The organism is Gordonia sesuvii, assembly GCF_036350415.1.
Lineage (GTDB): Bacteria > Actinomycetota > Actinomycetes > Mycobacteriales > Mycobacteriaceae > Gordonia > Gordonia sesuvii.
This window is the reverse complement of record NZ_JAZDUF010000002.1, coordinates 865,074-913,497: the sequence shown is the minus strand read 5'-3', so window position 1 is coordinate 913,497 and position 48,424 is coordinate 865,074. Positions and strand designations below refer to the sequence as shown.

At 67.6% G+C, this 48,424-nt stretch carries 48 protein-coding genes and 1 tRNA gene (1 of these 49 running past the window's edge); 24 read left to right on the top strand and 25 right to left on the bottom strand.

Annotated features, from left to right (window positions below; genetic code table 11):
• Positions 1-187, bottom strand: a 187-nt coding sequence (locus VZC37_RS10890) for a hypothetical protein (protein WP_330432462.1), incomplete at its 3' end; no start/stop codon positions are given.
• Positions 188-350: 163 nt separating this feature from the next.
• Between VZC37_RS10890 and VZC37_RS10885 the strand changes: the two genes are divergently transcribed.
• A complete protein-coding gene (locus VZC37_RS10885; RefSeq protein WP_431309376.1) occupies positions 351-1,595 on the top strand; it encodes a helix-turn-helix domain-containing protein in 1,245 nt (414 codons plus the stop codon).
• Positions 1,596-1,605: 10 nt separating this feature from the next.
• Here VZC37_RS10885 and VZC37_RS10880 read toward each other — a convergent pair whose 3' ends face one another.
• On the bottom strand, positions 1,606-2,229 hold the full coding sequence (locus VZC37_RS10880) for a hypothetical protein (RefSeq protein ID WP_330432461.1): 624 nt from the start codon (positions 2,227-2,229) through the stop codon (positions 1,606-1,608).
• A gap of 83 nt (positions 2,230-2,312) precedes the next feature.
• Positions 2,313-3,122, bottom strand: a complete 810-nt coding sequence (locus tag VZC37_RS10875; protein WP_330432460.1) for a helix-turn-helix transcriptional regulator — start codon at positions 3,120-3,122, stop codon at positions 2,313-2,315.
• 69 nt (positions 3,123-3,191) lie between these two features.
• Between VZC37_RS10875 and glsA the strand changes: the two genes are divergently transcribed.
• The gene (gene glsA / locus VZC37_RS10870) at positions 3,192-4,622 is read left to right on the top strand and encodes a glutaminase A (protein ID WP_330432459.1); all 1,431 of its coding nucleotides are present in this window, start codon (positions 3,192-3,194) and stop codon (positions 4,620-4,622) included.
• Positions 4,623-4,654: 32 nt separating this feature from the next.
• Complete coding sequence (nucS, locus tag VZC37_RS10865) at positions 4,655-5,338, top strand: endonuclease NucS (RefSeq protein ID WP_330432458.1); 684 nt, start codon at positions 4,655-4,657, stop codon at positions 5,336-5,338.
• Positions 5,339-5,391: 53 nt separating this feature from the next.
• Here nucS and VZC37_RS10860 read toward each other — a convergent pair whose 3' ends face one another.
• Positions 5,392-6,429 carry a coiled-coil domain-containing protein gene (locus VZC37_RS10860; RefSeq protein WP_330432457.1) on the bottom strand — a complete coding sequence of 346 codons (1,038 nt, stop codon included), beginning with the start codon at positions 6,427-6,429 and terminating at the stop codon, positions 5,392-5,394.
• Between the two features lie 28 nt (positions 6,430-6,457).
• Positions 6,458-6,940, bottom strand: a complete 483-nt coding sequence (gene mce, locus VZC37_RS10855; RefSeq protein WP_330432456.1) for a methylmalonyl-CoA epimerase — start codon at positions 6,938-6,940, stop codon at positions 6,458-6,460.
• An 80-nt stretch (positions 6,941-7,020) separates the two neighbouring features.
• Here mce and VZC37_RS10850 point away from each other — a divergent pair, with 80 nt between their 5' ends.
• The 5 genes from VZC37_RS10850 to VZC37_RS10830 all read left to right on the top strand — a co-directional run bounded on the left by VZC37_RS10850 (position 7,021) and on the right by VZC37_RS10830 (position 11,228).
• Positions 7,021-8,253, top strand: a complete 1,233-nt coding sequence (locus tag VZC37_RS10850; protein ID WP_330432455.1) for an acetyl-CoA C-acetyltransferase — start codon at positions 7,021-7,023, stop codon at positions 8,251-8,253.
• Positions 8,254-8,330: 77 nt separating this feature from the next.
• Positions 8,331-8,681: a DUF3817 domain-containing protein gene (locus VZC37_RS10845; protein WP_431309375.1), complete on the top strand. Its 351-nt coding sequence runs from the start codon at positions 8,331-8,333 to the stop codon at positions 8,679-8,681.
• Between the two features lie 13 nt (positions 8,682-8,694).
• Positions 8,695-9,000 (top strand): thiamine-binding protein, encoded by a 306-nt coding sequence (locus tag VZC37_RS10840; RefSeq protein WP_330432453.1) that lies wholly within the window; start codon positions 8,695-8,697, stop codon positions 8,998-9,000.
• A gap of 12 nt (positions 9,001-9,012) precedes the next feature.
• Positions 9,013-10,245 carry an MFS transporter gene (locus tag VZC37_RS10835; protein WP_330432452.1) on the top strand — a complete coding sequence of 411 codons (1,233 nt, stop codon included), beginning with the start codon at positions 9,013-9,015 and terminating at the stop codon, positions 10,243-10,245.
• Positions 10,246-10,310: 65 nt separating this feature from the next.
• Positions 10,311-11,228: a tetratricopeptide repeat protein gene (locus VZC37_RS10830; protein ID WP_330432525.1), complete on the top strand. Its 918-nt coding sequence runs from the start codon at positions 10,311-10,313 to the stop codon at positions 11,226-11,228.
• Between the two features lie 209 nt (positions 11,229-11,437).
• Here VZC37_RS10830 and glgB read toward each other — a convergent pair whose 3' ends face one another.
• From glgB to VZC37_RS10805, 5 genes are all read right to left on the bottom strand, one after another.
• A complete protein-coding gene (glgB, locus tag VZC37_RS10825; RefSeq protein ID WP_330432451.1) occupies positions 11,438-13,669 on the bottom strand; it encodes a 1,4-alpha-glucan branching protein GlgB in 2,232 nt (743 codons plus the stop codon).
• Between the two features lie 8 nt (positions 13,670-13,677).
• Positions 13,678-15,678 carry a maltotransferase domain-containing protein gene (locus VZC37_RS10820; protein WP_330432450.1) on the bottom strand — a complete coding sequence of 667 codons (2,001 nt, stop codon included), beginning with the start codon at positions 15,676-15,678 and terminating at the stop codon, positions 13,678-13,680.
• An 82-nt stretch (positions 15,679-15,760) separates the two neighbouring features.
• Complete coding sequence (locus VZC37_RS10815) at positions 15,761-17,851, bottom strand: ATP-dependent DNA helicase (RefSeq protein ID WP_330432449.1); 2,091 nt, start codon at positions 17,849-17,851, stop codon at positions 15,761-15,763.
• Positions 17,852-17,861: 10 nt separating this feature from the next.
• Complete coding sequence (locus VZC37_RS10810; protein WP_330432448.1) at positions 17,862-18,461, bottom strand: isochorismatase family protein; 600 nt, start codon at positions 18,459-18,461, stop codon at positions 17,862-17,864.
• A 39-nt stretch (positions 18,462-18,500) separates the two neighbouring features.
• Positions 18,501-19,805: a nicotinate phosphoribosyltransferase gene (locus VZC37_RS10805; RefSeq protein ID WP_330432447.1), complete on the bottom strand. Its 1,305-nt coding sequence runs from the start codon at positions 19,803-19,805 to the stop codon at positions 18,501-18,503.
• A gap of 221 nt (positions 19,806-20,026) precedes the next feature.
• Between VZC37_RS10805 and clpS the strand changes: the two genes are divergently transcribed.
• The 3 genes from clpS to VZC37_RS10790 are packed head-to-tail and all read left to right on the top strand — an operon-like array spanning position 20,027 to position 22,024.
• The gene (gene clpS / locus VZC37_RS10800) at positions 20,027-20,296 is read left to right on the top strand and encodes an ATP-dependent Clp protease adapter ClpS (RefSeq protein WP_330432446.1); all 270 of its coding nucleotides are present in this window, start codon (positions 20,027-20,029) and stop codon (positions 20,294-20,296) included.
• Positions 20,297-20,314: 18 nt separating this feature from the next.
• The gene (gene aosR, locus VZC37_RS10795; protein ID WP_330432445.1) at positions 20,315-20,890 is read left to right on the top strand and encodes an oxidative stress transcriptional regulator AosR; all 576 of its coding nucleotides are present in this window, start codon (positions 20,315-20,317) and stop codon (positions 20,888-20,890) included.
• A 9-nt stretch (positions 20,891-20,899) separates the two neighbouring features.
• Positions 20,900-22,024, top strand: coding sequence for a P1 family peptidase (locus VZC37_RS10790; protein WP_330432444.1), 1,125 nt, complete (start codon positions 20,900-20,902; stop codon positions 22,022-22,024).
• 133 nt (positions 22,025-22,157) lie between these two features.
• Here VZC37_RS10790 and VZC37_RS10785 read toward each other — a convergent pair whose 3' ends face one another.
• Positions 22,158-22,862, bottom strand: coding sequence for a hypothetical protein (locus tag VZC37_RS10785; RefSeq protein ID WP_330432443.1), 705 nt, complete (start codon positions 22,860-22,862; stop codon positions 22,158-22,160).
• A 36-nt stretch (positions 22,863-22,898) separates the two neighbouring features.
• Between VZC37_RS10785 and VZC37_RS10780 the strand changes: the two genes are divergently transcribed.
• The 9 genes from VZC37_RS10780 to rdgB all read left to right on the top strand — a co-directional run bounded on the left by VZC37_RS10780 (position 22,899) and on the right by rdgB (position 31,862).
• Positions 22,899-26,111, top strand: coding sequence for an ATP-binding protein (locus VZC37_RS10780; protein WP_330432442.1), 3,213 nt, complete (start codon positions 22,899-22,901; stop codon positions 26,109-26,111).
• Positions 26,112-26,239: 128 nt separating this feature from the next.
• On the top strand, positions 26,240-26,647 hold the full coding sequence (locus VZC37_RS10775; protein ID WP_330432441.1) for a M67 family metallopeptidase: 408 nt from the start codon (positions 26,240-26,242) through the stop codon (positions 26,645-26,647).
• A gap of 3 nt (positions 26,648-26,650) precedes the next feature.
• Positions 26,651-26,926, top strand: coding sequence for a MoaD/ThiS family protein (locus VZC37_RS10770; RefSeq protein ID WP_330432440.1), 276 nt, complete (start codon positions 26,651-26,653; stop codon positions 26,924-26,926).
• Between the two features lie 3 nt (positions 26,927-26,929).
• Positions 26,930-27,901 (top strand): PLP-dependent cysteine synthase family protein, encoded by a 972-nt coding sequence (locus VZC37_RS10765; protein ID WP_330432439.1) that lies wholly within the window; start codon positions 26,930-26,932, stop codon positions 27,899-27,901.
• A 119-nt stretch (positions 27,902-28,020) separates the two neighbouring features.
• Positions 28,021-28,662, top strand: a complete 642-nt coding sequence (locus VZC37_RS10760) for a rhomboid family intramembrane serine protease (protein WP_330432438.1) — start codon at positions 28,021-28,023, stop codon at positions 28,660-28,662.
• On the top strand, positions 28,659-29,459 hold the full coding sequence (gene murI / locus VZC37_RS10755; protein ID WP_330432524.1) for a glutamate racemase: 801 nt from the start codon (positions 28,659-28,661) through the stop codon (positions 29,457-29,459). The genes VZC37_RS10760 and murI overlap by 4 nt, the downstream gene beginning before the upstream one ends.
• Positions 29,460-29,537: 78 nt before the next feature.
• A complete protein-coding gene (locus tag VZC37_RS10750; RefSeq protein WP_330432437.1) occupies positions 29,538-30,305 on the top strand; it encodes a cyclic nucleotide-degrading phosphodiesterase in 768 nt (255 codons plus the stop codon).
• 173 nt (positions 30,306-30,478) lie between these two features.
• Positions 30,479-31,234, top strand: a complete 756-nt coding sequence (gene rph / locus VZC37_RS10745) for a ribonuclease PH (protein WP_330432436.1) — start codon at positions 30,479-30,481, stop codon at positions 31,232-31,234.
• A gap of 13 nt (positions 31,235-31,247) precedes the next feature.
• Positions 31,248-31,862 carry an RdgB/HAM1 family non-canonical purine NTP pyrophosphatase gene (rdgB, locus tag VZC37_RS10740; RefSeq protein ID WP_330432435.1) on the top strand — a complete coding sequence of 205 codons (615 nt, stop codon included), beginning with the start codon at positions 31,248-31,250 and terminating at the stop codon, positions 31,860-31,862.
• Here rdgB and VZC37_RS10735 read toward each other — a convergent pair.
• The 3 genes from VZC37_RS10735 to VZC37_RS10725 all read right to left on the bottom strand — a co-directional run bounded on the left by VZC37_RS10735 (position 31,842) and on the right by VZC37_RS10725 (position 33,991).
• Positions 31,842-32,981, bottom strand: coding sequence for a glycosyltransferase (locus VZC37_RS10735; RefSeq protein ID WP_330432434.1), 1,140 nt, complete (start codon positions 32,979-32,981; stop codon positions 31,842-31,844). The two genes, rdgB and VZC37_RS10735, sit on opposite strands and share 21 nt — an antisense overlap.
• Before the next feature lie 231 nt (positions 32,982-33,212).
• Complete coding sequence (locus VZC37_RS10730; protein WP_330432433.1) at positions 33,213-33,557, bottom strand: DUF3817 domain-containing protein; 345 nt, start codon at positions 33,555-33,557, stop codon at positions 33,213-33,215.
• The gene (locus VZC37_RS10725) at positions 33,554-33,991 is read right to left on the bottom strand and encodes a transcriptional regulator (protein WP_330432432.1); all 438 of its coding nucleotides are present in this window, start codon (positions 33,989-33,991) and stop codon (positions 33,554-33,556) included. The genes VZC37_RS10730 and VZC37_RS10725 overlap by 4 nt, the downstream gene beginning before the upstream one ends.
• A gap of 78 nt (positions 33,992-34,069) precedes the next feature.
• Between VZC37_RS10725 and VZC37_RS10720 the strand changes: the two genes are divergently transcribed.
• Positions 34,070-34,154: transfer RNA gene (locus VZC37_RS10720), tRNA-Leu, on the top strand.
• Positions 34,155-34,165: 11 nt separating this feature from the next.
• Here the strand turns inward: VZC37_RS10720 and VZC37_RS10715 are convergent.
• The 5 genes from VZC37_RS10715 to VZC37_RS10695 form a co-directional block, all read right to left on the bottom strand.
• The gene (locus VZC37_RS10715; RefSeq protein ID WP_330432431.1) at positions 34,166-34,762 is read right to left on the bottom strand and encodes a thymidine kinase; all 597 of its coding nucleotides are present in this window, start codon (positions 34,760-34,762) and stop codon (positions 34,166-34,168) included.
• An 81-nt stretch (positions 34,763-34,843) separates the two neighbouring features.
• Complete coding sequence (locus VZC37_RS10710; RefSeq protein ID WP_330432430.1) at positions 34,844-35,872, bottom strand: Gfo/Idh/MocA family protein; 1,029 nt, start codon at positions 35,870-35,872, stop codon at positions 34,844-34,846.
• Between the two features lie 3 nt (positions 35,873-35,875).
• Positions 35,876-36,751, bottom strand: a complete 876-nt coding sequence (locus VZC37_RS10705) for a sugar phosphate isomerase/epimerase family protein (protein WP_330432429.1) — start codon at positions 36,749-36,751, stop codon at positions 35,876-35,878.
• Between the two features lie 281 nt (positions 36,752-37,032).
• Positions 37,033-37,938 (bottom strand): sugar phosphate isomerase/epimerase family protein, encoded by a 906-nt coding sequence (locus VZC37_RS10700; protein WP_330432428.1) that lies wholly within the window; start codon positions 37,936-37,938, stop codon positions 37,033-37,035.
• Positions 37,939-38,002: 64 nt separating this feature from the next.
• Complete coding sequence (locus VZC37_RS10695; RefSeq protein ID WP_330432427.1) at positions 38,003-39,022, bottom strand: Gfo/Idh/MocA family protein; 1,020 nt, start codon at positions 39,020-39,022, stop codon at positions 38,003-38,005.
• A 116-nt stretch (positions 39,023-39,138) separates the two neighbouring features.
• On the opposite strand from VZC37_RS10695, the gene VZC37_RS10690 reads away from it, so the two are divergent.
• On the top strand, positions 39,139-40,176 hold the full coding sequence (locus tag VZC37_RS10690; RefSeq protein ID WP_330432426.1) for a LacI family DNA-binding transcriptional regulator: 1,038 nt from the start codon (positions 39,139-39,141) through the stop codon (positions 40,174-40,176).
• 2 nt (positions 40,177-40,178) lie between these two features.
• Here the strand turns inward: VZC37_RS10690 and VZC37_RS10685 are convergent, their stop codons facing one another.
• The 4 genes from VZC37_RS10685 to VZC37_RS10670 form a co-directional block, all read right to left on the bottom strand.
• On the bottom strand, positions 40,179-42,113 hold the full coding sequence (locus VZC37_RS10685; protein WP_330432425.1) for a primary-amine oxidase: 1,935 nt from the start codon (positions 42,111-42,113) through the stop codon (positions 40,179-40,181).
• A 217-nt stretch (positions 42,114-42,330) separates the two neighbouring features.
• Entirely contained in the window at positions 42,331-42,738 is a 408-nt protein-coding gene (locus VZC37_RS10680) for a DoxX family protein (RefSeq protein WP_330432424.1), read from the bottom strand.
• A 39-nt stretch (positions 42,739-42,777) separates the two neighbouring features.
• A complete protein-coding gene (locus tag VZC37_RS10675) occupies positions 42,778-43,200 on the bottom strand; it encodes an organic hydroperoxide resistance protein (RefSeq protein ID WP_330432423.1) in 423 nt (140 codons plus the stop codon).
• Positions 43,197-43,694 (bottom strand): MarR family winged helix-turn-helix transcriptional regulator, encoded by a 498-nt coding sequence (locus tag VZC37_RS10670; protein ID WP_330432422.1) that lies wholly within the window; start codon positions 43,692-43,694, stop codon positions 43,197-43,199. The genes VZC37_RS10675 and VZC37_RS10670 overlap by 4 nt, the downstream gene beginning before the upstream one ends.
• A 105-nt stretch (positions 43,695-43,799) precedes the next feature.
• Here VZC37_RS10670 and VZC37_RS10665 point away from each other — a divergent pair, with 105 nt between their 5' ends.
• Entirely contained in the window at positions 43,800-44,003 is a 204-nt protein-coding gene (locus tag VZC37_RS10665; RefSeq protein ID WP_330432421.1) for a hypothetical protein, read from the top strand.
• On the top strand, positions 44,000-45,514 hold the full coding sequence (locus VZC37_RS10660; protein WP_330432420.1) for a DUF7782 domain-containing protein: 1,515 nt from the start codon (positions 44,000-44,002) through the stop codon (positions 45,512-45,514). Before VZC37_RS10665 ends, VZC37_RS10660 begins: the two co-directional genes overlap by 4 nt.
• 191 nt (positions 45,515-45,705) lie before the next feature.
• On the opposite strand, the gene opgC is transcribed toward VZC37_RS10660, so the two are convergent.
• Both opgC and VZC37_RS10650 read right to left on the bottom strand, forming a co-directional pair.
• A complete protein-coding gene (gene opgC, locus VZC37_RS10655; protein WP_330432419.1) occupies positions 45,706-46,866 on the bottom strand; it encodes an OpgC domain-containing protein in 1,161 nt (386 codons plus the stop codon).
• A gap of 128 nt (positions 46,867-46,994) precedes the next feature.
• Positions 46,995-48,424, bottom strand: partial view of an AMP-dependent synthetase/ligase gene (locus VZC37_RS10650; protein WP_330432418.1) — the 3' portion only. The gene runs 355 nt beyond the window's last position; 1,430 of the gene's 1,785 nt are visible here — the last part of the coding sequence; its start codon lies beyond the right edge, outside the window — the gene reads right to left on this strand; it ends in the stop codon at positions 46,995-46,997.

The following is a 48,424-nucleotide window of genomic DNA, read 5'->3' as shown; positions in this document are numbered from 1 at the left end:
GAAGGCAGCGTAACCATGCACAGAAGATCATCGGTAAGCCGTGTGCGGGAAAACCGCATGCACGGATTGAAAGGGGGATGGGGAAACGGACTCGCGTTGCGAGCACCGCGCCCCTGACTACCAATGCGTCGATCCGCTCTTGCGGATCGGTCGCGATGCCGGCGGGTGGCTCCAATGTCTGCGTCATGGTGGTGCTCCTCGGGTCGACGTGACGTTCGTGTGATCCACAGCACACTCGGCGACCGATGGCGGTGGCAAGGGTTGCATCGGGTTGCGAAGGCCGACCGCAACCCCCTGCAACCCCGGGTCCGTCTTTGCCACCGACTGTGACCGGGAGCACAATCGAGGCTGTGACGGTCTCTGAAGTCCAGCCCGGACCCGAACCCGCAATCCCCGCGGGCGACGACCCGCGTCACTACGCGCATCTGCTGAGCACGGTGTACGACGCCGCGATGGCGGGGGAGAAGATGCCCGCTCGGCCCCGGACGGTCATCGGCGAATCCTGGGACCGGGTTCTGGACGCCGGGGTCGACCCGGACACCGGAGGTGCCGACGGCGGCCTCGACGCCGCTGATCTCGAGTCCCGTCGTCTCGACTCCGGTCTGTCGGTAGTGCTCGAGGACCTCACCCGGGGTCTCGATTCCGTGATCGCCGACGGCGACAACATCCTCGTCGTCGCCGATTCCGCCGGTCATGTGCTCTGGCGCAGCGGCGCACCGCGGGTGATGCATCATGCCGATCGGCTCGGGTTCGTCGAGGGTGCGAACTGGGGCGAGAACTCCGTCGGCACCAATGCCATCGGCACGGCCCTGATATCCGGGCACGCCGTCCAGGTGTTCTCCGCCGAACACTTCGTGCGCACCCATCACGCGTGGACCTGCGCCGGTGCCCCGGTCCGCGACCCGCGGACCGGGACAGTCCTCGGTGTCGTCGACGTCAGCGGCCCGGCGGCGACGATCCATCCGACGACAGTGGCCCTGGTCGACGTGGTCGCGAAACTGGCCGAGGCACGGCTGCGCGATCACCATCGCCGTTGTCTGGATCAGCTCCGATCGGTGGCCGCGCCGATGCTGGCGCGCCTCGACGGGCCGGCACTGGCCGTCGACACCGACGGCTGGGTCGTCGCGGTCGATGCCGTGGCCCCGCGTCCGCGCCTGGTAATGCCCCGCCATCCCGGTCCGGGCCGGGTGTGGCTGCACGGCCTGGGGGAGTGCGATCTCGATCCGTTGCCCGGTGGCTGGCTGGTGCGGGTGGCCGAGGATGACACCTCACCGTCGGGAACGATGCTCGACCTCGACTGGCGCGATCCGCGGGCACCCTCGCTCACCGTCAGCGGAGCCACCGGTAGCTGGACCATGAGGCCGTCCCCGCGTCACGCCGAGATCCTTGCGCTGCTCGTCGAGCACCCGGCCGGGCGGAGTGCGGCGCAGATGTCGCGGCAGCTCTTCGGGGTCGACGACCGAACGATCACGGTGCGGGCCGAGATGTCGCGTCTCCGAAAGCATCTCGGCGGGCTGCTGGCGGCCAACCCGTACCGCTTCGCCGACGGGGTCACCGCCCGGGTGGACCGGGACCAGGGTTCCGTCGCCCGCTGACGCCTGGTCGTCACAGCGGCAGGCCCTCGCGGCGGGCGTAGGCGGCGCGGCAGCCGTCTGCACAGAATCCCAGTCGCACGCCGTCGTGGTCGAGTGTGATCGTTCCCCGTCCATCGGGAACGATCATCCCGCAGATCGGATCCACCAACCGGCCGGCCGGAGCGGGTGCCGCGGTGCCCTTCTCCTGCGCCGACCGGAAATCCTCGGTGAGAAACGACAGGACGTCATCCGCTGTCGATGGCCGGCCGTCCAACCCGATCTGACCGTCGGGCACCCCGTCCACACGTATCCACAGACCTCCCCGCGGTCGATCCCATCCGCGAGCCTCGTCGAGTCGTCGCACCGCGGTGCGCAGCAGCCCCATGAAGGTGTCGCCGCCTTCATCACGCCACGCGGCCGGCACGGTGAGGGTGATGATGACCGGCGGAGCACCGTCGGCCGAAGGCGTGCCGAATCCCGTGCGCCAGCCGTGTAGTTCGCGGAATGCGATGTGCGTGGCCTGTCGCGCCCGGTCGATCGTGTCGGTGGTGTGAGCGTCGGGTGCGAGGAACAGATCGAGGATCGCATCGCCCAGAATCGCGCGATCCTCGTTGTCGAACCTCCCTGCCGGGTGGGCGATCTCGATCAGCAACATGAGGACTCCTGGCTCGGTCGCGGACGGTCGTCGTCACCACCAGCGTCCGTCAGAGTCCCGAGGCCGTGCAATTACCTCCGAGGTCAAGACCTGAGGTCGGACAGTTGTCGGAGAACCGTGCGAGTCGCGGTGTCCGCGGGGACGAAGGTCTCGATCGCGATCTCGTCGACGGCGACGTCGCGGGGAGAGCCGAATACCGTCACCGCGTACAGCAGGGAGAGGCGGCCGAAATCGGTGTCCAGCACCATCGGGGTCGCCAGTTCGGTGCCCGGGGCCATTCCGGGGTCGTCGTTGCAGTCGGGATCGTCATCCCCGGCGGGGCCCGAGTAGCCGTCGAGCTCCGCGAGCAGATCGGCCAGATACGGGTCGGCGGTGCGCTCGTACTGACGTCGAACCCGTCGCAGCGTGATCGCCCGCCACTGAGCATGGTTTCGCAGCTGCGGTGCCAGCCCGTCGGGATGCAGGGTCACGCGCAGCATGTTCGGCTGAGGCTCACGCAGGTGCGCGGGCACACCGGACAGGAACGTCGCCATCGCGCCGTTGGCGGCCAGCAGTTCCCATCGTGAGTTCACCGCCACCGCCGGGTACGGCTCGTGTCCGGCGAGGAATGCGTCGATCGCCATGCGAATATCACCGAGGTCGTCGACGGTGTGCTCGGTGTGGACGGGCGCGAGCCCGGCGGCCAGGAACAATCGGTTCCGCTCGCGTAGCGGAACGTCCAGCTCATCGCACAAGCGCTCGATCATGCCGCGGCTCGGCCGGGAGCGGCCGGTCTCGATGAAGCTCAGGTGCCTCGTCGAGACTCCGGTGGCGATCGAGATCTCCAACTGGGAACGGCGGCGTCGCTCTCTCCAGTGACGCACCAGGTCGCCGACGGGCTCGTGCGCGGTCATGCTGCTCACCGTAGGCGCGACCCACGCGTCCATCACCGATCCGGAGGATCGGGCCGCTACATTCGCTGTGTGGCATCCCTCGTCGACAGGTATCTCAGTCACATCACCACGGCCTGTACCGCGGATCGTTCCGGTGCGGTCGCCGACTACATCCCCGAACTCGCCCAGGTGGATCCCGAGGGCTACGGGTTGTCGTTGTGCATGCACGACGGGCAGATCTACTCCCGAGGCGACAGCACCGTCGAGTTCACCATCCAATCGATCTCCAAGCCGCTCAGCTACGCGATGGCGCTCAACCGGCTCGGCTACGTGCGGGTCGACGAGAAGATCGGAGTCGAGCCGTCAGGAGAGGCGTTCAACGAGATCAGCGTCGACGACCGCATGCGGCCGAAGAACCCGATGATCAACGCCGGCGCCATCCAGACCGTGTCGTTGCTGCTGCCACCCGTTCGTGACGTGTCGGCGCAGACCGTCGGCCACGTCTTCGACGAACTGGTGACGTTCTACTCGGCATGTGCGGGGCGGAGGCTGGCGCTCGATTCCGCGGTCTACGGGTCGGAGGCGAGCACCGGATCACGCAACCGCGCGATCGCCTACATGCTCGACAGCTTTGGCGTCATGGACACCGACCCGGAGGCGGCGCTCGACCTCTATTACCGCCAGTGCTCCCTGCGGGTCACCACCGACGACCTCGCCGTGATCGGCGCGACGCTGGCCAACGGCGGGGCCAACCCGCGCACCGGACGCCAGGTCATCGCCCAGGAGGTCGCGCAGCGGGTGCTGTCGGTGATGACGACATGCGGGATGTACGACGGCGCCGGCGACTGGGTGACGTCGGTCGGCCTGCCGGCGAAAAGCGGTGTGGGAGGCGGCATCCTCGCGACCCTTCCGGGTCAGCTGGGCATCGGGATCTACTCACCGCGGCTGGATCGGCATGGCAACAGCGTGCGGGGGATCGACACGTGTCGTCACCTCTCGACCGACCTCGGGCTGCACATGTTCAATCTGAACCGGGAGAGCCGGGTCACGATCAGGTCGATCTACGACATCGGCGCGTTCGAGGTCGGCGAGGAATGGTCCGGTCGGGAACGCGGTTACCTGTCGACCTGTCGCGATCAGGTCAAGGTCTACGAACTTCAGGGCGATCTCACGTTCTCGGGAGCGGAGTCCGCACTGCGCCGGATCGAGGCCGACATGGACGACTATGTGGTGGCGATCGTCGACCTCTCGCGGATCGACGTCATCGACCCGGTGGCCCGGACGATGATGCTCAGCGTCAAGCACACGCTGGACGAGCGCGGGCAGTTGGCGATGGTGGTCGACCCCGACGGAGTGCTGCGTGCGAGCGTCGAGCGGCACCGCGAGGATCAGGTCGTGCCGGATCTGGTCGCACCGGAGACACTGCGTGGCTTCGACCCGACACTGCCGCACGTCCACTCCTCGATGGCCGATGCGGTCATCGACGCCGAAGCGTTTCAACTCGAGCGGCGTGCCGGGTAGAGCCAGAAGTCCGGCCCGTTACGCTGACCCACGTGCGTCTGGTTATCGCTGAGTGCCAAGTGGATTACGTCGGTCGGCTCACCGCCCACCTGCCGATGGCGAAGCGGTTGTTGCTGATCAAGTCGGACGGTTCGGTGAGTGTCCACGCCGACGACCGTGCCTACAAGCCGTTGAATTGGATGAGCCCCCCGTGCTCACTGACCGAGTCGGCGGTACCCGACGGCGTGGACGCCGAGGCGTACTGGGTGGTCACCAACAAGGCGGGTGAGGAGTTGCGGATCACCATCGCCGCGATCGAGCACGACTCGGCCCACGACCTCGGCATCGACCCCGGACTGGTGAAGGACGGCGTCGAGGCCCACCTGCAGGAGCTGCTCGCCGAGCACGTGGAGACACTCGGGACGGGCCACACGCTGGTCCGCCGTGAGTACATGACGGCGATCGGGCCGGTGGATCTGCTGTGTCGGGACGCCGACGGCGCGACCGTGGCGGTCGAGATCAAACGTCGGGGCGAGATCGACGGGGTCGAACAGCTGACGCGTTACCTGGACCTGCTCAATCGCGATCCGATCCTGGCTCCGGTGAGCGGTGTCTTCGCCGCGCAGCAGATCAAGCCGCAGGCCCGGACGCTGGCCGAAGACCGCGGAATCCGGTGCCTGGTCCTGGACTACGACGCGCTACGCGGCGCGGAGAGCACGGAGTTCCGCTTGTTCTGACCGTCGGTCCGGCACAGGGGCTCGGTCCGCGCGGGGCCGGTTCGGGCAGCGGGTCAGTTCCCGGCGCCTCGTCCGCCGGTCGAACCCGCCGACGCCGACGCTGTTCCGTTCGGGCCGGATCGCTTGACCTGCGACTGTGTCGACAATGCTCGATTGAGCAGTTCGGCGTCGTCGTTCTCGGTCAGTTCGGCGAGATCCGCGTGACGTTCAGACAACTGCGCCGGGAGCTTGGCGACCTCGTCCCGAACCCGGTCGAGCTGTTCCACGACCTGCTTACGTGCCTGATCCGCCTTGCTCGCCAACTCGCGCGAACGGGCCAGACGCTCGGTGGCGATCTCCTGCGCCGTGTCCTTCATGCGCTGCGCCTCGCTGCGCGCTCGCTCACGCTGTGCGGCCAGCTCTGCGTCGTGACGCTCCCGTTCGGCCTGCCGAGCCCGCGTGCTCTGCAGTTCCAGCTCGGCGGCCTCGCCCTTGGCCTTCGTGACGATTCGGCGTGCCTCGTCGTGGGCGGCCGTCATCGTCTCCTTGTGCTCGGCCTCCATGGCCGCCTTGCGTTCGGCGATGAGCGCCGCCGCTTCTTCAGCCTCCTCCGCCGACCTCGCGGCCAGCTCGTCGGCGTTCTCGCGGATCTGGCGCGCCCGCTCCTGGGCCTCGGCGATCGCCTTCTTGGCGTCGGTGTCGGCGTTCTCGCGGATGCGGGTGGCATCTGCCTCCGCGTCGTCCCGAAGTGTGGTCGCCTCCTGCCGGGCGATCGACGTCACCTCGGCGGCCTCGGCGGCCGCGTCGGCGCGGATCTCGGAGGCCTCGTCGGACGCCAGTTGCAGCATGCGGCCGAGGCGCTCGCTCATCCCCTGCGCAGTGGTCGGCGGTACCGAGAGTTTGTCGACCTCGCGGCGCAACTCCTCGATCTCGTCGCGCGCCTCCTCGAGGTGCGCGGCCAGTTCGTGCGCATTGGCTGTCGCGGCGTCGCGGTCGGCGGCGAGGACCCGCAATTCGGCATCCACCCGCTGCAGGTGTTCGGCCACCTGTTCGCGATCGAACCCGCGCATGACGATGGCGAACGGGAGATTACGCGGTGCCGGAGCTGACATGCGGCACAGTCTATCTCAGGGGTGCACCTCAGTGACCTGTGGAATCGGCCGCCGGCTCGACCAGTTCCAGCAGCACACCGCCGGCATCCTTGGGGTGGACGAAGTTGATCCGCGAATCGGCAGTGCCGCGACGTGGCTGCGGATAGAGCACGCGGACCCCGGCTGCGGTGAGGCGTTCGGTCACCGCGTCCACATCGGTCACCCGCACCGCAAGCTGCTGCAGTCCCGGGCCGTTGCGATCGAGGAACTTCGCGATCGTCGATTCGTCGTTGAGCGGGGCGAGCAGCTGGATGACCGCGCCGCCGGCGGTCTGCGGTCCGACCATCGCCTCGACGACACCCTGTTCCTCGTTGGTCTCCTGATGGAGGGTCTCGAACCCGAGGTGATCGAGGTACCACTTCTTCGCGGCGTCGAGGTCGGGTACGGCGATGCCGACGTGGTCGATGGCGACGACGAGATCCGAGATCACCGCGGTCGTCGAGGTGGCAGGGTCTGCTGCTGAGGTACTCATGCTCTAACGGTAGCGTTGAGGTCAGATGCTCACAGAGCGGGCGCTCGGTCTGCCGGCTCAGCCGATGTTGGAGGTCCCCCATGTCCACGTCCACCGAACAGTCGTCGACGGTCATCGTCGCAGGCGCGCGGACCCCGTTCGGCCGCCTGCAGGGTTCGCTCAAGGATTTCAGTGCCGTCGACCTGGGTGCGATCGCCATCGAGGGGGCGCTGGAGCGTTCGGGGGTGCCGGCATCGGCCGTCGAGTACGTGATCATGGGGCAGGTGCTGACCGCGGGGGCCGGTCAGATGCCGGCGCGGCAGACCGCGGTCAAGGCGGGTATCGGCTGGGATGTCCCCGCCCTGACGATCAACAAGATGTGCCTGTCCGGCATCGACTCGATCGCGTTGGCAGATCAGCTGATCCGGGCCGGTGAATTCGACTGTGTCGTCGCCGGCGGCCAGGAGTCGATGACGCAGGCACCGCATCTGCTGCCGGGCAGCCGCAGCGGGTTCAAGTACGGCAACACCGAGCTCGTCGACCACATGGCCTACGACGGACTGTGGGACGTCTTCACCGATCAGCCGATGGGTGCGCTCACCGAACAAGGCAATGACGTCGTCGAGGGCCAAGAAGCCGAGGCGACCCGCGGCTTCACCCGCGCCGAGCAGGACGAGTTCGCGGCCCGCAGCCACCAGCGCGCGGCCATCGCATGGAAGAACGGGGTGTTCGCCGACGAGGTGGTGCCGGTGAGCATCCCGCAGCGCAAGGGCGACCCCGTCTCGTTCACCGAGGACGAGGGTGTGCGCGCGGACACCACCGCCGACTCGCTCGCCGGCCTGCGCCCCGCGTTCCGCAAGGACGGTTCGATCACCGCGGGCAACGCGTCGCAGATCTCCGATGGCGCGGCCGCGGTGATCGTGATGAGCAAGTCCAAGGCAGAGGAGCTCGGCGTGACGTGGCTGGCCGAGATCGGCCCGCACGGCGTCGTCGCAGGCCCGGACTCGACGCTGCAGGCCCAGCCCGCGAACGCCATCGAGAAGGCCTGCGCCCGGGCGGGTATCGCACCGTCGGATCTCGACCTGATCGAGATCAACGAGGCGTTCGCCGCCGTCGGGCTGGCCTCCGCCAAGCAGCTCGGCATCGACCCGGAGATCGTGAACGTCAACGGCGGCGCGATCGCCGTCGGGCATCCGATCGGGACATCGGGCGCGCGGATCACCCTGCACCTGGCGCTGGAGTTGCAGCGCAGGGGCGGCGGCGTCGGCGCGGCCGCGCTCTGCGGCGCCGGTGGCCAGGGCGACGCACTGATCATCCGAGTGCCCAAGAGCTGATCTCCCGTCCATCCGGCGGGGAGATCTTTACTACACCTCGTCGTAGATGGCCAACGCCATCGGGCACAATGTGGGTCATGAAGCAGATTCTCGACCTGTCCACACCTGCAAAGCGTTTCCGTCTCGTCGCCATCTGGGAGGCGGTCACGTGGGCGGCGCTGATCGTCGCGATGATCATCAAGCGGGTGTTCGACAACGACGAGGCGATCGCGATCCCGGGCATGGTGCACGGCGTGGCAGGTTTCATGTTGTTCGTCGTGGTCGCGCTGATCACAGCTCGCGCACTGAAGTGGAGCATCGGGGTGACGGCGCTTGCTCTGGCGTCGAGCATCCCGCCGTTCGGCACCCTGGTCTTCGAATGGTGGGCCCGCCGCAACGGTCACCTCGCCGAACTCTCCGACGACGCGGCACCGCGTCTCGCGGCCTGACGGCGAGCGCGCCGTGATCGTCGCGTTCAGCCTCACGCCGTCCGGTGGCGACGCAGTCGACGCCGACGGCGGCATGAGCGCCGCGGTGGCCGCGGCGGTGCAGGTGGTACGCGACTCGGGCCTCCCGCATCAGACCACTGCGATGTTCACCTACCTCGAGGGCGACTGGGACGACGTGATGGCTGTGGTCAAACGCGCGACCGACGCCGTCGCGGCCAACGCTCCGCGTGTCGGGCTGGTTCTCAAGGCCGACATCCGGCCGGGGCACACCGACGAGCTCACCGGCAAGGTCGACCGCGTCGATCGACTCCTCGGCTGACACCATGGCGGCATGACGCCCTCTGCCGCCACCATCGCGACCGCAGACCGACGGGCCCGCGGCGCGGTGGTCTCGGTCTTCGCGCTGAACGGGTTCCTGGCCGCGATGTGGGTCGCGCACATCCCCGTCATCGTCGATCGGACCGGCGTCTCCGAGGATCAGCTCGGCGCATTGCTGCTGTTGCTCGGCGGCTGCGCCTTCGTCGGCATGCAACTCTGCGGACCGATCATCGACCGCTGGGGGTCGAAGCCGACCACGGTGGTCGCGGCGGTGCTGCTCTCGTCGGTCATCCTCGGGCCGGTTCTCGCCGACGACCTGATCACCCTGGCTGCCGCGCTGGCCGCGTTCGGGTTCGCCAACGGCGCCCTCGATGTCTCGATGAATGCGCAGGCTGTGGCCGTCGAACGGCGGTACCGCCGGCCGATCATGTCGTCGTTCCACGGGTTCTTCTCGGTGGGCAGCCTGATCGGGTCCGGGGTGGTGGCGGTGACCCTGTGGCTCGACGCGGGGGTGGTCCCGACGGTTGCCGTCGCCGCGGTGGTGGGTCTCGTCGTGGCCGGTGCGGTGTCGCGATATCTGCTCGTCACGGTTGTCGAGGATCCGGCGGCGACGTCGCTGCCGGGCGTGGAGACCGGCCGCTGGTGGCACGGCATCGATCGTCGCCGCCTCATCGTGCTCGCCGCCGTGGCATTCGCGCTGATGCTCGCCGAGGGCACCGCATACGACTGGAGTGCCCTGCACGTCGTCGAGACGTTCGGCACGGCGGAGTCGATCGGCGCAGTCGCGTTCGGTGCCTTCAGTGCGGCGATGACGGTGGCTCGTTTCGTAATCGATCCGATCGCTGCGGCGGTCGGGCCGATGGTGGTCGTGCGGGTTGGGGCGCTGATCGGTCTGGCCGGGATGTCGCTCGCCGTGGTCGCGCCGTCGGCGGGATGGGCGATCGTCGGCTGGACCGTGTTCGGTGTCGGGCTCGCCGGACTCATCCCGCAGATCTTCACCGCCGCCGGCAATCTGACCGAGAACTCGAGCGGTCGTGCGATCTCGCTGGTGGTGGGGTGCGGATATCTCGGCATGTTGGCCGGTCCGGCCGTCGTCGGCTTCATCAGCAGCCGCACCAGTCTGAGCATCGGCCTGCTCGCCGCGGTCGTCGCGCTGGTGTTCGCCGCGCTCGCTGCCGGGGTGGTGCGCGCACCCGTCGAGCGGCAGGGCTCCGCGACCGCACGGCATGACACACTGGAGGGGTGAGCAGACCAACGAATCGGCAGCAGGCGGCGGGTGCCGCTCGGCAACAGGCTGCCGCAGCGGTAGCCATGTCGGGAGCGGTCGATCTGACCGCGCTCAAGGAACGCGCGGACGCCCAGCGGCAGCAGGCGCAACGGCCTGCGCAGGCGACCCGTACGGCGCCGCCCGCGGACGGCGCGGCGCCCCCGTCGGGAGACGGCGGTGCCGTCATCGACGTCACCGAGGCGACCTTCGAGACCGAGGTGCTCGCGCGATCGCAGCAGCAACTCGTGTTGGTCGACCTGTGGGCCGAGTGGTGTGAGCCGTGCAAGCAGTTGTCGCCCGTGCTCGAGCGGCTGGCCGGTCAGGCGCAGGGCTCGTGGGTGCTCGCGAAGATCGACGTGGACGCCAACCCTCGGATCGCCCAGGCGTTTCGGGCGCAGTCCATTCCGATGGTGGTGGCCATCGCGCAGGGCCAGCCGGTGGCCGCCTTCAACGGTGTGCGGTCGGAGGCGGAGATCTCGCAGTGGGTGGGGGAGATCCTGTCCCAGCTCGGCGACGTGCTCCCGGGAGCTGAGCCTGCCGATGCCGAACCGGAACAGGACGACCCGCGGATGGTCGCGGCCGAGGACAAACTCAACGGCGGCGACTTCGAAGGTGCGCTCGCCGATTATCGCGCGATCGCCGAGGCCGAGCCGAACAACGTGGAGGCCGCGTCGGCGGCGCGCAACCTCGAGTTCGTGCTGCGCGCCCAGGCTCACGATCCGGCCATCGTCGACACCGCCGCCCCTGCCGACGTCGACGCACAACTGGCCGCCGCCGACGTCTTGCTGCTGTCGCAGCAACCCGAGGCGGCCTTCGACCGCATCATCGGAGTCGTGAAGGTCACCGCCGGCGACGACCGGACGCGCGCCCGCACCAGGCTGCTCGAGTTGTTCGAACTCTTCGACCCGGCCGAGCCGTTTGTCGTCGCGGCGCGCCGCAAGTTGGCCACCGCTTTGTACTGACCCCCTCGTCGTCGTCGAACGTCGACTGGGCGCCACTTTCCGTCGACTGGGTGCCGTTTCCCGTCGACTGGGCGCTATTTCGCGTTGACTGGGCACTGTTTCGCGTTGACTGGGTATCCCGAGCTGAGGGGGTTTGGTTGCGCGGCCCTTCGTGACGGGCCTCCGCAGGCTCCGGCCCTCCTCAGGGACCGGGGGTGGGGCGGCCGTCCTCAGGGGCCGGGGGTGGTCTCCGGCGCGAGGAAGATCGCGGAGTTGGGTGGCAGCGTGACCCGCGCCGAGGTCTCCCGACCGTGCCATCCCGGCCCGTCGGCGACGACGCTGCCGAGATTGCCTATGCCGCTGCCGCTGTAGGCCGTCGAGTCCGTGTTGAGGACCTCTGTCCAGGTGCCGCCCTTCGGGAGGCCCACGCGGTAGTCGGCGCGCTCGCTACCCGAGAAGTTGAACAGGCAGGCCATCATCGATCCGTCGCGTCCGAATCGCAGGAAACTGATGACGTTGTTCGCGGTGTCGTTGGCGTCGATCCACTCGTAGCCGTCGGGGGTGGCGTCCTGACTGTAGAGCGCCGGGCTCGCGCGGTAGACGCGGTTGAGATCAGTGATGAGTGCCGAGATGCCCGAGTGCAGTTCACCTTCCCACCCCTCGGTCTGGAACCAGTCGAGGCTGCGGTTGTCGGCCCATTCGCCGGTCTGTCCGAATTCCTGGCCCATGAACAGCAGCTGCTTACCGGGATGCGCCCACATGTATGCCAACAGCACCCGGACTCCGCCGGCCTTGGCGAACGAGTCGCCCGGCATACGACTCCACAGCGTTCCCTTGCCGTGTACCACCTCGTCGTGGGAGATCGGTAGGACGAAGTTCTCGCTCCACGCGTACATGAGCGAGAACGTGATCTCGTGGTGATGGAAGCTGCGGTGCACCTGATCACGCCCCAGGTATCCGAGCGTGTCGTGCATCCACCCCATGTTCCATTTGAAAGTGAACCCGAGACCGCCGAGGTTGGTCATCTGGGTGACCCCGGGCCATGCGGTGGACTCCTCCGCGACGGTGATCACACCTGGGAAGTGTTTGTGTACAGTGGCATTGGTTTCCTGCAGGAACTGCACGGCCTCCAGGTTCTCCCGGCCGCCGTAGATGTTCGGGCGCCACTGTCCTTCCGGCCGTGAGTAATCCAGGTAGAGCATCGAGGCGACCGCGTCCACGCGCAGCCCGTCGATGTGGAACTGGTCGAACCAGTACAACGCGTTCGCGACGAGGAAGTTGCGCACCTCACGACGACCGAAGTTGAAAACGTATGTGCCCCAATCGAGTTGTTCACCCCGCATCGGGTCACCGTCTTCATACAGCGGAGTTCCGTCGAACCGGGCCAACGCCCAGTCGTCCTTCGGGAAGTGCGCGGGGACCCAGTCGACGATGACGCCGATGCCCAGCGAGTGCAGGTGGTCGATGAGATATCGCAGCTCGTCGGGGGAGCCGAAGCGCGCGGTCGGTGCGTAGTAGGACGTGACCTGATAGCCCCAGGATCCGCCGAACGGATGCTCGGCGACCGGCAGGAACTCCACGTGCGTGAAGCCCTTCTCCACCAGGTAATCACCGAGTTCGACGGCGAGTTCGCGGTAGGACAGACCAGCACGCCACGATGCGATGTGCACCTCGTAGATGCTCATGGGTTCGCCGACGACGTCGGTGGCCTCGCGGCGGGCGATCCACTCGTCATCGGACCAGGTGTACGACGACTCGGTCACCACGGAGACCGTCGACGGCGGGGGCAGTGTCCGCCGGGCCATCGGGTCCGCCTTGTCCCGCACGACGCCGTCGGCGCCGTGAACACGGAACTTGTAGCGCATTCCGGCCGCGATGTCGGGAATGAACACTTCCCAGACGCCGCTGCTGCCGATCATGCGCATCGGAGCCTGGCGCCCGGACCAGTTGTCGAAATCGCCGACGACGACCACGCCGTGGGCGTTCGGCGCCCACACCGAGAACGCCGTGCCGCGGACCTCGCCGTCCGGAGTGGTGTACGAGACGATCCGCGCACCGAGGATGTCCCACAACGATTCGTGTCGGCCCTCGGAGAACAGGTGGACGTCGAGTTCGCCCAGGCTGGGCAGGAACCGATACCCGTCGGCGACGACGTACTCCTCGGTGCCGCCGCCGGTGGCGGGATACGCGACCCGGAGCCGGTAGTCGATCAGGTCGGCGTAGGGCACCGCGACGATCCACAGGTCGTCACTCTGCCGCGTCATCGGGTGGTCGACACCACCGATGACCGCGACCACCGACACCGCGTCGGGGCGCAGGGTGCGCAGAATGGTCCAGTCGCCGGGCGCGTCGTGGGCGCCGAGAAAGGCGTGCGGGTCGGGATGGGTCAGGCTGAACAGTCGGCGCAGATCGTGATCTGAGGCGGACGGCTCCGGTCGGGGGGTACTGCTCCTCGTGGTCACGATCTACCTCACTGCATCCGGTAGGCGAGTCGTCGGGCGGCGGCGGGATCGAGCGGCGGCAGCGCCAAGATGTGCGCGACCGCATGCCACGGTTCCAGCTGGATGTAATTGGCCTGGCCCCAATAGAACTCCTGCCCGGACACCTCGTCGCGGACGGTGAACCGGTCCTGCCACTCGAAACCGAGCGCCGGCATGTCCAACCAGACCGTGGACACCTCGGTGCCGAACGGGTTCAGATTGATCACCACGATCACCCGGTCCCCGGACACCGGGTCGAACTTGGAGTAGGCGATCAGCGACGGATTGTCGATGTGGTGGAAAGTGATGTGGCGCAATTGCTGCAAGGCCGGATGACGTCGCCGGATGTCGTTCAGGCTGGTGATCCACGGTTCCAGTGACTCGCCGCGGCTGGTGGCGGCCTTGTGATCTCGCGGACGCAGTTCGTACTTCTCCGAGTGCAGGTACTCCTCGCTGCCCTCGGCCACCGCGACGTGCTCGTAGAGTTCGTAGCCGCTGTACACACCCCATGTCGGTGCCAGCGTCGCCGCCAATGCCGCTCGTAACGCGAACATCCCGGGACCGCCGTGCTGCAGGCTGGCATGCAGGATGTCGGGGGTGTTGACGAACAGGTTCGGCCGCGCCTCGTCGGCGTGGTCGGCGATCTCACGCCCGAACTGTTCGAGGTCCCACTTCTCGGTCTTCCACGTGAAGTAGGTGTAGGACTGCGTGAATCCGATGCGCGCCAGTCCGTACAGTCGGGCCGGCCGGGTGAACGCCTCGGCGAGGAAGAGCACGTCCGGGTCGCGCTTCTTCACCTCGGTGATCAGCCATTCCCAGAAGTTCGGGGGCTTGGTGTGCGGGTTGTCGACGCGGAAGATCTTGACACCCAGCCCGACCCAGCCGAGCACCATCTTCAGAACCGCCCGATACAGGCCGTTGCGGTCGTTGTCGAAGTTCAGCGGGTAGATGTCCTGGTATTTCTTCGGCGGATTCTCCGCGTACGCGATCGTGCCGTCGGGCTGGGTGGTGAACCATTCCGGATGCTCACGCGCCCACGGGTGATCCGGCGCGCACTGCAGTGCGAGATCGAGTGCGACCTCGAGCCCGAGTTCGGCTGCGCGGGCGATGAAATACCCGAAGTCCTCGCGGCTGCCGAGCGCGGGATGAATCGCGTCGTGGCCGCCCTCGTCGGAGCCGATCGCCCACGGGGAACCCACGTCGTCGGGACCTGCGACCAGCGTGTTGTTGCGGCCCTTACGGTTCACCTTGCCGATGGGATGGATCGGCGGGAGATAGACGATGTCGAAGCCCATCCCGGCGATCCGCGGGAGGTCGTCGACCGCGGTGAGGAACGTACCGTGCACCGGATTGCCCTCGTGGTCCCAGCCGCCGGTGGAGCGGGGGAAGAGCTCGTACCAGGAGCCGAACAGCGCGCGACGACGATCGACCCACACCCGGTAGGAGCGCGACTTCGTCACCAGCTCGCGCACCGGGTGGACTGTCAGCAGCTCGGCCACCTCCTCGGATACCGCGAGATTGATGCGGTTCTCCACCCGCCGGCGCCGGGCGCGTAGTTGTTCGATCGCGTCGTCGATGATCTCCTGGGCGTCGATCGGCACGACGTCGCGCGCAGCGGTGAGTACCTGCGCGCCCACCTCGAGATCGTTGGCGAGGTCTCCGGCGCCCTGACCGGCATCGACCTTCTTCAACACGGCCGATCGCCAGGTGGCGTACGGGTCGCTCCACGCTTCGATGCGAAACACCCAGTATCCGACCGCGTCGGGGACGAAGGCGGCGTTGAAGATGTCGGGTTCGCTCGCCGGGTCCATCCGGACATCCATGCTGCGCTGTCCCGGACCGTCGACATGCAGGGTCACACCGATCGCGTCGTGACCCTCCCGCCAGGCCGTTGTCGATATCGGGATCAGTTCACCGACAACGGCTTTCGCCGGCAACTGCCCGGCGGCCACCAGAGGCGCGATATCGTCGATCCCCATCCGCCCGATCACCGGCGGCCTCCTCTCGTACAACCTGCGACCCTGACATGACGCATGTTTCCGGTGCACGGTGGCGCCGGCATCCCTGCCTTCCTCAACCGTAGGGGATCGCGGCCAGTCTGCCCAACGCAGAACGGACCAGATCACCATCGGTCGTTCGCCAGAACGGTGGTAACGATGCGAGCAGATACCCACCGTATCCGGCGGTGGCGAGCCGGGAGTCCAGAACTGCGACGACACCCCGGTCGTCGGTGGATCGGAGCAGCCTACCTGCGCCTTGAGCGAGCAGCAGCGCCGCATGATTGGCGGCGACGGTGAGGAAACCGTTGCCGCCGCGGGCCTCGACGGCACGCTGACGTGCGGTGAGCAGCGGATCGTCCGGGCGGGGGAACGGGATGCGGTCGATCACGACGAGACTGCACGACGGCCCGGGAACATCGACCCCCTGCCACAGCGACAACGTGCCGAACAGACAGGTCCGCGGGTCCTCCGCGAAACGCCGGACCAGGGACGCCGTCGTGTCGTCGCCCTGGCACAGCACGGGCTGGGCGCACCGGGCACCGATCGCGTCGGCGGCCTCACGCGCGGCGCGCATCGACGAGAACAGGCCGAGGGTGCGGCCGTCGGCAGCCTCGACGAGGCCGGCGAGTTCGTCCAGGGTCTGCTCGGCGATCGCGTCGCGGCCCGGACGCGGCAGGTGCCGGGCGACGTAGAGGATCGCCGATCTCGGGTAGTCGAACGGGGAGCCGGCGTCGAGCCCGGACCACCGGGGTGGCGCCGTGTCCGAGGGAGGTGTGCGGCCGGACGCCAGCTTGTCGATGGCCGGTTCAGGAGCGGAGTCCGAGGTCCGATCCCGGGTGGCGGGATCGGCGCCGTCGGTGTCGCGGCGGCCGGCTGCGGGCAGCCCCCACGTCGCGGCCAATGCGTCGAAGTTGCCGCCGATCGTGAGCGTGGCGGACGTGAGGATGACCGTCGCGTCCGCGAACAGCGACGCCCGCAGCAAACCGCCCACCGACAATGGTGCGATGCGCAGCACCGCCCGCGTGTCGTTGCCGACCTTGTCGTGCGCGACCCACACGACGTCGCGACGCTTCGACTCGTCGGGGTGATCGAAGGCGCCGAGCAGCCGGACGACGGTGTCGTGGGTGTCCTCCAGCGCCGTCAGGGCTGCCGATCGTGCCGCCGCAGAGTCGTCGGTGCCGCTGCGGGCCGGGCCGATCTCGTTGCGCGCCAACCACAACCGATCACGAAGACTGGCCAAGGACTCGGGGGCGCCAGACGGCAGACGGGTCCATTCCCGCGCCGGCATCTCGCTGAGCAGTCCGTCGAGGACTTCTGCGGCGCCCAGCAACGAATCGGTCGTCTCGTCGTCGATCAGTTTGCCGCAGCGGCGGGCCACCAGGGTGATCGAGGCGCCGGACAGTTCGGCGGTGGACACCGAGGTGATCCGGTCGACGAGTTCGTGGGCCTCGTCGACCACCACCACGTCGTGTTCGGGCAGGATGGTCGCGGGGCTCATGGCGTCGATGGCGAGCAGTGCGTGGTTGGTGACGACGACGTCGACCTGTCCGGCCGCCCGCCGCGCACGTTCGGCGAAGCAGTCGTCGGCGTAGCTGCAGTTCGCTGCGCCGAGGCACTCGCGGGCCGACACGCTGACCTGACGCCAGGAGCGGTCGCTGACACCGGGCGACAGGTCGTCGCGGTCACCGGTCTCGGTGTCCGACGACCACTCGCGCAGCCGTGTCACCTCACGTCCGGTCCGGGACAACTCGAACGCATCGAACAGTTCGGTCGCCGGTTCCTCGGCGGTCCCGCTGTGGATCTTGTTCAGGCACAGGTAGTTCCCGCGCCCTTTGAGGATCGCGAACTCAGGTTCCCGGCCGAGTGGGCCGGCGAGTGCGGCCGCGACCCGGGGCAGGTCGCGTTCGATGAGTTGTCGCTGCAGGGCGATGGTGGCCGTCGACACGACGACCGTCCGCCCGGAGTCGACGGCGTGACGGATGGCCGGCACCAGGTAGGCCAACGATTTGCCCGTGCCGGTGCCGGCCTGGACAGCGAGGTGCTCGCCGGTGTCGATGGCGTGGGCCACGGCTGAGGCCATGCGAACCTGGCCGTCGCGTCGGGCGCCGCCGAGAGAGGTGACCGCGGCGTCGAGCAGCGAGACCACCGATGGGCTGGGGGTCATCGGCTGATCGTCACCTGGTGTGCGACGAACCGTCGTAGATCAGGTCGCCGTCGAGCTCGACCCCGGCTTCGCGCATGGCCCCGAGCGCTTTCGCGGACGTTGCCGACGACACCGCCGCGGTGAAATTCAGCAACACCCGGGTGCCGAATCCCTCGCGTACCGCGTCGAGCGCTGTGGCGCGCACGCAGTGATCGGTGGCGATCCCGACGATGTCGACATGACGGATACCGCGATCGCGGAGCCAGTCCGCGAGGCCGGTCCCGTCCTCCGCGGCTCCCTCGAAGCCGGAGTACGCCGCGCTGTAATGGCCCTTCAGGAACTGTTCGTGTGCGGCGGCGGAGTCGAGGTCCGGGTGGAACGCAACCCCTTCGGTTCCGACGCGACAGTGGGGCGGCCACGAGTCGACGTAGTCCGGCTTGTCGGAGAAGTGGTCGCCCGGGTCGATGTGGTAGTCGCGTGTGGCGACGATCGTGCGGTAGTCGCCGAAGAGCTGATTGACCGCGCGGGCGACCGCCGCACCGCCGTTCACGCCGAGTGCGCCGCCTTCGCAGAAATCGTTCTGGATGTCGACGACGATCAGGGCGTGATCCTTCGGGGCCTGGTCTGACATGACTGGCTGTGGTCCTTCCAAAATTTCGAACGACTAGTGCTAGCCGAGTACGTATCGGGTGGGCACGGCCGGATCTCCGTGAGACAGGCCCAAACCCTCCCACGGAAGGCTGACCAGCGCATCCGCGAGGTAGTCGCGGGCATCGGACAGTGTCGGCAGATCCTGGACCGGATCGCCGTCGCGATACAGGGGAATCTGCAACGGCCGCAACGAGAATCCGTTGGCCGACGGTGGTCCGTCGGTGGGCCGGTAGAGCACTTCCTCGACGATGGTGCCCGACGGTCGAGCCAGGCGCGCCGCGGTCTTCGCGCCCCCTTTGGACTCCTTGTGGCTTGCTCGCTTCGCAACCGGCAGGCCGTCGACCTCGACGAGCTTGTAGATCATCCCGGCGGTCGGGGCTCCGCTCCCGGTGACCAGCGACGTCCCGACGCCGTAGGTGTCCACGGGTTCGGCGCGCAGTGACGCGATCGCGTACTCGTCGAGGTCACCCGAGACGACGATCTTGGTGTCTCGGGCGCCGAGTGAATCGAGCTGTTCGCGCACCTGCCGTGCCAGCACGCCGAGATCCCCGGAATCGATGCGCACCCCGCCGAGTCCGGGCCCGGCCACGTCGATCGCGTTGCGGACACCCTGGGAGATGTCGTAGGTGTCCACGAGCAGGGTGGTGCCGATCCCCAGGGCGTCGATCTGGGCCGCGAACGCGGCTTTCTCGTCGGGACCCTGCGGGCCGGAGAAGCCGAGAGTGAAGGCGTGGGCCGCGGTACCGGCGCTCGGCACGCCGTATGTGCGTGCAGCCTCGAGGTTGGAGGTCGCCGCCACTCCCGCGATGTAGGCGGAGCGGGCGCTGGCCACCGCGGCACGCTCATGGGTGCGCCGCGACCCCATCTCGATGATCGGCCGGCCCGCTGCGGCGCTGACCATCCGCGCGGCGGCCGAGGCGATCGCACTGTCGTGATTGAGGATCGACAGGACCAGGGTTTCGAGCAGAACGCCTTCGGCGAAACTCGCCCGGACGGTGAGAATCGGAGAGCCCGGGAAATACAGTTCTCCTTCGCGGTATCCGTCGATGTCGCCCGAGAACCGGTAGTCGCGAAGCCACGCGACGGTGTCGCTGTCCAGAAATCGGCCCACCACGGCCAATTCGTCCTCACCGAAACGGAATCGGGACAACTCGTCGAGGATCCGGCCGGTGCCGGCGACGACGCCGTACCGCCGACCATCCGGCAGCCGGCGCGCGAACACCTCGAACACGCACGGCCGGTGCGCCATCGGGTGCCGCAGTGCGGCGGAGACCATGGTCAGCTCGTACTGATCGGTCAGCAGGGCGGTGTTCTCGATGGTCACAATCGCTTACCCTATGTCCTATGGCGCCTGACGAGACTAGTGCGCACGAGGCTACCGTCCCGGGCGAGCGAAGCGACGGGAGATTCCACAGGGGCGAGCGAAGCGACGGGAGATTCCACAGGGGCGAGCGAAGCGACGGGGAATTCTCCACAGGCGAGCGAAGCGACGGGAGAATCCACAGCGCGCGGCCCGACGACGGCGATTCCGGCGGTACCACGGTCGTGGAACCGGGCGTCGCCGAGAACGCCGAGGCACTCGACAAACCCTGGGTGACGATTGTCTGGGACGATCCGGTCAACCTCATGCGGTACGTCACGTTCGTCTTCCAGAAGGTCTTCGGCTATTCCGAGTCCCATGCCAACCAGCTCATGATGCAGGTGCACACCGAGGGCAAGGCCGTCGTCTCGGCGGGCGAGCGTGACAAGGTGGAGGGCGACGTCCGCAAACTGCACGCCGCCGGTCTGTGGGCAACGATGCAACGAGACAGCTGAGCGGGGAACGACAACCACGTGCGTACCTGGAAACGCAAAGGCCGGGGCTCGTCGCTGCGTATCTGTTCGCAGCTCGATCCTCACGAGGTGGAACTGCTGTCATCGATGGTCACCTCGATGCAGGAGTTGCTCCTCGAACGGGAATCGACCGCACCCACCGATGAACTCTCCGAGGTCACCGGCATCCGAACGGGCCACTCGGAGGCTCCCTCGGACCTGACGCTGGGCCGTTTGTTGCCCGACTTCCACCGTCCCGACCAGGACCGGGCGCCGACTGCCGAGATGGTGAACGGCGAGGTCAACCGCGCGTTGCGGAGCGTGCACGAGCCGCACATCATCTCCGCGAAGATGGCCGCCGCCCAGGTTGTGCTGGACACGCTTCCGCGTGGTGGCGGCGAACTCGCGCTCACCGAGGCGCAGGCGATGGAGTGGTTGACCGCGTTGAACGACGTGCGGCTGGCGCTGGGAGCGATGCTCGGCATCTCCGAGGACACTCCCGATCAGCTCCCGCCGGAACATCCCCATGCCGCCCATCTCGACGTCTACCACTGGCTGACCGTGATGCAGGAACTGCTGGTCGAGGCGTTGATGTGAGGGTCTCGGATGCCTGAGCCACGGTCGGCCGTCGCGGAGCCCGGCAATCGCATCTCCGATGTCGCGGGGATCGTCGTCGGCCATCATCACCGGCTCGATGCGGATGCGACCGTGGCGGATACCGATGGTCGGGTCGAGGGTCGAGGCTGGGCAACCGGAACCACCGTCGTCCGCGTGGACCGATCCGGTGACCGGCCGGCGCCGGTGTGTGCGGTCGATGTCCGGGGTGGTGGCCCGGGCACTCGAGAGACGGATCTGCTGGATCCGGTGAACACCGTCCAGACCGTTCACGCACTGGTGTTGACCGGCGGAAGTGCGTTCGGTCTCGCCGCCGCGGACGGCGTCATGGCGGGGCTGGAGGAGGCGGGCACGGGACTGCCCATGGACGAGTTCGGTCACGTGGTGCCGATCGTTCCCGGCGCGGTGATCTTCGACCTGCCGGTGGGAGACTGGCGTCGGCGACCCGACGCCGAGTTCGGCCGGCTCGCGCTGGAAGCGGCATCGGCCGACTTCCGCGTGGGCAGTGTCGGTGCGGGAGCCGGCGCGCGTGCCGGCGCCCTCAAGGGTGGTATCGGTACGGCCTCTCTCACCCTCGATGAGGGCCCCGCCGCCGGGGTCACCGTCGGCGCGTTGATGGTGGTCAATCCGGTCGGCACGGTCATCGATCCGGCGACGGGTCTCCCGTGGGGGGCGACCGCCGACGACCTTCGTCGGCATGGTCTGCGTGCACCTGCGGCGGAGGAGGTCTCGGCATACGCAGAGCTGGTGGCGAAACAGACGGTGCTCAACACCACGATCGGTGTCGTCGCCACCGATGCGGCCCTGGAGCCGGCCGCCACCCGCAGGGTGGCGATGGCGGGCCACGACGGCCTGGCGCGCGCCATCCTGCCTGCTCACTCACCGCTTGACGGTGACACGATCTTCGCGGTGTCGACGGGTGGTGTCCGGCCGGAGTCCGTCGTCGAGGTTCCGGCGGGAATGAACCCGGACGTCACCGTGCTTGCCGAGGTCTGTCGTGCGGCGGCAGCGGTGGTGCAGCAGGCCATCGTGGCAGGTGTGCTGTCGGCGGAATCGGTGGCAGGCATCCCGTCGTTCGGCGATGTGCTGCCGTCCGCGCTGTCCGTTTCTCCCTGACATCCGATCGCCACCCACCGGCTCGCCGACATGGGCGCGACGACGCGCACCGGGCCGCGTGGCGCGGTCCGGTGCGGCAACGGTTGCGAGATCAGCGGGCGGTATCGGCAGTCCGGGTTCCGGTCGATCGGAACTATTTCCGCAGGCCCCGCGGGTGGCGCACCATCAGGACGCCGATCGCGGCGAACGCGATGCTGCGGGGTGCCTCGTAGATGAACCCGGAGATGCCCTGGACGGCCGGGATCGGCAGGAAGAACCCGGCCATGCCCAGGAGGGTGAGGATTGCGATCCATCGCGGCACCGTGCGGTTGCGCAGCAGGCTGGCGCCGAGGAGCGCCATCCCGAGGAGCATGGCGGCACCGCCGACGACGTTGAGCATCTCGACACCGCGCGACTCGATCATGTGCCCGTTGTCGGCGATCAGATGCGCGGTCTCGGGATTCTCCGCGAGTGGATGGGCGACGAACATCTCGATCGTCAGGTGGGCGGCACCGGTGACGATGTTGGCGATCAGGTAGGTGAGGATGCCGATGAAGCCGGCCATCCCGATCCGGGGCCGCATCCAGGCGTACATTCCCGGCAGCCCGAGAATCACGAGCACCGTACCGATGCCGATGAGCGACTGGGCGAGAGGTGTTCCGGGAGCGGTGAGGGCCGCGACGGAGTGGGCCTCGCCGTCGACGATGGGGTGCAGGACCCCGCCGGTCAGAGTGAGGACACCGCTGATACTCAGCGCGGTGCCGCACATCCGCAGTACAGTTTCGCGAGACGGACCACCGGGAGCGACGAGATCGTCGGCGCCGGTAGGGGTGAGCAGGAGTGCTTGTGTGTTGGTCATGAGCAAAGCCTCGGCGAGAGCGCTGGTGTGATGCTGGTGCGCGACTTGTCGGACGACGCCTCCGAACACCGCCCGGCGATCGCGGTCCTCGGATCCCTCGAAGTGCGTGCACCCGATGGCGACCTCGTTCCCATCTCGGCTCGCCGACACGTCGATCTTCTGGCGATCCTCGCCGCCGAGCGCAGCGTTCGTTCGGCGGGGTATCTGTGTGAACTGCTCTGGCGAGGTGATCCGCCGGACAGCGCCCTGGTGACCTTGCAAGGCTACGTGCTGCGCCTGCGTCGTGCGCTGAAGGCGGTGCCGGACATCCGGATCGACACCGAGGGCGGCGGATACGTCCTGAGGTGCACCGGTCCCAGTACGGACCTCGATCTTTTGGACGTGCTGTCGCGCGACGCCCGTGAGGCATCCGCGGACGGGGACGTCGAACGCGCGGTGACACTCCTCGCCGGCGCGTTACGACTGTGGCGTGGCGATGCGCTCGCCGACATCGACGACATCACCGAGATCGCGCCGGAGCGCGCCCGACTCGACGAACTGCGCTCCGAACTCACCGAGATGTGTGCCGAAGGTCTGATCACACTGGGCCGTGCGCGGCAGGCGGTCTCCATCCTCACCGAGGCGCGTGGTCGACATCCGTTGCGGGAGGGCACAGCCCGTCTGCTCGCCTTGGCCCTCCGGGACAGCGGCCGGACATCGGAGGGACTCGACGTCCTGGTCGACGTGCGTCGGCGTCTGCGTGACGAACTCGGCCTGGACCCTGCAGTCGACACGGTCCGCGTCGAGGCCGAACTGCGTAGCCCGGTGGCCGCTGAGACGACGGCTGCGCCGGTCACCCGCCTCGTCGGGCGCGGGGATGCCACGGTCGCGATCGACCGGGCATGGCGCAACAGCACAACCGAACTCACCGTCGTCACCGTGCGCGGTGCGGCCGGCATCGGAAAGTCGGCGCTGTTGGCCGACGCGCTGCAACGGCATCGGGCGCCTGCCCTGTTCGCAGGTGGTCCCGCCGGGGCGAAGAACAGTGCGCTGGAGGCGGTCTCGACATGGTTGGACCAGCTCGCCGTCGATGGACGGACCGTCCCGGAGAATCCCACGCCCCGCAGCCTCGCGGCGTTGCTGGCCGCGCTGGCCCGCGAGACGGGGCACGTCGTCGCCGTCATCGAGGATGCGCATCGGGTCGACATCGACTCATTGCGGATGATCGCCGCCGCCGCGCGGGTGATACGCGGACAGCCCGTGGTGATGCTGATGACCGTTCGTGACGACCCCATGGCCGCAGACGTCGACGAGGCGTTGCGAACACTGCGTTCCGCCGGCACACATCACCTGATCGACCTTGTCGGCCTGACCGACACCGACGTGTCCGCGATCGTGGACGCCGAGTTGGGTTCCGCCGCATCCGGGGTCCGCGCGATGATCATCGAGCAGAGTGCCGGGAGTCCGTTCGTGGCCGCGCAACTGTGCGATCTCGTCCGGGCAGGCCGTGACCTGACCCCGGGAATCGCGACCGCCGAGGTCATCCGGATGAAACTCGACTTCGTCTCCGACCCGGCTCGCCGGCTCGCCGAACTCCTCGCGGTCATCGGTTCGCGCGCCACCCTCGGGCTCGCCATGACCGCCGACGCGGAGCCGCAGTTCGACGACCGGTTACGTGAGCTGGTCACCGCGCAGATCGTCCGGACAGCCGACGGTTTCATCGAGTTTGCGCACGATCTGGTGCGTGGCGCGGTCCTCGACCGCGTCGGCGCCGGACGCCGGGCAGACCTGCATCGTCGGGTCGCCGACGCGCTCGAGAGCACCACGCCCGGCGCGGCCACCGCCATCGCGTCCCATCGCAGCGCGGCAGCAATGAACCGGCTGGACCCGTCTGCCGCCGAGGCCTGCGCCTCGGCAGCTCGAACCGCTCTGCGGCACAGTGCGTTCCACGATTGCGTCGAGTTCTGCACACGGGGGCTGCGGCACGCGGGACCGTCCGAGCGGCACCTGCGCATCGAACTCGACTCCCTTGCCGGTCAGGCGCAGACACGGCTCGGAGACTACGACGCCGCAGCCGCCTCGTTCGATCGCGCCGGCCGCACCTGCGCCGACGTCGGCGATTGGCTCGGACTGGGCCGGGTGGCCCTGCTGGGGTCGCAGAGCGGGGTGGGCGGATACTTCTCGGGCTACGGCGTCGTGCAATCGGGTTCGGCTGCGCTGCGCACACAGGCTCTCGCGCACCGCGACGAACTGCCGGACCGCCTGGTGGCGGAGCTGGAGGCCGTCGAAGCCGTCGAACGAGCGGTCCACGGCATCCCCGGCGATCTCGACCATCTCGCCGATGCGCGCGCCCGGTGCGAGCCGGGCAGCGATGCGTGGCAGCAGGTGAAGCTCGCCGAGTTCATCTGTATCTGGGATCCGGCCACCGTCGCCGAACGCAGCACGATCGCCGACGAGCTCTCCGATCTCGCCGGCGCCGACCTGGCGGCGCGTGCGACGGCGCTGCATCTGCGCCGGGTGTGCGCGCTGGAGTCGGGTGATCTGCGTCTGGTGCGTCGGCTGTCCGCCGAGTTCGCCCGGACCTCGGTCGATGGTGGCAACGACACGGCCGCGATGCAGTTGTGGTGGCGCGTGATGATCGCCGTACTCCGCGGCGACTACGAACGATCTCGACAACTGATGGAGGCCGTCGAGAACATGGGCGCCGTCGACGGACCTGCGCGCCTGCTCGCCGAGGCTTCGATGCTGACCAGCCGTTCGATCGAGTTGTGGCACAAGGGCCGTCTCGCGGAGGCGATGCCCGAGGTCGACCGCATGATCGAGGACTTCGATGACGACTTCGCTTTGGTCGCCGCCATGGGGGCTGCCGAACTCGGCGAGCACGGCCGTGCATTGCGGCTGATCGAGACGATCCTCGCCCAACCCGGTCGCATGCACGGCCCCCGCCTGGTGACCCGTGTCCCGCTGCTCATCGAGGCATTGCTGATGGTTGCCCGCGATCCCCGGTACCGCAGCGAGGCCCAGGCGTTCGCGGAGCGACTCGAGCCCCACACCGAAGGATGGGGGGACACGTTGCTGGTGCAGTGGCCGGGCCTGGTGTGCCTCGGTCCGTCCGGGCTGTACCGCGGGACCGTTCGCGCGGTCCTGGGGCGGCCCGACGCCCGAGACCAGGTGGTCGCCGCGATGAACCGCGCCCGGGCCGTCGGTGCCCTGCCGTACGAGAAGCGAGCGGCGGAGCGGCTGACGATGTGGCCGTTCGTGGCGGACTAGCGCCGGGGTGACTGCCACGGTCCGCGTCTCGAGGAATAGCGTGATCGGCATCGGCGTTGATCGCCGTTGTAGTCCGTCACCCGGGGTGACCGATTGTCCATCAGGCCGAAGTTCAGGAGGACGAGGGAGTGCTGACGATCAGCCAGGAACTGGTTGACGCCATGGTTGAGCATGCACGTGCCGACCATCCCGACGAGGCGTGCGGGGTGATCACCGGCCCCGAAGGCTCGGATCGTCCGGAACGCTTCATCGCGATGATCAACGCTGAGCGGTCGCCGACCTTCTATCGCTTCGATTCCGCCGAACAGCTCAAGGTGTGGCGGGAGATGGACCGACGCGACGAGGAGCCGGTCGTGATCTACCACTCGCACACCGCGACCGAGGCGTACCCGAGCCGGACCGACATTTCGTACGCCAGCGAACCCAATGCCCACTATGTCCTGGTGTCGACGCGTGAGCCCGACACCGCCGAGATCCGGAGCTATCGCATCGTCGATGGCGTGGTGACCGAAGAGCCGATCGAGATCAGGAGCTGACCCATGGCCGTAACCGTGTCCATCCCGACCATCCTGCGCACCCACACGGGGGGTGAGAAGCGTGTCGAGGCCACCGGTTCGACGCTGTCGGAGATCATCGACAACCTCGAGTCCGGCAACCCCGGCATCAAGGAGCGCCTGGTGGCCGACGGCAAACTCCATCGCTTCGTCAACGTGTACGTCAACGACGAAGACGTCCGGTTCTCCGGCGGTCTCGACACATCCGTCGACGACGGCGACGACGTCACGATCCTGCCTGCCGTCGCCGGCGGCCAGTAGTCCGTGGCGCGGTACACGTCCCTGATCGAGTCGGTCGGTCACACCCCACTGATCGGACTGCGTCGGTTGTCGCCCCGGTGGGACGAGACGGCCGAGGGGCCACACGTGCGGCTGTGGGCCAAGCTCGAGGACCGCAACCCCACCGGCTCGATCAAGGACCGTCCCGCTCTGCGGATGATCGAACAGGCCGAGCGGGACGGACTGCTCGCGCCGGGCTCGATCATCCTCGAGCCGACGAGCGGCAACACCGGCATCTCGCTGGCCATGGCCGCCAAACTCAAGGGCTATCAACTCATCTGCGTCATGCCCGAGAACACATCCGAGGAGCGGCGCTCGTTGTTGCGGATGTTCGGCGCCCAGATCATCTCGTCGCCCGCCGCGGGTGGGTCCAACACCGCGGTCGCGATGGCCAAGGAGCTGGCTGCCGAGCACCCCGAGTGGGTGATGCTCTATCAGTACGGCAACGAGGCCAACATGCTCGCGCACTACGAGGGCACCGGCCCCGAGCTGTACACGGATCTGCCCGAGATCACCCACTTCGTGGCGGGCCTCGGGACCACCGGAACCCTGATGGGTGTCGGTCGTTACCTGCGTGAACAGAATCCCGACATCGAGATCGTCGCGGCCGAACCCCGCTACGGCGACGAGGTGTACGGTCTGCGGAACATCGACGAGGGCTTCGTGCCTGAGCTCTACGACGACACGGTGCTCACTCGTCGCTTCTCGGTGCAGGGAGTCGACGCCGTGGCCCGGGTCCGGGAACTCATCGACACCGAGGGCATCTTCGCCGGCATCTCGACCGGAGCCATCCTGCAGGCCGCGCGTGGGATCGGCCGCAAGGCGATGAAGAACGGTCAGCGCGCCGACATCGGCCTGGTCATCCCCGATGCCGGGTGGAAGTATCTGAGCACCGGCGCGTACGAAGGTAGCCTGGAGGAGGCAGAGCAGGCGTTGGAAGGCCAGCTCTGGGCGTGAGTAGCGCTTCACGGACCCGACATATCTCGATGGTCGAGTAGCGACGAGCGAGCGCAGCGAGCCCGACGCGTATCGAGACCCCCGACGCGTATCAAGACCAGGTACCGACAGGAAGACCAATGACCGTCAACCCCGCGCCTCCCGGATCGGGCACCACGGGCGCCCGCCCCCTGTGGCAGCGGTCGGTGATCATCATGGCCGCGATCACCGCGCTCCTGTTCGTCATCGAGGCAGTCGACGCGGCAGGCGATTTCCGGATGGACTACCGATTCGGCATCATCTCGCGAGAGGTGTACGGACTCGACGGGATCGCGTGGTCGCCGCTTCTGCATGCAGACTGGGCGCATCTCATCGGAAATCTGACCGTCGGCGTCGTCCTCGGATTCCTCCTGCTTCTGGCTCGCCGTTTCCTCATCGTCACCGCGGTCGTCTGGATCGTCTCCGGAGTCGGCGTCTGGCTATTCGGACCGTCCGACACTGCGACGGTCGGCGCCTCTGGGGTCATCTTCGGGTGGCTCACGTACCTATTGCTCCGTGGCCTGTTCAATCGCAACATCTGGCAGATCCTGGGCGGACTGGTGCTGTTCGCGATCTACGGGTCGATCCTCTGGGGGGTGCTTCCCACCGATCCGACGGTGTCGTGGCAGGGCCATCTCTTCGGTGCCTTCGGCGGCGTGATCGCCGCCTGGTTCCTGGCGGACCGTGACCGCCGCAAGTCCAAGAAGGCTGCCACGCAGCAATTCCCGGGGGTGCGGTCATAGGGCCCGAGCACGCCCCCATCGGGATCTTCGACTCCGGTGTGGGCGGTCTGACAGTGGCAAGGGCCATCATCGACCTCCTTCCCGACGAGGACGTCATCTACATCGGGGACACCGCCAACGGGCCATACGGGCCGCTCGCCATCCCCGACATCCGCCGCCACGCACTGGCGATCGGCGACGATCTGGCCGAGCGGGGCGTGAAGGCGATCGTCATCGCGTGCAACACCGCGTCGGCCGCGTGTCTACGCGACGCACGTGAGCGCTACGCTCCCATCCCGGTCGTCGAGGTCGTCCTGCCGGCGGTTCGACGCGCGGTGGTGGCGACCAGGTCCGGCCGTATCGGAGTGATCGGCACCAAGGCCACGATCGCCTCACGCGCATACCAGGATTCCTTCGCGGCGGCCCGCGACGCCGAGATCACCGCCGTCGCCTGCCCGCGGTTCGTCGATTTCGTGGAACGGGGGATCACCAGCGGCCGCCAGATCCTCGGTCTCGCGCAGGGATACCTGGAACCGTTGCAGGAGGCCGACGTCGACACCGTCGTGCTCGGCTGCACCCATTATCCGTTGCTGTCCGGTGTCATCCAGCTGGCGATGGGCGATCAGGTCACGTTGGTCTCGAGCGCCGAGGAGACCGCCAAGGATCTGTTCCGGGTGCTCACCGAACTCGATCTGTTGCATCCCCACACCGACCGCGATGCGGTCCGGGAGTTCCGGGCAACCGGCGATCCGGAGTTCTTCGCTCGTTTGTCGACCCGGTTCCTCGGGCCGTCGATCGGTCAGGTGCAGCACCTCTGAACCCGACCGGGTCATCGTTGGACAGTTGTGACCCTGTAGGCGAGTCCCGGTTCGACCCCGCGTGGCACAGTAGGGCGTATGCGTTTGACCGTCCTCGGGTGTTCCGGAAGTGTGGGCGGGCCCGGTAGTGCCTGCTCGGGCTACCTCCTCTCGGTCGACGGCGAACGGCCGGTCCTGATGGACTGCGGACCGGGGGTACTCGGTGAACTCCAGGGTCGGGCGGACCCCGTCGAGGTCGACGTGGTGCTCAGCCACCTGCATGCCGATCACTGCCTGGATCTGCCCGCGATGCTGGTGTGGCGCCGCTATGCGCCGCGCCCCGCCGAGGAGCGGGCCCGTCTGTACGGGCCGCCCGGCACCGCGGTGCGGATCGGCTCGGCATCGTCGGAGATCAGCGGCGAGGTCGACGACATCTCCGACACCTTCCAGACCATCGAGTGGGAGGATCGCGTCGACGTCGACCTGCGCGGGATGACCATCACACCGGTCCGCGTCAACCACCCGCCGGAGACCTTCGGGCTGCGGGTGACCGGGCCCGACGGCCAGGTCGTCGCGTTCAGCGGTGACACCGGCATGTGCGACGAGGTCGTCGAGGTCGCCGAAGCGGCCGATATCTTCCTGTGCGAGGCGACCTGGACGCACGCACCGGACGACCGGCCACCCAATCTGCACCTGTCCGGGTACGAGGCGGGCCAGATCGCCACCAAGGCGGGCGTGCGTTCCCTGGCCCTGACCCACCTGGCCCCCTGGTACGACGCCGAGGAGATCCTCGCGGAGGCGCGCTCGACCTTCTCCGGTCCGGTGAACCTCGTCCGGCCCGGTCAGATCTTCGACCTGGTGCCCTGAGCAGTGAATCACCCGGTGCCCGAGTAGCGACGTCCAACCGTGGCCCCACCCGGTGGTCGAGCGACGCTTTCCAACCGATGGTCGAGTAGCGACGTGCGAGCGCAGCGAGCCCGACGCGTATCGAGACCTCCCGCCTCGGCCGCCTCCGGTGCCCCATCGTTAGAGTTGGTGCCGTGACGACACGAGCTGACGGCAGGGCCGACGACGAACTCCGACCGATCACCTTCACCCGCGGTTTCACGACCCATCCGGCGGGTTCTGTACTGGTCGAATTCGGTGCCACGCGCGTGATGTGCACGGCGAGCGTGACCGAGGGCGTGCCCCCCTGGCGGCGCGGCTCGGGCCTCGGCTGGCTGACCGCCGAGTATGCGATGCTGCCGTCGTCGACCCACGAGCGGTCGAGCCGGGAGTCGGTGAAGGGTCGCGTCGGTGGCCGGACTCACGAGATCAGCCGACTCGTCGGCCGGTCGCTGCGGGCCTGTATCGACCTCGGCGCACTCGGCGAGAACACCATCGCGATCGACTGCGACGTGCTGCAGGCCGACGGCGGCACCCGAACCGCCGCGATCACAGGTGCCTACGTCGCATTGGCCGACGCCATCACCTATCTGAAAGCCGCCGATCGGCTGAACGATCCACAACCGTTGTCGTGCATGATCGCCGCGGTGAGTGTGGGCGTCGTGGACGGCCGGGTGCGAATCGATCTTCCCTACGAGGAGGACGCGCGTGCCGAGGTCGACATGAACGTGGTCGCCACCGATGCCGGCACATTGGTCGAGGTCCAGGGCACCGGAGAAGGCGCCACCTTCCCGCGCGCCACCCTCGACAAGCTGCTCGATGTCGCGATGGCCGGTACGGAGAAGCTCTTCGAGGCGCAGCGTGAGGTGCTCGCCGCGCCGTATCCCGGCACACTCCCGACCAAGTCCTGACAACGGGGTCCTGATGCCGAAACTGCTGGTGGCCAGCCGCAACGCCAAGAAGCTGGTCGAACTGCAGCGAGTGCTCGACGCGGCCGGTATCGACGGTATCGAGGTCATCGGACTCGATACCGTGGACGAGTACCGAGAGGTGCCGGAGACGGGCGCGACGTTCGAGGACAACGCTCTGATCAAGGCGGTCGCCGGTGTAGAAGCAACCGGATTGGCATGTCTGGCAGATGATTCCGGACTGTCGGTGGACGCACTGAACGGAATGCCGGGGGTGCTGTCGGCACGGTGGAGCGGCCGCCACGGCGACGATCAGGCCAACAATGATCTGTTGCTGGCCCAGATCTCCGATGTGCCCGACGAGCGGCGGGGCGCGGCATTTGTGTCCGCCTGCGCGCTGGTGGTCCCGTCGGGGGAGCGAACCGTGGTGCGCGGGGAGTGGCGGGGCACGATCCTGCGCGAGCCACGAGGTGCCAACGGCTTCGGATACGATCCGTTGTTCGCGCCCGATGATGCTGTGGCGCAGGGGCGTTCGTCGGCCGAGCTGTCGGCTCAGGAGAAGGACGCGCTCAGTCACCGGGGCACGGCGCTGGCGCGACTGGTGCCGACTTTACGGTCGCTGGCCGACTGACACCGGCTCGCCCTCCGCCCCGCGGTGGATGGCCAGCATCCGTGCCACCGAATCGGGCCAACGGAACAGTGCTGCACGACGTCGCGCCGCGGATTCCCGCTCCGGGCGGGGGAGTTCGAGCACCTGCTCGATGGCCTCGGCGAACCCGGCCGCAGTATTGTGCGCCAGCGCACCGCAGGTGGGATCGACGAGGCCGGCGACGGCCGAGGACCGCGACGCCACCACCGGGGTACCCGACGCCAACGACTCCAGCGCGGACAGACAGAACGTCTCGTGCGGCCCGGGTGCCAGGGAGATCTCGGTTGTCGCCAACAATGCGGCCACCTGCCGGCGGTCGGCAAGGTGGCCCAGAAAGGTGACCGGCAGGCCGCGAGCGGCGCGCTGCAGCGCCGGTCTGCGGGGGCCGTCCCCGGCGACGACGAGATGGACCCGTCGCCGTGACGAGTGCAGTTCGGCGATGGCCGCGATGCTGCGGTCCGGCCGCTTCTCCGGCGACAGCCGACCGCAATGGGTGATGAGAGTGGTTGTGTCGTCGGCGAAGCGCGCCCCGACCTCGGGGTCGGCATGGCGCGGATCGAAGACGTCGAGGTCCACCCCCAACGGTGCGTGCCGCACGTTGGTCGCCCCGATCCGGCCGAACTCGGCGGCGGCGAAATCGGTGGTGCACACCACGGTGTCGAACGATCGCGCGGTGCGGCGGTTGGCCTCGTCGGCCATCGAGCGGGCCACCGGATGTGGCATCGCCATGCTCAGCAGGCGGTCGAGCCGCTCGTGCGAGACCATCGTCGAGTGCACGTCCCGGTCGCGGGCCCAGCGTCCGAAGCCACGGAGCGTCAGCCGATCCGAGACCTCGAGAGCGTCCGGCCGCAGGTGGCGAAGGATGTCCGCGACCCGACCGGGTGACGCCACCCGATAGCCGCCCGAGAACGGCAGCCGGGGTGCGCGGACGGACAGACGATGGACACCGGAGGGCAGCGTCTCGGCACCGTCGTGCGCTCCCGGAACGACGAGCACCACCTCGTGGCCCTCGGCGACATACCCGGCTCCCCACCGATCCACCGCGGTCCGGAGGCCGCCCGAGCGTGCCCCGTAGAAATTGGCGAGTTGCACGATGCGCACCCGCTCAGTGTTGTCCGTGGTGGGTGAACGGATGCCGACCACGGCGTCACGAGGCGGCGATCACCTCGTGAACCTCTCGTTGTGTCGGCATGGCCCTTCGTGACGACCCTCCGCAAGCTCCGGGTCTCCTCAGGGATCGGGTGGTGACGACCCGCCGCACGCTCAGGTTCGGGTGGTGTCTCTGACCGTTCCCTGAGGAGCGAGGCGCTAGCCGAGCGTCACGAAGGGCGGTCAGAGACCGAACTCCGCCTTCACTTCCTGGGTGCGCTTGTGCTCGAACCAGAACGACAGGAACGGGATGGTGCCCGCGATGCATGTCGAGATGATCTTGCCGAGGGGCCAGCGGACCTTGATGGCGAGGTCGATGGTCAGGATCAGATACACGAAGTAGACCCAGCCGTGCACGATCGGGACGAAATCGAGTGCGTCGACGTCGAAGCCGTACTTCAACACCAGCTCGGCGACGAGCAGCAGCAACCACAGGCCGGTGATCCACGCCAGGACGCGGTAGCGCAGCAAGGCGCCGCGGACCTTCTCCACGGGGGTCGTCGTGCCTGTGTCGGTCGTGTCGGTCACCTCGGGCGTTCCTCACTGCTCACGTCGGGATGGTCGGACCGATCGAGATCGGCCAGGAATGTGTTGTACTCGGCCAGCGCGGAGTCCTCACCCGCCGAGGGGCGCGAGGCCAACGAGGAAGCGCTCGGCGTCGTCGGCCGGTCGGGCAGGATGCCTGCCGGGATCTCGGTCGGGCCTTTGGTGCCGTGTGCGACCTTGCTCTGCTCCGCCGAGTTGTTCTCCAGCACCACGAACCGGCGGTAGGCCCAGAGCACCGCGACGGCGAACGCGGGCCACTGCAGGGCGTACCCGAGGTTCTGCGCCGTCCCCGACGACGACTCGTATCGATCCCACTGCCACCAGGCCAGCGTCAGACAGGCCACCGCAGCGATGACCACCAGCGCGATGAGCGCCGGCCGGTGCCTGCGCCGCGGGGTCGACGAACCTGACTGCATACCCTCGACGGTACCTGGCCAGCGATGATCGGCTCGCGGGCGGTACGCTGACCCCGGCGCCGGTGTGGCCGGCGACACGCGCGAGTGGCGGAATTGGCAGACGCGCTGGATTTAGGTTCCAGTGTCTACGGACGTGGGGGTTCAAGTCCCCCCTCGCGCACCACGTGCGGTTGATCAGCGTGCCGCGCGGCCTTTCACGTAGTGGCGTCGGCACAGGGCCCGATAGACGACAGGTCCGTCGTGGGTGTCGCCCACCGCGATAACCGCACCCGTCCGGGCCACCCGTCCGTCGACGATGCGCGCGTTGAGGAATCCCGGCCGGCCGCACCAGCACAGCACGATCGCCTGCATCCGGTGGACCTCGTCGGCGATCTCCACGAGTCTGGCCGAGCCCGGGAACAGCACCGACCGGAAGTCGGTGAGCAGACCAAAGGTGAACGCGTCGATCCCGGCGTCGTCGACGATGCGCGCCAGCTGATCGACCTGGGTCGGGGTGAGGAACTGGGCCTCGTCGCAGACGAGGTAGTCGAGTTCTTGACGCTCGTGGTGGCCCAGCACCGTCGCCCGGAGATCCTCGCCGGGGCCGAGAGCGACCGCATCCGCACTCAGACCGATCCGGCTGGTCACCTCGGCCTCGCCTGAGCGATCGAGAGTGGTCAGGAGAAGTCCCGTTCGCCCCTGTTGTCCTTGGTTGAAGTGGGTCTGCAGCGCGAACGTCGACTTCCCGGCACCCATCGGCCCGTGGTAGAAGATCAGCTCCGCGCCGCTCATCGCAGGCCCGCGCCCGGAGAAGGTGTCATCGCCATGATCTTGCCGGACGCTGCCGGCACATGCGTGCCGATGGGCCGGGGGTCAGCGTTCTCCGGGGAAGACGATCCCGAGCTCTGCACGGACCCGGTCCATCACCTCGAGCGTGCCGATCACATCGGTCGGTGGGTGGATGGCCGAGTCGACCGCGCCGTCGGCGATCCGACGTGCCGCGTCCGAGGCCGAGAAGTGCAGACCATCCGCGTGCGGCGCGTGGTTCTCCTCGTGCGTGAGTGGCTCGGCCCCGCGGGGGACGAGCCGGAACGGGCCCGGCTGGTAGAACGGGCCGGGCAGTTCCAGGTAGGCGTCCTCGCCCGCGACGAAAGCCGTGGTCGGCGTGTTCGACAGGATCGTCGTGTTCACCAGCGATTGACCTCCACCGACGTGCCCGAGCGTGGCCGAGATCTGTCCGTTCAGTTCCTCGTTGGCCGACTGCCCCAACGCGGCCACCGTCTCCACGTCACCGAGGATCCACCGCGCGAACGCGATCGGATAGGTCCCCAGATCCAGCATCGGTCCGCCGGCGAGTGCCGGATCGTAGATTCGGTGATCGGGGGTGAAGAATTCCCCGTGGTCGGCCACGACTGTGTGGATCGTGCCGAGCAGGCCGTCATCGAGGATCTGGCGGACGACGTCGAACTTGGGCAAGAATCGGGTCCACATCGCCTCGCCGGCAAAGACCCCCGCCGCTCGTGCGGCCGCGAAGATCTCGCGTGCCTGAGCGGCGTTGATCCCCATCGGTTTCTCGACCAGTACGTGTTTGCCGGCCGCGATCGCGTCGAGCGCACATCGATGATGCTGGGGGTGCGGTGTGCTCACGTACACGATGTCGACGTCGGGATCGCCGACCAGCGCTTGGTAACTGCCGTGCGCAACAGGGAGGCCCATCCGACGCGCGAACTCCTCGGCGCGGTCGGCGGACCGTGAACCGACCGCGCTCACCTCCTGCGGCGTGTGCTCGAGGAGACTTGCGACGAAACGCTCCGCGATCCAACCGGGCCCCAGGATGCCCCAGCGCAGTCTCGGTGCGGTCGAAGGGTCGGGAGTCCGTGCCGAGGGGAGGCGTACGCCCACGTTTCAGGTCCTGTTCTTGGCGATGAGCTCGCGCATCGTGGCCAGCTGATACCGCGAGACCTCGTGCGCGTTCTCGTTCTCGGCGAACACACTGGAGACCATGACGGTGTCGTCGCGGTCGTAGAAGCCGATCTCACCCAGGGTGCCGAAGAACTCGTCCCAGTTGACGTCGCCGTCGCCGATCTTGAGGTGCTGATGTACGCGCACGGCGTTGCCAGGCGGATTGGTGATGTAGCGAAGACCATGGGAGGCATGATGATCCATGGTGTCGGCGACATGGACCAGGCGCAGCATGTCGCCGGCGGTGGTCATGATCTCGGCCATGTTCCCGCCCATGTGGAAGCTGTGGCAGGCGACATACACCAGACCGAAGTTCTTCGAGTTGATGCCGCGGATCATCCGGATGGCGGCGAGACCGTCCTCGACGAAATCGTCGGGATGTGGATCGATCCGCACGTCGATACCTTCGCGCTCGATGATCGGCACCAGTTCTTCCATCGACCGGTAGAAGGCCCGTTCGGACTCCTCGGGCTTTTCGGGGCGGCCGGAGAATTCGGTGTTCATCACGTTGACGCCGAGGTCGACGGTGATCTGAATCGCCCGCTTCCAGTAGCGGACCGCGGCCTCGCGGGCGTCCTCGTCCGGTCCGGACCAGCGCAGCACCGGCAGCACCGAGGCGATGCCGACGCCCGCGTCGGCGCAGGCCTTGCGGAACTTCGCCACCAGGGCGTCGTCGGCCTTGGGGTGGTTGAAGAACGGAATCATGTCCACATGCGGGGTCAACTGCAGATACTCGTAGCCGAGATCGGCGACGACGCCGGGCAATTCGAGCAATGAGTGGCTGTGGTGGAACGGGGTGGGGTCGAGTGCAACCTTCATGTTGTCTCTTTCTCGTGTGGTGGCCCTTCGTGACCCTTCGATACCCTTCGATACGCTCGCAAGCTCGCTACTCAGGGCGGCGCGCTCGCAAGCTCGCTACTCAGGGACCAGGGGGAACGATGCTCGCGTCCCAATCACCTGTTCCCTGAGGAGGTTCGGAGCGCTAGCGGAGGACCGTCACGAAGGGCCCTTCGTGACCCTTTGTGACGCTCGCAAGCTCGCTCCTCAGGGATCGGGGTGACGCTCGCAGGCTCGCTCCTCAGGGACCGGGGGATATGTGGTCAGCGAAAGCGGACGGCCGGCACACCGCAGGAACCCAGGTACTTCTGGGTGCGCTGGGCGATGGGCAACGGGGCATCGGGGGAGCAGGGGTACATGTCCTGTTCGACGATGGCGAAGATGTCGATGTCGAGGTCGGCGACCGCCTCGAGCAGCGGCGGCATCTCCGGGATGCCACGAGGCGGTTCGGTCATCGCACCCAGGCGCACGGCCTCACCGAACGGCAGGTCGTCGGCGGCCACCTTGGCGCGGACCGTCTCGTCGACCTGCTTGAGGTGCAGGTATCCGATGCGCTCGGAATGGTTGTGGATGATCGCGAGATTGTCTCCGCCGCAATAGCTCACGTGACCGGTGTCGAGACAGAGGTTCACGAACTCGCCGTCGGTGTTGTCGAGGAACCGGTAGATGTTCTCCTCGGTGTCCACGTGACTGTCCGCGTGCGGATGGTACTGCGCACGCACACCGTACTTCTCGAACATGGCCTTGCCGAGCTCGTTCATGCCCTCGGTCTTCTTGCGCCACTGCGCATCTGTCAGGTCACGGTCCTCGAGGACTTCGCCGGTCGCGGGGTCGCGCCACATCTCCGGAATCACAACGACGTGTTTGCCGCCGACCGCCGCCGTGAGTTTGGCGACGTCCTCGATCTGTGTCCATACCGCGTCCCACGAATCATCCTGGTGCAGGTGCTCGAAGACGGTGCCGGCCGAGAGCTTCAGTCCACGCTCGCCGAGTTCATCGAGCAGGTGCTTCGGGTCGGTGGGCAGGTAACCGAACGGGCCCAGCTCGATCCACTCGTAGCCGGAGGCCGCGACCTCGTCGAGGAATCGGGTGTAGGGGGTCTGCTGTGGATCGTCCGGGAACCAGACGCCCCAGGAGTCGGGCGCGGATCCGACGATGATGTTGCTCATGCTGTGTCCCTTCGTTGGGTCGGACTGTTGGCGGGTCTGCTCGGGGGTTCACCGAGCGGAAGTGTCACCGAGCTGGGGTGCTCACGAGTACGGGGTAGGAGATGCGTGCGAGGCGGCCGGATTCCAACGACCGGGTGGCCGCCTCGGCGACCGCTTGGGCCTTGAGCGCCTCGCCCAGGGTGGGGCCGACGGCGGCCCCCGACGTGATGGCGGCGAGAAAGTGATCAAGGGCGGCGCGATAGGTCGGTGCGACTCGCTCGAACCAGCCCGCGTGCAGCCCATCGCCGACGACACGGCCCGAGCCGTACCGGACCACCGAACCCACGCGATGCCGACCGGACTCGATCAGGCCGTCCGAGCCGAGCACCTCGATGCGCTCGTCGTACCCGTACCCGGTGCGTCGCGTGCAGTCGATCTGCACCAGCGCGCCGCTGGGCATCCGCAACGTCGCCGCCGAGGTGTCGACATCACCGAGGTGAGCCATCCGGGGATCGGTGAAGACCGATCCGGTGGCGAATACGGACTCCGGGTCCTCCCCGGTGATCCAGCGCGCGAGATCGAAGAAGTGCACTGCCTGGTCGCGCATCTGTCCGCCGGACGCTTCGATATAGCCGAACGGGGGCAGGGCCGGACCGCGAGACGTCATCTGCACCAGTTCAACGGTCCCGATGTCGCCGGATCGCACCGATCGCTGCAACTCCGCGTGGTCGCGGTCGAACCGTCTGTTGAAATCCACCATCATCGGTGCTCCCGGCACGCCGATCTCCGCGACCACTTCGTTCGCCCGGGTGAGGTCGAGGTCGATGGGCTTCTCGCACAACGTGGCAAGTCCCGCGTCGGCGGCGTGGCGCAGGTGGTCGGCGTGGCTGTCGGTGGACGACGCGATCAGAACGGCATCGGTCGACTGAGCGTCGAAGACCTGGTCGAGATCGAGCGCGCGGGTCTGCGACCTTGCGGCGAGAGCCGCCGCGCGCGGCGCATCGAGGTCATGGACACCCACGAACTCCACCTCGGGGTGTTCGGCGAGGTTCGTCGCATGCACGGAGCCGATGAATCCGGCGCCGATCAGGGCGATTCGTACCAACTCGAGCTCCTCCGCGAGAATGTGTGGGACAATACTGGGACCGGTCCCAGTCGTCACCATACGTGGCGTGGGTCACGAGGGCAAGGGTTCGCGTCGGAACAATAGGATGGTTGATCGTGAGTCATGACGAAGTCGCGTCCGACGTCGCGGCGGCTCCTCGCCGCGCGACGATCCGCGATGTCGCCGCTCATGCCGGCGTCTCCAAGTCGGTGGTGTCCCGAGTGCTGCGCGACGAACCCAATGTCAGCGCGGAGCGACGTGAGCGGGTCCGCTCGGCGATGACCGAGTTGAACTATCGCCCCAACTCGATCGCCCGTGGACTCTCCGAATCACGTAGCGGCACAGTCGGTGTCGTCATCAACGATCTGCGAAACCCCTGGTATGTCAGCCTGCTCGAAGGCCTGGCCACCACGTTCGACGCGGTGGACGTCGCGCCCCTTCTGGTCGACAGTCGCCTCGACCACCAGGTCGGCCGCAACACCGTCGAGACATTGCTGTCGCGACAGGTCGACGGACTCGTGGTGGTCGGCACGACCGATGCGAGGGTGGACGTCGAACGTGCCGCCGAGTCGATTCCGGTGGTTCTCGCCGGGACACTCGAACCCGATCTGCCGACCGTGGACATCGCGGTGGACGATGACCATCTCGGTGCCCGGCTGGCCACCGAGCACCTCCTCGCTCTCGGGCACCGACGTCTGGCACACATTCAGGGTCCCGGAATGGTCGGGCGACTGCGGCGCAAGGGATTCGAGGACGCGATCGCAGCGGCCGACGCGGGCGTGGAGCACGTCGTCGAGTTCGGTGGGACCACCGAGGAGGGTGGCTACGCCGCGACCGGACGGTTGCTCGACACGGCGGCACCGCCGACAGCCATCTTGGCGTTCAACGACATGGCGTGCCTGGGGGCGATGTCCGCCGCGGACGACCGCGGCGTCTCGGTGCCGGGCGATCTGTCACTGATCGGGTACGACGACACCCGGCTGGCGAGCCTGAGGCACATCTCCCTGACGTCGGTTGACAACGGGAACTTCGCCGTCGGGGCGCAGGGGGCCAAGTTCCTGCTCCGCCGTATGGACCGACTGACGGCTCCGCAGCAGATCTATCGTCACCCACCGCGACTGGCGGTGCGACGGACCACGTCGGCACCGCGCTGAGCTCACCGATCGTCGCTGCAACAGTGCTTCGACGCGTTCGGCGGCACGTTCATGACGGGGTTGGCGTCGCAGAAGTTGTACGGCTTCAAGGTGAACCCTGCGTAGTCGGTGGGCATGATGGGCCAGTCCTCGGTGCGGGGAAAGTGGGTCAGGCCGAATGTGTGCCAGAGGACGATGTCCTCGCCGTCCACCGGCCGGTCCGCCGCCTGGTAGGCCGGCAGCCCCTGTCCCAGCGCACTCTGGTTCACGAAATCACCTGCCGCATACCGCTCGGAGGCGTCGTATCGGGTGACCCAGAGCGCCCGCGTGGTGAATCCGGCGCGTCCCGCGATCGAGGATTCCGGGTCTGCGAGCAGCATCGGGGTCTGCTCGGCGTGGAGCGCGTAGGAGGGATGGTGGCCCATCCGGCCGGTCTTCTCGGTGTTCACGATGTGCCATGTGCGTCCCGATCCGGCGTCGGCCATCCGGGCGCCATCGGCCTCCGACGCGATCCGTGTCCTGGCGACGGTGAACGCGTTGCCCCAGGGATTGCCGTCACCCATCGGAACCCGCACCGCGTCGACCTCGTCGACGGCGTTGGCGAGGCCGTCGACCATCATGTCGAGGCGGGCACTGAACAGGTGCTGGTGATAGGGGAGTCCGAGGCCGGGTGCGACCAGGGTCTGGTGATCCGATCCCTCCTCGGGATACGCAGCGGTGAAGGCGATGCCCGTCAGCTTCGCCTCGAGCGCGATGGTGCCGTCGAGGTAGAGATACCAGTAGAACCCGTAGTCATAGTTGCCGACCGTGGTGAAGAAGCTGATCACCAGCCGCCGTTGCCGCCGGACCTCGCTCATGCCGGTGAAGATGTCGGAGTGCTTCCAGAGCGTCCCGTAGTCCTCTTCGTGCATGCAGATACCGTTCTTGACGGTCCGCGGGCAACCTTGCTCGTCGGCGAGGGTGAGGTCGAAGTAGTAGATCTCGCCGAGACAGTCGCAGCCCAGCGCCAACTCGTTCGCATAGCGGCCGAACACGTATTCGCCGGTGTCGAAGTAGTTCTGCCAGTAGCGGCTCGGGGACGGGTCCGCGTAGGGGACGACCATCTCGTTGATCGATGCGCGGTAGAGGACGTCGCGGCCCTGGTACCGGAGTTTGCGGAGGATCAGGCCCTCGCGTTGATCGTAGGAGATGTCCAGAGACCAGTTGGCCCACTCGATGTGCTCTCCCGAGACGGTGAAACTGGGACCCTCCGGTTGGGTGATCTCGATGGGCTTGAGACCTTCGAGCGGCGGGCCCGCGACCTCCGGGGTGTCGAAGTTGCCCGACTCCGCGGGTACGTCGAAGACCCGGTGATCGACGAGGTCGACGAGCTCGCGGTTGATGATGTCGACGTAGGCGCAGAGGCCGTCGACGGGATGAGCCCACGGCAGGTCCTTGTCGTGTTGCTGCACGAAGGCGAACGAGCGGACTATGCGCTTTCCGGCCTCGCCGGGGTTCTCGTAGGTTCCCGCCGACAGCGGTACGGCAACGGTCTTCGACGGATCGACGCCGCGTTTGCGGAGGGCGTCGCGCCAACGTGGTTCACCGGCCAGGAACTCGGCGACGAGTTCGAACTCCGCATCCAGGATGGGCAGTTGGCCGACGGCGTGGTCGATCTCGTCCGTGGAGATCACGTGCCCCAGGGACACCGACACCACGGCGTCGAGCGCGTCTCCGGTGGCGGTATCGAGCAGCATGACCCGGGCGCGGCGGTCCGGCGCCGGACCGGAACCGGCCTCGAATGCGAGGATCGCCGTCTTCTCGGGTTCGTCGAGTCCGACGTAGACGAACCGTGTGGTGGTCGAGACATGGCCTGCTTCGGCGAGAATGGTTCGCGCGGAGATGATCTCGGTTGCACTCAGGCTACGCAGCGGGTTGGTGAGGTCGGTCGGGTTGGGTGCGTCGTCGAGGGTGGTCATCGCAGTGTCGCCTTTCTGGCGTCCGGAGAACGCGAGCGCAGAGAGATCGCGTCGGGTGAGTGGTCCGTATGCCCCGGCATTGCGGCGACGGATGACGTTCCTGCACCAGATGTAGCACGATCTCGGCGACGATGAGAGCCATCGACGGCTCGGCAGTATCGCCGAGCCGTCGAGTGGTGGTTGTGGCCGGTGTGGTTGCCGGCCTATAGGCGGCGTATCAGCCGCGGGCGTACCAGGCGGCCGCGACGAGGGCCGGCTGGCCGAACAGCCGCCCGAGTCGCTTGCCGTCGGTATCGAGGCCGAAGGCGTCGATCTTCTCCCGGTACTGATGGATGTTGCCGGGGAAGACGGCGACGAAGAAGGCGGCGGCGATCGCGCCGACCGTCCGGCGGTGACGTGGGAGGGCGATCAGGCTCAGGCCCAGACCGACCTCGGCCACCCCGGAGGCGATGACCGTGAGATCTTTGTCCAGCGGGATCACGTCGGGGACCTGGGCCTGGAACTCCTTGCGCTGGAACGTGAGATGACCGACACCCGCGGTGGTGAGGATGGTGCCCAGCGCGAGTCGTGCGATGCGGGGTCCGCGGGCGTCTTTCTTGGTGCGAATCAGATCGAGGGAAGCCATAGGTCCTTTCAGGGAGGTGCGGACGGGAGTGGAAGTGTCTCAGTCGTCGGCGATGGTCAGCGTGACGTCGATGTTCCCGCGGGTGGCATTCGAGTACGGGCAGACCTCGTGCGCCTTGTCGACGAGTTCCTTGGCTGCACCCGCCTCCACCGCGGGCAGCGTGACCTCTAGCTCGACGGCCAGTTCGAAGCCGCCGGAATCGTTGGAGCCCAACGACACCCGGGCACCGACGGTGGAGTCGGTGACGTCCGCGCCGGCCTGACCGGCAACGAGCCGCAGCGCGCTGTGGAAGCAGGCCGCGTAGCCGGTCGCGAACAGCTGCTCGGGGTTGGTGCCGACACCCGAACCGCCGAGTTCCTTGGGCATGTCCAGATCGAGGTCGAGCTTCCCGTCCGACGAACGAGCGTGTCCGTTGCGGCCGTCACCCGTGGCGAGGGCCTCGGCGGTGTAGATCGGGTTCATGGTGCGTCCTTTCGGGTGGTTGGTTCATCGAGATGCCGACGCAGTTCGCCGGTCAGTTGATGCAGAGTGGTGCGGAGCCGGACCAGATCATCGATGTCGAAGGGGATCTCGTTGTCGACGTACTGCTCGGCGGCTTCCGCGATCGCCGATGTCAGCGAGTCGTACACGCAGTCCGCGCGGGCCCCGAGGGCGGCGCCCTCGGGCGTGAGGGCCACGGTGACCGACCGTTCGTCTTCCGTCGATCGGCGGCGGGTCAGATATCCGAGCGTCTCGAGCCTGCGGAGCAGCGGGGATACCGTGCCGGAATCCAGTTGCAATCGCCGGCACAGTCGGGTCACGGTGATCTCGTCCTCTTCCCAGAGGACCAGCATCGCGAGGTACTGCGGGTAGGTCAGCCCCAGCTCGGCCAGCCCGGGCCGCTGCGCCGCGATCACTGCCCGCGACGCCGAGTACAGCGCGAAACAGAGCTGCTCATCGAGTCGAACATCGGTCACGTCCCCGACGCTACACGATTTTGGTTGTGCACAACATAAGTCCTGGGACCCCCTTCGCCGTCAACCGTGGTTGACGAGACGTCGCGCAGACGGCACGCTGGTGTCATGAAGACGGGATTCGACGCCGATGACGGGCGGACGCCGGTCGAGGAACTCGCGCGGGTTGCCGCCCGGCGACGCGACCTCGCTCGCGAGGAGGAGGTGGCGGTCCGGCGGGCCCGGCACGCCGGGCTCTCGTGGGCCGAGATCGGACTGCTGCTCGGCGTGTCGAAACAGGCGATGCACAAGAAGTACCGGAAGGTCGGATGACCGCCGGCATGCCGCTCACCGACGCGAACGTCGTCGATGCGCTCGGCAGGGATCTACGCTGCGCCGGGTACACCGGCGACGGGGTCGGCGACCTCCTCGGCGAGGCCGCGAACGAGGCGCTCGGTCGTGGTGTCTGGTGGCCCGCGCTTGCCGCCACCCGTGGGGTACCGGAGGAGACCGTGGCGCTCGCGACCATCACGCGCCTTTTCCTGCTCGGCGCCGACGAGTCGGAAGCAGATGTGGCGGCGGCATTTCCGGAGTCCGGGATCGATGCGCTGCTCGGCAACGGCGTGCTCACCCGAGCCGGTGGCGGCATGCTGCGGGCCGCGCTCGACATCCGTCCGCACGCCGACGACGTCCGCGATTATCTCGTCGTGTCCGATCAGGACGCCGTGATGCGCGCCGCTCCGGTGGCGCCCGACCACGTCCTCGGCATCGGCGGCGCGTCGGTGTCGTTGGCGCGGGCGGTGATCCGGCGACCTGTACACCGTGCGCTCGACATCGGGACCGGCTGTGGCATCCAGGCGCTGCACCTCGACACGCACTGCGACGAGATCGTCGCAACCGACACCAACCCGCGGGCGCTGGCGCTGGCCGCGGCGACCGCCCGTCTCAACGACATGAGCTGGGACCTGCGTTCGGGCAGCCTGTTCGAACCCGTTGCGGGGGAGCGGTTCGACCTGATCGTGTCTAACCCCCCGTTCGTCATCGGGGCGGGAACGCAGGACTACATCTACCGCGATTCCGGAGTCGCCGGCGACGCACTGTGCGCCGATCTGATCCGACAGGTTCCCGCTCACCTCAATCCTGGTGGTACAGCACAGCTGCTGGCGAACTGGATGGTGCCGAACGACACGGATTGGCAGGACCGGGTGCGGGGATGGCTCGCCGGCACCGGACTCGACGCATGGGTGGTGCAACGTGAGTTCGCCGATCCCATCACCTATATCTCGCTGTGGCTCTCGGATGCCGGGGAGTCGACCGACGTCGCGGCGGAGCGGGGAGCGCGATGGCTGGACTGGTTCCGCGAGAACGACATCGCCGGCATCGGGATGGGGTCGATCACGCTGCGGCGTCCGCCCGACGGGTCACACGGCGAGCCGGACCAGGTCATCGAAGAGATCGTCGGCGCAGGGGAGGAGATCACCGGATCGGAAGCCGAAGCGTTCCTGGCTCGACGTCACTACCTGCGGACGACGACCGACGAGCAACTGCTCGCCACGAGGCTGTCGTCGGCGCCGATCTTCCTGGACGAGCAGTACCTTCCCGGCAGTGAAGGTTGGCAACAGGTCTCGGCCGCGGTACGACGTCCGGGCGGTCCCGGCGCGGTCCTCGGTGTGGACGAGGTCTCGCGTGCGCTCCTGGCCGGGTGCCGCGGTGAGGTGCCGTTGGCCGCGCTGATCGACTTGCTCGCCGGATTCCACGGGGTGGAGGCCGAAGCGCTTGCACAGGCGGCGCTGCCGGTCGTGCGAGAGGCGATCGGGCGGGGGATTCTCTACGAGGCGAGGTAGATGATCGTCACCACCTGGTCCCTGAGGAGATCCGGAGCGCTAGCGGAGGATCGTCACGAAGGGCCGCCCTTCGTGACCCTTCGATACGCTCGCAAGCTCGCTACTCAGGGCGGCGCGCTCGCAAGCTCGCTCCTCAGGGACCGGGGTGAAGCTCGCTCCTCAGGGGGCGGGGGCGCTCGCAAGCTCGCTGCTCAGGGGGCCGGGGTGACGCTCGCAAGTTCCTTCCGGTCCGACGGGGCCGGGGCTCCGGGACCACCGGGATCTCCCCGAAACCGGTTGTGCAGCACCATCGGCAACCGGTGCAGTTTGTCGATCGCGAACTCGCGACGGAACTCCGCCCACGCCCAGCACAACCCGAACACCACGATCACGACGCACAGACTCGTCGTTGTGCTCCACGGGCGATGGGCGATATGAATGGGCAGGATGACGAGCGCGAGCGCTTGCAGCACGTAGGAGTCGAGGCTGCGGGTGCCGGTCATCACCAGCGGGCGGAGCCAGTCGTGATGCCATCGGCGCAGCAGCATCACGAACACGCCGTAGATCGCCGGCACCAGCAGCCACGCGCCGAGGGCGCGTGCGGGACGGAAGTCCAACTTGTCGGCGAGCGCGGGTTCGAAACGCACCCAGGGCCCCGCGTCGACCCCGAAGTGCATCAGCAGGGCGAAACCGACCGCGGTCGCCACGACGAGTGCGAGGTGCCTTTCGATGACTCCCGCCACATCCCAGTCCCGCCATTTCCAGCCGATCACCACCGCGGGCACGAACATGATCTGCCAGCCCGCCCAGTTCTGGATGCGGTGTCCCTCGGTGAACGAGGTGACGTAGAACCAATCCGGCGACCACAGCAGTGAGATCCCGTACAGCACCAGGGACCCGGCGATGACGATCTGCCACCGGTTCCGCATCAACAAGGGAAACAGCAGGAACGCCGATGCTATCAGCACCATGTACAGCAACAGGATGTTCCCGCCGCTGGGGAGATAGCGCATCGTGATCGCCAGTTGCAGACCGTCCCACCAGCCGTCGACGGGGAGCAGCAGGGTGAGCCAGCGGTGGCCGGCGAGTGCGGCGGCGACAGCGACAATCGAGATGGTCAGCTGGCACACATACAGCACCGCCAGCCGTCGCGTCAGGCGCCGATACGCGAACCGCAACGACTCACGTTCGATCCATCGGCGATAGACCAAGCCGAGGACCAGGCCGGAGAGCAGCACGAACGCCGACATTCCGTCGACGTACGGGTACGCATGGGTGGGCGCCGCGATGCGCGTGCCGGCGGCGAAATGTAGCGAGATCATGCTCCAGATCGCGAGCCCCCGCGTCGCGTCGATGGCGAGATCTCTGTTCATCGGCTGTCAGAATACCTGGGGCGGAGCAGGATCCCGGTCTCGGCGAAGCCGGTGTCGCGGAGATGACATGCCGCGACACACCAAACGCCCGGCCCCAACTTCGGAGACCGGGCGTCTGGCCAGTGCGATCAGGTGTAGAGGTCCGCAATCGCCTTCTTGTGTGCGTCGTGGATCACGTTGCGCTTCAACTTCATCGTCGGGGTCAGCTCGCCCGACTCGATCGTGAAGTCGCCCTCCAGGATGGCGAACTTCTTGATCGCCTCGGCGTTGGACACCTTGGTGTTGGCATCCTTCACGGCCGCGTCGATCTCGCCTCGTAGCGTCTCGTTCTGCGCGAGATCCGCCATGGAGGTGTCCGCGGGCAGGCTGTGACGCTCGAGCCAGCCGGGCGCGGCCTCGGGATCGATGGTGATCAGAGCGGCGATGAACGGCTTGTTGTCGCCGACCACCAGGCACTGGGAGACCATCGGATGTGCTCGGATGGTGTCCTCGAGCTGTGCAGGCGAGACGTTCTTGCCGCCCGCGGTGACGATGAGCTCCTTCTTACGCCCGGTGATGAACAGATAGCCGTCGTCGAGGTGGCCGATGTCGCCGGTGTGGAACCAGCCGTCCTTGATGGACTCGGCGGTGGCCTTCTCGTTCTTCCAGTACCCGCCGAACACGACGGGTCCCTTGAGCAGGACCTCGCCGTCGTCGGCGATGCCGACCGTCACGCCCGGGACCGGTCGTCCGACCGAGCCGACCTTCTGGTGGTCCTCGTTGTTCGCGGTCACCGCGGCAGTGGTCTCCGACAGTCCGTAGCCCTCGTAGACGGGGATGCCGACGCCGCGGAAGAAGTGCCCGAGGCGGGCGCCGAGCGGCGCGCCACCGGAGATCGCGCCCTCGCAGTTGCCGCCGAGCGCGGCGCGCAGCTTGCCGTACACGAGCCGGTCGAACAATGCGTGCTTGATCTTCAGGCCGAGTCCGGGGCTGCCGTCCTCGAGTGCCTTGCTGTAGGCGATGGCCGTGTCGGCGGCGCGGTCGAAGATCGAACCCTTGCCGCCGTCGTAGGCCTTCTGCTTGGCGGAGTTGTAGACCTTCTCGAAGACGCGCGGAACCGACAGCACGTAGTTCGGCTTGAACTTGCCGAGATCCTCGATCAGGTTCGGGATGTCGTTGGTGTGTCCGAGGATGACACCGTTCTCGATGCATCCGACGGCGACGACGCGGGCGAACACATGGGCGAGCGGGAGGAACAGGAGAGTCGACTTGCCTTCGACCATCCCGGCCCCGACGGCGTCACGGGTCGCGGCGCATTCGGCGAGGAAGTTCGCGTGGGTGAGGACCACACCCTTCGGCTTGCCGGTGGTGCCCGAGGTGTAGATGAGGGTCGCGGCATCGGACGACAGTGCCTGGGCGCGGCGGGCGTCGAGCTCCTCGTCGCCCAGTTTGGCGCCCCGCTTGGTGATCGTGGCCAGCGCATGATCGTCGATCACGAGGGTCTCGCGCAGCGCGGGGGCCTCATCGATGACGCGGATGTGCTTGGTGTAGTGCGAATGTCCCTCGACGAACAGCAGAG

Excerpts from the sequence above, each read along its gene's own strand:
- VZC37_RS10665 (WP_330432421.1), top strand. The coding sequence starts at position 43,800 with ATGAAGACGGGATTCGACGCCGATGACGGGCGGACGCCGGTCGAGGAA.
- VZC37_RS10660 (WP_330432420.1), top strand. The coding sequence starts at position 44,000 with ATGACCGCCGGCATGCCGCTCACCGACGCGAACGTCGTCGATGCGCTC.
- VZC37_RS10760 (WP_330432438.1), top strand. The coding sequence starts at position 28,021 with ATGACCGTCAACCCCGCGCCTCCCGGATCGGGCACCACGGGCGCCCGC.
- VZC37_RS10785 (WP_330432443.1), bottom strand. The coding sequence starts at position 22,862 with ATGACCAACACACAAGCACTCCTGCTCACCCCTACCGGCGCCGACGAT.
- VZC37_RS10850 (WP_330432455.1), top strand. The coding sequence starts at position 7,021 with ATGTCCACGTCCACCGAACAGTCGTCGACGGTCATCGTCGCAGGCGCG.
- VZC37_RS10680 (WP_330432424.1), bottom strand. The coding sequence starts at position 42,738 with ATGGCTTCCCTCGATCTGATTCGCACCAAGAAAGACGCCCGCGGACCC.
- VZC37_RS10675 (WP_330432423.1), bottom strand. The coding sequence starts at position 43,200 with ATGAACCCGATCTACACCGCCGAGGCCCTCGCCACGGGTGACGGCCGC.
- mce (WP_330432456.1), bottom strand. The coding sequence starts at position 6,940 with ATGAGTACCTCAGCAGCAGACCCTGCCACCTCGACGACCGCGGTGATC.
- opgC (WP_330432419.1), bottom strand. The coding sequence starts at position 46,866 with ATGAACAGAGATCTCGCCATCGACGCGACGCGGGGGCTCGCGATCTGG.
- rdgB (WP_330432435.1), top strand. The coding sequence starts at position 31,248 with ATGCCGAAACTGCTGGTGGCCAGCCGCAACGCCAAGAAGCTGGTCGAA.
- VZC37_RS10685 (WP_330432425.1), bottom strand. The coding sequence starts at position 42,113 with ATGACCACCCTCGACGACGCACCCAACCCGACCGACCTCACCAACCCG.
- VZC37_RS10750 (WP_330432437.1), top strand. The coding sequence starts at position 29,538 with ATGCGTTTGACCGTCCTCGGGTGTTCCGGAAGTGTGGGCGGGCCCGGT.
- VZC37_RS10875 (WP_330432460.1), bottom strand. The coding sequence starts at position 3,122 with ATGACCGCGCACGAGCCCGTCGGCGACCTGGTGCGTCACTGGAGAGAG.
- VZC37_RS10880 (WP_330432461.1), bottom strand. The coding sequence starts at position 2,229 with ATGTTGCTGATCGAGATCGCCCACCCGGCAGGGAGGTTCGACAACGAG.
- VZC37_RS10705 (WP_330432429.1), bottom strand. The coding sequence starts at position 36,751 with ATGAAGGTTGCACTCGACCCCACCCCGTTCCACCACAGCCACTCATTG.
- VZC37_RS10810 (WP_330432448.1), bottom strand. The coding sequence starts at position 18,461 with ATGTCAGACCAGGCCCCGAAGGATCACGCCCTGATCGTCGTCGACATC.
- VZC37_RS10725 (WP_330432432.1), bottom strand. The coding sequence starts at position 33,991 with ATGCAGTCAGGTTCGTCGACCCCGCGGCGCAGGCACCGGCCGGCGCTC.
- VZC37_RS10860 (WP_330432457.1), bottom strand. The coding sequence starts at position 6,429 with ATGTCAGCTCCGGCACCGCGTAATCTCCCGTTCGCCATCGTCATGCGC.
- VZC37_RS10790 (WP_330432444.1), top strand. The coding sequence starts at position 20,900 with ATGCCTGAGCCACGGTCGGCCGTCGCGGAGCCCGGCAATCGCATCTCC.
- VZC37_RS10700 (WP_330432428.1), bottom strand. The coding sequence starts at position 37,938 with ATGAGCAACATCATCGTCGGATCCGCGCCCGACTCCTGGGGCGTCTGG.
- VZC37_RS10845 (WP_431309375.1), top strand. The coding sequence starts at position 8,331 with ATGAAGCAGATTCTCGACCTGTCCACACCTGCAAAGCGTTTCCGTCTC.
- VZC37_RS10715 (WP_330432431.1), bottom strand. The coding sequence starts at position 34,762 with ATGAGCGGCGCGGAGCTGATCTTCTACCACGGGCCGATGGGTGCCGGG.
- VZC37_RS10830 (WP_330432525.1), top strand. The coding sequence starts at position 10,311 with ATGTCGGGAGCGGTCGATCTGACCGCGCTCAAGGAACGCGCGGACGCC.
- VZC37_RS10835 (WP_330432452.1), top strand. The coding sequence starts at position 9,013 with ATGACGCCCTCTGCCGCCACCATCGCGACCGCAGACCGACGGGCCCGC.
- VZC37_RS10815 (WP_330432449.1), bottom strand. The coding sequence starts at position 17,851 with ATGACCCCCAGCCCATCGGTGGTCTCGCTGCTCGACGCCGCGGTCACC.
- VZC37_RS10770 (WP_330432440.1), top strand. The coding sequence starts at position 26,651 with ATGGCCGTAACCGTGTCCATCCCGACCATCCTGCGCACCCACACGGGG.